This is a genomic window from Microcoleus sp. K1-B1 (assembly GCF_036704705.1).
Classification (GTDB): Bacteria; Cyanobacteriota; Cyanobacteriia; order Cyanobacteriales; family Microcoleaceae; genus Microcoleus.
The window spans coordinates 1-57671 of sequence record NZ_JAUBSH010000040.1; the positions used below are offsets into that span (position 1 = coordinate 1).

Sequence of the window (57671 nt, forward strand, 5' to 3'; positions counted from 1 at the left end):
TTACTACTGATCGCCTTGAGTTGTTAAAACTTTTATCTGCCCAAATTGCTATTTCTATTGAGAATGCTCAACTTTACGATCAATTAGGGGAATACTCGCGAACGCTGGAATGTAAGGTTATAGAAAGAACGCAAGAATTGCAACAGGAAATCGCTGTTAGGATGCAGACAGAAAGAGCCTTGGGCAAGTCTGAGGAAAAGTTTTCTAAAGCCTTTCGTTCCAGTCCTAACCCGATCGCGATCGCCCGATTTGCAGATGGACGCTACATCGAAGTGAACGACAGTTTTCTCAGCACTTTTAGTTACTCTCGCGAACAGGTAATTGGTTTTACAGCAATTGAGTTGAATTTTTGGGTTAATTTAGAAGAATGTGACAGATACAGACAACTATTGCAAGAATCAGGAGTGGTTCGCAATCAGGAATTTGATTGTCGTACTTCATCAGGCGAGGTGAGGAAGATGCTGGTATCAGCAGATATTATTGAGCTGGGTGGAGAAGCGTGTATTCTGTTAGTCACTAACGACATTACCGAGCGTCAAAGGGTAGAAGAAGCGCTCAAAGAAAGCGAGGCTAAATACCGTGACTTAGTTGAAACATCGCAGGATATGATTTGGTCAGTTGATGCTGAAGGGCGTTATACCTTCGTCAACGCTGCTGTCAAACATATTTTTGGCTACTGCCCTGAAGAAATGATAGGACGAAAATTCACTGAGTTCAAGCCACCTGAACAACTTCCCAAAGATCACGAGATATTCCAACGTATCCTGAACGGAGAGTCCGTTTTTCAGTATGAAACTATACAATTAGCTAAAGACAGCAGACCTATCAATCTCCGGTTTAATTCAATTGTAGTGTGGGATTCCGAGGGCAATATTCTAGGAATAACTGGCACAGCAAGCGATATTACGGAAAGTAAAAAAGCAGAGGCAGCCTTACAACAAGCCAAAGAAGTTGCAGATGCGGCTAACAAGGCTAAAAGCGAATTTTTATCAAAAATGAGTCACGAATTGCGAACTCCCCTCAATGCAATTCTCGGCTTTACCCAAGTGCTGGCGCGCGACTCATCCCTTTCTAATATACAGCAGGGACAAATCGGCATCATTAGCCGTTCTGGCGAGCATTTGCTGACGCTGATTAATGACGTGCTGGAAATGTCTAAAATCGAGGCAGGTCGGATTACCTTAAATCCTACTAGCTTTGACCTGTATCATTTGCTCCATTCTCTCGAAGAAATGCTCAAAATTAAAGCTGATTCTAAAGGTTTACAGCTCAGTTGGCACATCAATTCTAACATTCCGCAGTATGTAAAAACTGACGAAAGTAAATTGCGTCAAGTCTTGATTAATCTGCTAGGAAATGCGATAAAGTTTACTACGAAGGGAAGTGTAACACTTCGGGTTGCAGCAATTAGTGCGAAACAAAAGTCCCCAACAGACAACGAACCACGGACTATTACGTTTGAAGTGGAAGACACTGGTTACGGCATTGCTCCTACTGAGCTAGATTCTCTATTTAAGGCTTTTGTGCAAACTGACGCAGGTCGGAAATCTCAAGAAGGAACAGGCTTGGGTTTACCCATCAGCCGACAATTCGTACAACTGATGGGAGGAGACATTACCGTCAGCAGTACCTTGAATCGAGGAACAATTTTTAGTTTTGATATCCAAACTAGCTCCCCGGAGATGGCTGAAGTTCAACCTCGACAATCAAGAAAGCGGGTAATTGGTTTAGAACCCAACCAACCCTCATATCGCATCTTGGTGGTTGATGATAAATGGGAGAGCCGTTTGCTATTGGTTAATCTTCTCGAACCGCTTGGCTTGGAGGTGCGCGAGGCAGTAAATGGTCAAGAAGCTATTAGAATCTGGGAAACTTGGAAACCTCACCTAATTTGGATGGATATGCAAATGCCTGTGATAGACGGGTATGAGGCCACCAGACAAATTAAAGCCAAGATTCAAGATGAGGCTACCCCGATTGTTGCGTTGACCGCTAGCGCTTTTGAGGAAGAGCGAGCCATTGTTTTATCATCAGGCTGTGACGATTTTGTGAGCAAGCCTTTCCAAGAAGAAGTTATTTTTGCCAAAATGGCTGAACATTTAGGGGTACAGTATATTTATGAAGATTTACCGAACTTTACATTATCTCAGCTTGAGGGTCAAGACTTGAGTGTAAAAGAAGGGGAAAAAACTGAAATTTTAAGGACAACTTTGGCGACAATGCCTATGGATTGGGTGAGACAGTTACATCATGGAGCTATCGATGCTGATGCCTGCCTGATTTTAAGTTTAGTCGCCACAATTCCTGAATCCGATACTTCTTCTGCGGAGATTCTCACTGATTGGATTCATAATTTTCGATTTGATAAAATTACTGCCTTAACAGAAAAAATTATCCCATGAATAGCCAGCAATTAGAATCTCATGTTGCCAATCTTTTAGTGGTTGACGATACCCCCGACAACCTGCGTCTTTTATCGACTATGTTGAGCGACAAAGGATATAAAGTTCGGGGCGTAATAAACGGGGAAATGGCATTAAAAGCAGCGCGTTCCACCCCGCCAGATTTGATTTTGCTCGACATCACGATGCCCCAGATGAATGGCTACGAAGTTTGCCAACACCTAAAAGCGGATGGCAGAACTTCGGGTATTCCAGTTATTTTCTTGAGCGCCTTAGATCAAGTGTTGGATAAAGTCAAAGCATTTGCTGTGGGAGGAGTAGACTACATCACCAAGCCATTTCATTTAGAAGAAGTTTTAGCTCGTGTCGAAAATCAACTAACTATTCAACGTTTGCAAAAAAAATTGCACGAGCAAAATGCGCGATTGCAGGAGTCTGAGGCTAAAGAGCGGAAGAAATCCCAACAACTAGAGCTGGCTCTACAACAGTTACAAAATGCACAAGCTCAACTCATCCAAAGCGAGAAAATGTCAAGTTTAGGGAATGTCGTAGCAGGGGTAGCTCACGAAATTAACAATCCGATTAGCTTCATTAAAGGGAACCTTTCCCCCATAAAGGAGTACACTGAAGATTTGCTGAGACTGGTGCAACTCTACGCAGAAGATTTCCCCAATCCCACACCAGCTATCCAGGAACAACTGGAGGCGATGGATCTCACTTTTCTCAGAAATGACTTGCCGAAGTTAATTGCTTCTATGAGCATAGGAGCTGACCGAATCGGAGAAATAGTGCACTCGCTACGGAATTTTTCCAGACTCGATGAATCTCAGTTGAAAGCGGTGGATATCCATGAAGGACTTGAGAGTACGCTGATGATTTTGCACCATCGGCTGAAAGATGAAGCAGATCAAACGATAATTAAAGTGGTAAAAGAGTATGAGGTTCTGCCAAAGATAGAATGCTACGCAGGGCAAATTAATCAGGTTTTTATGAATATTCTGACTAATGCGATTGAGGCGTTGCAATCCCAAAAATGTTGGGCAAATGATCTAGATGATAGCAGCCCAATTCCTACTATTACTATTTGCACGAAGTTACTCTCCGACTTTCAAGTGGGTATTTATATTACTGATAATGGGCCCGGCATAACCGAAGATATTCAACAACGCATATTTGAGCCATTTTTTACAACGAAGCAAGTGGGAACAGGAAAGGGTTTGGGGTTATCGATTAGCTATACTATTGTAGTGGACAACCACGGGGGGCAACTGCGTTGTTTTTCGATACCGGCTCAAGGGGCGACATTAGCCATCGAAATTCCGATTCACCACTCTAAAAAACGTTTTTCTAAAGAAGATTGTGTTGGTGATAAGCCCCACTAAAATCCAAGTAGTCAAAAAGGGTGTCAAATCGGTAATCGTGTTTATTTATGAGTCATATCAGGTCCGATCGATTAATCAGAAGATCCCGGTCGGGGCGGGTTTTTGAGATTGTCAATTATTGGCAGGTATTGTTGGTGAACCTGCCCCTACTCTTTGTCACAGAGTCGGAAACGTTTTTCGGTAACGCTCGTTAAATTACCAAGGGTTGCCGACTTGCTTTTTTTTAGTAGCTTATGCACGCACTATCACACCCAAAATAATGATGAATTTAAACCCTGATTTTTTTTCAGCAAAAACCCTAGCAATTGTTTGTGCAATTGCTGCGTTTGTTGTCCTTGGGGGCAAAGTCTTTGCCACAACAATCGATTATGCAGCGCCATTTAAAGAAACTAGCTTTTACAGTACGACGATATCTGGTAATAACGATTTAGCTGACATTTATTATCCTAAACCATCCGATCTTAATTCGGGTAATTACTCTTTCCCCATTGTACTTTTATTGCAAGGTGCGCTTGTAGATAAATCATTTTATTCAGATTACGCTAGCCGCGTGGCGCGGTACGGCTTTGTGGTAGTCGTTCCGAACCATTTGCGCCCTTCGCCGTTCAATCCCAGTTTACCGCCTAATTTGGCGTCGGAAACTTCGCAAATTGCGGCGGTTTTGTCGCAAATGGCGATCGAAAACACAAAGCCCACATCTCCGATCGCGTCTGTTATCGATACGCAGCGCCTGGGTTTATTGGGTCATTCTTTTGGTGGTGCAGTGGGGTTATCAGTGATTGCTAATAAATGTCTCCCAGAATTGTATTTGTGTCAAGAGCCATTTACGCGCCCGAAAGAATTATTAGCGGGTGCATTTTTTGGAGCTAACCTGCGGAATCCCATTGCTAATGAATTTGTACCCATCGCTAATGATGGCATTGCAGTGGCGTTGATTCAAGGATCTATCGATGGTGTCGCCCTGCCCGATCGAGCTCAAAGCACCTTTGAGCAAATTCAAACACCACCCAAAGCTTTGATTACTGTTATGGGTGCAAATCACTTCGGCATTACCGATGTTAATAACCCCCCTGGTGCGAACCCCGATCGCAATACTGCTACTTTAGAGCGCGCCGTGGGTATTGAAACTATCGCCCGTTGGATCGCGCTATTTTTGCGGGCACATATGCTTAAAGATCGATCGGCATTTGATTATATTTACTCTCAAGGTGACGCCCTCGATCCGAATGTCAGTGTTACCACCGTTGCAGTCCCCAAACCATCTTCTAAGTAGCTACCTAAAAAAACGTAAGATAGATTAAGGCTAATAGATAGTGTGCCTACATTTTTATTATTCGGCATCACTTCACTGGGGAACGGAGACAACGATGGGTTAACCAACGTTTAACGACATTTACGCTCTGCGTTATCAGCTTTGAGAACAGCTATAGCTTATAGATTTGGGTAAGGGCTGCCAGCCAACAGTGACGTATTTGCTGCAAATAAAGCCTGTTTCGATCGCTCTTTTTGTTTTAACAAGTGCTTTGCCCGCTCTATCCGTTGCTGGAGCAAATATTGATAGGAAGCCGTGCCGAAAAGCAGGCGAAAACAGAGGGGTGACATACTCCACACATCAAGCTGAGTAGAGCATAAGATGTGGGCTTCTTTGCAGCCCGTCCACTGCTCAAAGCTATGCTTAGGAGATTAGGAACGGGTGGAATCAGGAGTCTCACCCGACGAGTCATCCACGCGCGAACCTTCGATCGGTATAGTGTGGGGATTCCCGTCTGCTTAGCTAAACGAAGCATTGGCAAAAGTCGAGCCTAGTAGCACTGACGGCGCGAAACTCTAGGCTAGCTACCTTGCTGGATAAGCGAGAATCATATTCGTGTAGCAGCAGCGGGGTTGCTGATGATCGCACTCTGCGATCGAGGCAATATTGAACTAATTTCACATTTTCTAACTTCGATCCTTGGAATTGCGTTGCCGATGCCGCAAACCTTCAATATCCAAAGTCTCTTCAATTTCCCATTGAAACTTTCCTTCTCCCATGACTGCCGCAACCTTGGAACTTGGGAGGGGGCGAGCACCTCTGGCAAGTCTGGACTCTTTGAATCCATCTCCTTTAATCGTATACTGGAGGTCATAGTGACGGCATAACTTTTTCAAGTTCTCAATCTTATCCAGTGGCAAAGCTCCTATCCATGCCTTACCATTCCAACTCAGTCCAGCTTGATTCAACTGCTCCTTGACTGGATAAGTTTTTCCAGAAATAACTATTTTAATTCGTTGCTCAATGCTTCTCGGCACTTTTAAATTAACGCTGCTTTCAAGTGTTTCCAGTTGTTTATCTGTCTGTTGGCACTGATTTATTAACTGGGTTTCCCGACCGAAATGAGCAGGAATTTCGCCCCAAGATGAAGTATCCCACTTCAAGACAGCATTGGTATAATATGTATTTTTTAACCAACTTAATGCCCTTTCCATTAAGTTAAATATTTCTTCGTTATTTTCACTTCGTTCCAACTCTGTCCACACATTCTTGCTTCTAACCCACATAATGGCTGTTTCAGAAGCGGAATAAATAGGTATGTGCTTGCCTTGATTGTTGAGATGAGCTAGGGCATGAACAATTGCTAAAAATTCTGCGAGTTCCTTTGTGCCATTTGACATGGGACGCTTGTGGAAAATTACTTCCCTGGTTGCTGTATGCACGCCTCTGTATTCAACATCACCAAGATTACCAATAAATGAAGCCTCGACGCAAATACTATCTACGATCGGTTTACTTACAGGCATAATTTTTCCTCTTGGCTTAGCTTGATATTTCACACAAACTTTGTGGATGAGATTTGTAAGCAATTACAAAAAACATTGTGACATCGTTCCAAAAGCCTTGTTCACTTGAAACTGTATTCAATTCGGCAAAATAATCCTGTTTGCACTGTTCCACTTGCTGCTGTGACCATTGCACTTCCTGAAGTCCAAATGCGCTTTTTGCGTTGCCATTCCAGCTAGCTTCTGGATCTTGCAAGTAGAAGCCGAATTGCTCATTCGTAATTTTAATCTCCTCAAAGCCAATTGAGTGAAGCATTTGGTAACACTTCTCATGCGTTCCAAGTAACTCGTTGGGATTCGGAATGGTAATGCCGTATCTTTGCACCACTTCCCGAAACAATACAGACGAAGTTGGAGAGCTTTCTGCAAGACAGGAAAAGGCGACAACTCCGCCTGCTTTCAGAGCATTGTGCCATTGACGGAGGGCTTTTGGAATATCTGTCAGATAGACGATCGCAGATGAACACAAAATTGCATCAAATTGGCTTTCCTGAAATTGTTGCTCATCTGCGTCTGCTTCCTCAAACTCGATATTTGTCAATCCTAAATCGGCAATTTTTTGCTGAGCTTGCCGCAACATTCCCGAAGCAAAGTCAGTTCCCAAAACACTGCCTGCAGAACCAACAGCCTCGGCGGCCGCAATCGCCGCTAAACCTGTTCCGGTGGCGATATCTAGAACTTGCTGGCCCGATCGCACTTTTGCCAATTCTACTAACCGAGTTGCAGCCTGTTTGTGAAATTCATTCTCGTAGTCGGGCCGGTTGTTGAAGTCATTGAGAATCTGCCGTTTGTAGGCACTTAGCGAGTCAGTCATGCCGAATTACTGGTTTAACTTTCTACTTTAGCAAAATCTTTGACCTCAATTAAGAAATCAATAATCGGTTTTGCATAAATGGTCGGAATCCCTGTGCTACCGATATAGCGAAATAGTTTTTACCAAAACTCAATTTGAATCGGGGTTTTTAAAGTGGCAGCATATTCAGGAACAGGCTTCCCTAGCCTGTTCCACAATCAAGATGATTAAGACTTAATGTGCAAGTTATCGAGCATGGTTTTAGCAGATGCGATCCAGTCGGGTAACTCGGGTGAGATCGCGTATACCCAAACGATCGCGTGTAGGTATCGCATTTTACGGTACGGTTCCAGGGTGGCAAAGTCGGGCGCATTCGGATAAGCGGCTATCCCCTCGTCGTCGAGGTTAATCAAGTCCCAGGCGATCGAACCGGTGCAAGTGTCCTCAAAATCGTTCCACAGCAATCCTTTGGCAGTTGGAATTAAATTTAAGGCATGGGCATCCCCGTGTAGCGGCTGCAACACGCTGACTGAATTGCTTAACTGCCTCAGCAGGCGATCGTAAGTTGTTTGCAGCAGCGTCAGGTCACTTTCCGACAGAATATTGCCAAGCTGTTCGAGCCTTTCGATCCCGCGCGGAATATCGTTGAGGGGCGGCGCCAGCAGCGGCAAATCGCCCGGGTAATCGCGCAGAACCGCGTGCAGTTCAGCTTGCATTCGTCCGACTGTCGCCCCATCGGGCAAAGCATCAGAGATTGGTTCAAAGTAGCGCCAGAAGCTCATCGCCAAACCGTCGCAATGGTGGGGTACGGGGGGTAAAAAATCGCTGGGAGGGACTACAGGAGCGCCTTTGGCAGCCAGAAAGGCGGCGACAGAGAGTTCGCGGGTCAACCAAGACTCAACGGGCGATCGCACTACGGGGGTTAGGGTAGCGATCCGAGCCACAATGGGTGCAGGTTTCAGGTGAACTCGCACGGAATAGGCGTCAGCAAGCACGTGGGGGTCGTTTACCCGAATGCCGGCTGCTGAGGCAACAGACACCGATGCTGCGACGGCGCGGGCTGTAAGTGCGGGGCGATCGAATTCTGTGGATGGCATAAGCGGCACATTAAAACTGGTTCGCAGTTGGCCCCAGCCGACGAGTCAACGCGCAACTGCGAACCTACTTCTTTGTATTATACTGTAATACAAAAGCTCACACTCGCAAGGCAGAGAGCATGAGGGAGCTTCCGCGATACAATCTTTGTTTGGTAAAGAATTTTTACAAGTTCTGTGTCCATCACAGGCTTTTCGGTCTGTATTACCCAACCTGCCTGAAAATATGGATTTTGCTACTCTTGCTGCCCAGCTAAATGCTGGAACTATCTTGCCAGAGGGAATTGTCATCCTCACCCTCTTGGTGGTTCTCGTCGGCGATTTAATCGTAGGCCGCAGTTCCTCGGGTTGGACTCCCTACGTTGCCGTTGCGGGTTTGCTAGCCGCCGTCGCTGCCTTGTGTTTGCAGTGGGATAACGTTGATACCATCTCGTTTCTAGGCGGTTTTAACAGCGATGCCTTGAGTTTAGTGTTTCGTGGCATTATCGCTTTGACTGCGGCTGTCACTATTTTGATATCCGTCCGCTATGTACTGCAAACTGGTACTGCTTTAGCGGAATTCATCGGCATTTTACTCACCGCTACTTTGGGGGGAATGTTCCTCAGCGGCGCTGATGAATTGGTGATGATTTTTATTTCGTTGGAAACTCTGAGTATCTCGTCTTATTTGCTGACGGGTTACACAAAACGCGACCCGCGTTCCAATGAAGCTGCTTTGAAATATTTGTTAATTGGGGCTTCTTCTTCGGCGGTGTTTCTCTACGGAATTTCGCTGCTGTACGGGTTGTCGGGCGGCGAAACTAAGTTAAGTGCGATCGCGGCTAACCTTTCTACTGTGAATGAAGGTCAATCTCTCGGTTTGGTGATTGCTTTGGTTTTTGCGATCGCCGGAATCGCCTTCAAAATCTCTGCAGTTCCCTTCCACCAGTGGACTCCAGACGTTTATGAAGGTTCTCCTACACCCGTTGTTGCCTTTCTTTCTGTCGGTTCCAAAGCAGCAGGTTTTGCCCTAGCAATCCGGTTGTTAACAACTGCTTTCCCCGCACTTATCGAACAGTGGCACTTCGTGTTCACGGCCTTAGCCATTCTCAGCATGGTGTTGGGAAATGTGGTTGCCCTCGCCCAGACTAGCATGAAGCGGCTTTTAGCTTATTCGTCGATCGCCCAAGCCGGTTTTGTAATGCTAGGTTTGATTGCAGGAACAGAAGCCGGTTACTCCAGCATGATATTTTATATGTTGGTTTACCTGTTTATGAACTTGGGTGCTTTCGCCTGCATCATCCTGTTCTCGCTGCGGACTGGAACCGACCAAATTAGCGAATACTCAGGTTTGTACCAAAAAGACCCGCTGTTAACTTTAGCCTTAAGTATTTGCCTGCTTTCTCTCGGTGGAATTCCGCCCCTGGCTGGATTTTTCGGCAAAATCTATCTGTTCTGGGCTGGCTGGCAAGCAGGACTTTACGGCTTAGTTATTCTGGGATTAATTACCAGCGTAGTTTCGATTTACTACTACATCCGCGTTGTCAAGATGATGGTAGTAAAAGAACCTCAAGAAATGTCAGAGGCGGTAAAAAATTATCCCGAAGTTCGCTGGAACCTTCAGGGAATGCGGCCTTTGCAAGTCAGTGTTGTACTCACCTTGGTTGCGACAACATTGGCGGGAATTTTGTCGAACCCTTTGTTTAATTTGGCTAATGATGCTATTACCAAAACTCCCATGTTGCAGTCGGCATTGAGTCAGGTGCAACCTGTTGTGGGCGCGAAAATTGACTCGAATTTGGTGTCTCGCCGGGATTAATTTTTCCTGGTTTTGAAATAGTGGAAAACGCCTGACTCTTTGCAGTTGGGCGTTTCTTTTTTGTTGTGATATACTGTTATATCATGTCCGGTCGATTACCCGAAATCAGGTAGGGGCGGGTAAACCTGCCAATATCTGCCAATAATTGACAATCTCAAAAACCCGCCCGGCCGGGATATTATGGTCGATCGACCGGACATGATATTAATTATGATTTTTAATCGCAGATGTAGGCAGATTAATGCAGATAAAAGTTAGTACAGAGGCAACAATGTTAGTACAAACTAAGGAAAAGTTTTATACTCCAGATGAGTATCGGGAGTTAGAGGAAAATGCTGAGTTTAGAAATGAATACCGCGATGGAGAAATTGTAAAAATGAGTGGTGGTAGTATTAATCACAGCCAGATAATCGGTAATATTTATGCGTTCTTAAAATCTGCTTTGCGGGGAAAGAATGCCAGACCCTTTATGAGCGATTTGCGGTTGTGGATTCCTCGGTATCGACGCGGGACTTATCCAGATGTGATGGTAGTTGAAGGAGAATTAGTTTGCACAGAGGGACGGAAAGATGAAATACTCAATCCTGTGCTGATTGTGGAAGTGCTTTCTAAGTCTACCAAGGATTTCGATCGGGAGGATAAGTTTCGGTTTTATCGCTCGATCCCTGAATTCCGTGAATATGTGTTAGTCAATCAATCTGAGTTTTTAGTCGCACAATATATTAAAACCGACTCAAATGAATGGTTGTTTCGGGAATATGAGGGAGAATCAGCAATAGTTTCCTTCGCTTCAGTGGAAGTGCAAATGTCGATGCTCGATATTTATGAGCTGGTTGTATTTGAAAGCCAGGAGACGGAAGTAGAAGAATAAAATTAATGCTATGGGGTGATGCAATGTCTAGCTTGGTAACAGTAAAACAATAATAATTTGGTTGGTGGTGAGGACTTTAGTCTTCTAATTTTTATGAGGGAAGATATGGATAACTACCGCATTGTCGAAACTTTGACCGAAAGCCAGGTTTCGGACTTGATGGATTTGTACACAAACGAGTTTTGGAGCGACAAGCGGAGGCGGGAGGATGTTGTGAAAATGTTGGCGGCTACTGATGTTATCATTGGTTTTGTCGATGAGAGCGATCGACTAATTGGCATTACCCGCGTCATTACCGATTTCGTATACAGAGCGATGATTTTTGATGTCATCATCAAGCCGACACACAGAAAGATGGGACTGGGTGCGAAGTTGATGGATGCAGTTTTAACTCATCCCGAACTGCAAGCTGTCGAGCATTTTTATCTTAATTGTTTGCCGAACATGATGCCGTTTTACGAGCGTTGGGGTTTTTCGGATGAGGTGGGCGAACTAAAGTTTTTGCGGCGCACAACAGGCTGAACTCAGCCATTTTAAATCCCCAATTTTTCTCGAATTACGTCTTCTTTGAAACCTACTAAAACAGCCGTTTCATCTTTAACGAAAAGAGGACGTTTTAGCAGCATCGCATCCTTAGCAAAAGCCTCTACCCACTCTTCGCTAGTCCAATTATTCTTGTCCTCGCCCAAAGCGCGGTAAGATTGACCGGAAGTATTTCGCATGGGTTGAAAACCCAAAGCAGCTACCCAGCTTTGAATTGTTTCGCGAGTTGGTGGCTGTTCTTTGGTGTTAATGAACTCGTAATTAACATCGCTATCTTTGAGCCACTGGAAAGCTTTTTTGCAGGTTCCGCAGTTCGGGATTCCGTAAACTTGAATTGACATAATAATGATTGTTGACTGTTGACTGTTTGCTAATAACAACTAACAACTGACAACTGACTAAGGACTGTTGACTGTTGGGTAATAACAACTGACTACTGACTAATGACTACTGACTAATGACTACTGACTAATGACTACTGACTAATCTAGCTTGTTGAACCCATTTTTGCACGCGATCGACTGAAGGAGTCAAGTCATTGCGCTGCATTGTCGCTACGTGCAGCCTTAAAACTTGTTGGTGCAATCTCTCCACGGGCATTTGAGCCAATTGAGCCGGAGAAGCAACGCCGGCGTGCAGTAACAGCCCGCAATACTGACACCCTACACTGGGAATTCGAGCCAAATTTGCCATCGCTACCCATTTATTAACATATTGAATGTTAATCTGTAATTGATTGGCTAACAACACTTTCGCCGCCTGCGTTTTCGTCAGGCGAATTAGTTGTCCGGTTGTGGTGATGCTGCACTCTTCCAGTTGAGATTGGTTTTCCTTGCTCAATCCCGGTAAATGTGCGATCGGCCAATCGCGTAGTTGCACAGAAGTTTGAGGAGATTTATGAGAAATTTTCATGTTTTTTCAGTGAATTTTACTTATACTTTAAAGTCTAAATTATCAAACAGTCAATAGAGGATCTCGCTCACGTCACCCCATCAACAAAAACCAGACCCAGGAATTTGACTAATTGCAGGTGTTGTGACTTTTCTGCTAATTGCCACCCCAGTAGCACTTTCCGCCTGTTTTTCCTGACTGGGGATCAGGCTTACTGCTTAACCAAATCATCCAGGCGATGACGACAAAGACTATAAAAAAGACAGCCTATAAATGCTAGCAAAAAAGAAGTGACCGATGAGAATTTTCTCAAAAATGTCTGCCAAGTTTGCAGTCCTAATTTTAGTGCTTTAATGCCGAGAAGGCAAAAACTTGTGGCTGACGGCAAACCCAACTCAAAAATATAGGTTTTTACTCATGACAATTACACAAGGTGATGATTTGTTAACTAATACTTTACAGCAACGGCGGCAAAAACTGTTCGATTTAATTAATTTTCCGGTAATTTTATGGTCGGGGCGCAGCATTCCTCGCAATTATCCGGCACTTACTTATCCCTTTCGTGCCAGCAGTCACTTTCTATATTTTGCTGGTTTGCCCTTAGAAAATGCTGCCATTCGCTTAGAATCGGGCAAATTAGAATTGTTCTTAGATGACGCACCTGCTAGCAGCACTCTTTGGCACGGAGCAATGCCGAAAAGAGCAGAAATTGCCGAACTAATTGGGGCTGATGCTGCTTTTCCAATGGCCGAATTGAAAGCCAGAGCGACAAATGCAGCAACGATCGCAGTTCAGGATTCTTGGACTCAGTTGCAACAGTCTCAAATTCTTGATCGCCCTCTGGCACCGCCCAACTCGCCAACCGGAATCGACCTAGAATTAACCAAAGCAATTATATCTCTGCGCCTGAGCCACGATGCAGCCAGTTTGGCCGAATTGCGTCAAGCTGCGGCTGTCACCGTAGCAGCTCACAAAGCGGGAATGGCGGCAACTCGAAATGCTCAAATTGAAGCAGGGGTGCGCGCTGCAATGGAAAGTGTCATCATCTCCAAAAATATGACCTATGCCTATCCTAGTATCGTGACGGTGCATGGAGAAGTGCTTCACAGCGAACATTATCACAATCCCCTACAAACCGGAGATTTGCTGTTAGCAGATGTCGGTGCGGAAACATCAACGGGATGGGCGGCTGATGTGACTCGCACTTGGCCGGTTTCTGGCAAGTTTTCTCCGACTCAAAGAGCGATTTATGATGTAGTTTTGGCAGCACACGATGCTTGTATTGATAAAATTAGTCCAGGGGTGGAATATCAAGATATTCATCTGTTAGCTGCTCGGATTATGGCGGAAGGATTGGTTGATTTGGGTATCTTGCGGGGCAATGTTGAAGATTTGGTAGAAATGGATGCTCACGCGCTATTTTTTGTACATGGTATCGGACATTTAATCGGTTTGGATGTTCACGATATGGAAGATTTAGGAGATTTGGCTGGCTATGAAGCAGGAAGAACCAGAAGCAGTCGGTTTGGGTTGGGATTTTTGCGGTTGAATCGAGTTTTGCGGCCCGGAATGCTAGTATCGATCGAACCGGGATTTTATCAAGTGCCGGCCATCTTAAATAACCCAGAAAACCGCGCCAAATATGAAGATTTTGTTAAGTGGGAGGAGTTGGAAAAATTTGCCGATGTCCGGGGGATACGCATAGAAGATGATATACTTGTCATCGATGAGGGTAGAGAAGTATTGACAGGGAAATTGCCCACAAAAGCTCCGCAGATTGAGGAGTTAGTTGCGGTAAATACGTAAGTTGAGCCGAGTTCGATCGCACATACGCAGTTCCATCAGGGGTGAAAAAAAATAAATAAAGATGAATAAAGGTTGGCAAACAAGTCTTTTGATATTAGTTAAAAAAGTGATCTCGCAAGTCAGAAAATTCGCAGCAGTAATACTTCCACGCATTGTTCAGAAACCCATATCCTCGCAGCCTCCGATGCAATCTGCACCTTTGCCCCGCAACGAAGAAGAGAGGCTAGAAGCACTTCACCGCTACAACATTCTCGACACAGAGGCCGAAGCAGCTTTTGATGATCTAACAGCTTTAGCATCCTATATTTGTGGCACTCCGATTGCTTTAGTAAGTTTAATAGATGCTAACCGACAGTGGTTTAAATCCAAAGTTGGTCTGGAAGCGCCCGAAACTCCGAGAGAGTTAGCTTTTTGCGCCCACGCTATTTTAAATCCCAACGAATTGCTAGTTGTACCCAATGCTCTAGATGACGATCGCTTTGTCGGGAATCCGCTAGTAACTTCCGATCCCAATATTCGGTTTTATGCTGGAGCCCCGCTAGTAACTCCTGACGGTTATCCGATCGGCACTTTGTGCGCGATAGATACAGTTCCTCGTAATCTCACCCCACAACAGCTAGAAGCGCTGCGGACTTTAGGAAGGCAAATTATCAACCACATGGAGTTGCGAATCAATCTGACTAAATTAAAGCGCGCACAGATCAAGAACAAACAAGTAGAAGAGAAACTGCGTTCTACAGACGAGCAAATTGTCAATTTTTTAGAAGGAATGAGCGATGCTTTTTTTGCTTTCGACACCCAGTGGCGATTTACTTACATCAATTACAAAGGGTCCCAATTTTTGAAGCGATCGCAGGAAGAACTTTATGGTAAAAATTTTTGGGAAGAGTTTCCCGAATTCGTGAATTCTGATTTTTATAAAGAGTATCATGAAGCTGTAGCCAAACAAATTGGAGTGGCTTTTGAAAAATATTATCGTCCATTAAAAGTGTGGTTGGAAGTCCGGGTTTTTCCGTCTCACGACGGCATCTCTGTGTTTTTTCATGACATAACTAAGCGCAGGGAGATGGAATCTGCACTCAGGAAAGAACAGAAAAAAACTGAAAGTTTACTGCTAAACATTTTGCCAGAACCGATCGCCCACAGGTTGAAGTACCAACCGGGGCTGATTGCTGACAAGTTTGAAAAAGCAACAATTCTTTTTGCAGACTTGGTGAATTTTACCCAAATTTCTACTACCATGTCCGCCACTAAATTAGTGTACTTGCTGAATGAAATTTTTTCAGCTTTTGACGGACTGAGTGAGAAGCACGGCTTAGAAAAAATCAAGACGATCGGGGATGCTTACATGGTAGCAGCCGGTATTCCCATTGAACGGCCAGACCACGCAGAGGCGATCGCCGAAATGGCGCTGGATATGCTAGCAGCAATTAAGGAATTAAATGTGAAGCTAGACGCGAAATTTGACCTCCGCATCGGGATTAATAGCGGCCCGGTAGTAGCGGGGGTAATCGGGACTAAAAAATTTATTTACGATTTGTGGGGAAATGCGGTAAATACAGCCAGCCGCATGGAATCTCACGGCATAACAGGCCGCATTCAAGTCAGCCACTATACTTATGACTTACTGCAGGATAAATATGAATTTGAAGATCGTGGCGAGATCGAGATTAAAGGTAAAGGGCAAATGCAAACTTATTTGCTGACGGGTAGAAAAACAGTAAGCGATCTCAAAATCTGAGAGTAAATAAAACTAAGACTTGAAAGTACCTGATTGTTGATGGAAACTCTGCAGGCTGCGATCGATCGCCTCGAAGGCGCGATCGTCCGCTCGGCAGAACGGCTGCAGCAGATCAACCAAATAAGATTATGCTATAGACAGAGATATCCGAGCAATCCTAGGCGCGGTACTCGACGTTATAAAAATACTAAGTTGAAGTCGTCGGAGCCTTTAATAATGGTTCAATTTCATATTCAAACCGATAGCGATATTCCAGCATCCACCCAACTATTCAATCAAATCAGGTTTGCGATCGCCTCGCGACAATTTCCGCCCGGACACCGCTTGCCCAGCACCAGACAGCTAGCCATGCAGACGGGTTTGCACCGCAACACCATCAGCAAAGTATACCGCCAGCTAGAAAATACCGGACTCGTAGAAGCCCAAGCAGGATCGGGCATTTACGTCCGCGCCCAAGGTAACGAAGTTGTAGGCAACAAACTCAAATCTCCGATCCTCGAAGAATATCCCCTTGCCAACAAAATAGTGCAAGCAAGTATCGATCAACTGCTGGAACAGGGCTGTACGCTCAACCAAGCGAGGGAATTATTTTTGGCCGAAATTGACTGGCGGCTCAGGTGCAGCGCCCGCGTGGTCGTCACAGCCCCCACAGAAGACATCGGCGTGGGTGAACTGATGGCGAAAGAACTCGAACAAGCTCTCCGCATTCCTATACAGTTAGTGCCGATGGAACAGCTAGGTACTTTTTTGGATCAAATCTCTTCGGGAACTGTGATCACGAGTCGGTATTTTATCGGAGAAGCAGAATCGATTTCGGCACCTCGTTCGGTGCGAGTTATTCCCGTAGACATCTACGACTACAGCCAGGAAATCCAGTTAGTCGGGGGTTTGCCCAAAGACAGTTATTTGGGTCTCGTCAGCCTGAGTCCGGGAATGCTACGATCGACCGAAGTCATCATCCACAGCATCCGGGGAGAGGATTTGCTGGTAATGACGGCCTTGGTGTCAGACGAGTACAAGATTAACTCGATCGTGCGATCGGCCAGAACAATTTTTTGCGACCAACCGAGTTTTGCTACAGTTAAAGCTGCCATCAATGCGGCTAGAGAAGATATTATTCGTCCCCCGCAACTGATATGCTCCGAAAATTACATCGGATCTAAGTCGATTAATTTGCTCAAGCGCGAGTTGGGCTTGGGATGACGAAGGAAGAAGGAAGAAGGAAGAGGGAAGAAGGAAGAAGGAAGAAAAACAATTCAACTTTTTTAAGTTACCAATCCCAATCCCAATGCCAAATGCCCCAATCCCAATGCCCAATGCCCAATGCCCAATGCCCAATTACCAATTACTAATTATCCATGACAATTGAAATCCAACCTTCAATTAATGTTAAAACGGCGATCGAAAGCCGGCGGGCCGCGCGCAGCTTCAAACCCGATGTCATTCCCCCAGCAATATTGGCAGAGATTTTGCGATTGGGAGTGCGATCGCCCTCTGGTTACAACTTGCAGCCTTGGCGGTTTATCGTACTTCAAAACCCAGCCAGCAAAGAAAAATTAAAAGCTTGCGCCTTCGATCAGCGCCAAGTGGTAGAAGCCCCAGTAGTATTAATCTGTTGTGGCGATCGACGCGCCGGCAGGCCCGAAAACACCGAAGCCGTCATCGAATTGGGCAAAACCACAGGCGCAATGAATGACAATTTAGCCGGTTATATGCGACAAGCAATCCCGCAATTGTTCGAGAACCGTCCCTGCTTCGACTCCCTAGAAGCTTGGACAAACAGACATACAATGCTCGCAGTAGCCCACTTAATGATTGCAGCTAAAAGTTTTGGGGTAGACAGTTGTCCGATGGAAGGTTTTGTCAGCGCTAAGGTGAAAGAATCCTTTCAAATTCCGGAAGAAGTAGATGTTTGCTGTTTGCTGCCGCTTGGTTATGCAGCAGAACCTTTCAAACAATATGGCGGACGTTTTGACGTGACTCAAGTTTATTACAGCGAAAGCTATGGACAGGCCATGTCAGTTGAGATTTGATAGTTAATATTGTTTTGCAACTTGAATTTTCAGAGTTAAGATTTGGAATTAATCGGCGCCCAAGTTCAAACAAATCAAAGATCTCGACTCTTCTGCAATCTAAAATCTAAAACCCCAAATCTAAAATCGCAAGTGGTGATATCAGAGAGAGGAAAAAATATGACAGCAGCAACGCGACAAAGCAACGCCCAAATTCTAGAAGTAAAATTGCAGCAACACTTGCAAGCAGCCGGATTTAAAAACTTACCGCTTTATATTAGTTGCGATTTTCGAGATGAATCTTTAACAGTTGTCGGAGAACACCCGCGCAGTTTAGTTCTCAAAGCCAAACCGACTTTTGCGGTGCTAGAAGCAGCAATTCTCGAGATAGAACCAGAATCTATTCAACAGATTGGACTTTGCCTAAAAATTACCGGGCAAAAACAGCCTTATGCCTTCCATTCTTTTACCATGCACAACCCTGTTTTGTCAAGACCAAAAACAGTGCAGTTGTTCAAAAAAACCGAGAATCTCCCCGCAGAAGAAACCGGGATAGTCTTAACAGAAAATATGGCCGAGACGGCGGATTTAGAGGAGGAGATACCGTTAGAAACGGATGGACAAGATGCGTGGGATGAAGAATATTTCCCGAATTTGTCTGAGAGTTCCAGCAATTCCGATCCGATCGCCTTTAGGGTAGCTACAATCCCGGCAGATATTGGAGACAATCCCTTCAATCCCCTGGATATGGAAGCGGTAACAGTTGCCCAAAAACCCAAGCATTCACCGTTTGCGATGCTGGCTGCAGCAGGAATCATCAGTGTCGCCGCGCTAGTTTTGGCAGGCGGTTATTATATGCTGAGCCGGCCCTGCGTCATCGGAGAATGTAGTGCTTTAGCTAAGGCCAAACAGTTGAGCGAGAATTCGACGAAGACGCTGAAAACGTCAAAAGTTGCCAACACCCCCCAAGAAGCGCAGCGACAATTAAAACAGGCGATCGCCCTTTTGGAACCGATTCCCTCCTGGTCAATTCATCGCGGTGAAGCTCAAAGCGCCTTGGAAAGCTACCGTTCCCAAAATCAGAATTTAAACTCTGCGATCGATGCAGCGCGCCTCGCACAGTCAGCAGCCCAGAAAACCCAAAATCCGCCTTATTCTGCCGAGAACGGACAGGAAGCGCAAGCTCTGTGGCAAAGTGCGATCGCCGAACTCGGAGAAATCCCCCCAGACAGTCCAGTTTATGCTTTTGCTCAGAAAAAAAAGCAGGAATACCGGAAGAATGTAGCAACTGGAAATCGGCAGTTAAGCACAGAGAAAAAAGCGGAAAAAACGCTGCTCGCCGCCAAAAGTAGAGCCCAAATAGCCGAAGCTCGCGAAGCCGTAGCTCAGACAGCCGAGACGTGGGCTCAAGTGCAATCAGGTTGGGAAGAATCCCTCGACATCCTATCAGAAATTCCCACGAACACGACATCTTACCAACAAGCTAAACTGCTAGTTCCCAAATACGAAACCAAACTTTCAGAAGCTCGCGAGCGCAAAAATGTCGAAGGAATTTCGGAAAATGCGTATACTCAAGCTGTGACTTTAGCAGCGGAAGCTCAAATTTTTGAGGGCAAAAACGCCTGGTTTAAAGCATCAGAATCCTGGCGAAGAGCTTTGAGTTACGCGGAGCAAGTGCCGGCGGCAACTGCCTATTCTCAGAAAGCCCAACCGCTGATCGCTTCCTATAAAACTTCATTGCAGCAAGCAGAAGTAAAGTTGCAGGAAGAAAGAAAACTGCAAAAAGCCCGCACGGATTTAGATAGAACTTGTAAAGGCAACCCCAAGATTTGTGATTATACTGTTAGCAAAGATTTGATTGCCGTGCAGATGACTCCAGGTTACGTGCAGAAATTGCAACAAACTTTCATTCAAGCAAACAACAACAATGCTGTGAAGTCTCGCCAAGCTGTAGAAAAGCACGTTCAAACGTTGCAAAAAGCTTTGGAGGCGATCGCCGAAAACGCCAAAATCCCGATGCAGGTGTACGATGGCGAAGGCAAGCGGATTGGGAGTCACGAACCGAAGTAGTTGTAGTTGTAGGGTGCGTGAGGGCAAAAAATCTGTCAGAACGATCGCAATATTTACACTCACGCATCGCCAGCACTTTCATCCCCAGTCAATCCAGCTTGAAAAACTTCTTGCGCCGTCAATTTCAACTCTGGAAAAGTGAAGGACTCTATTGTCTCATCTCCCCGAAATAGACTAACTTCATACTCACCCTCAACCAACTGATAAATCGAAATAGTCGGTTGCTTGGGATTCCCGATAAACCTGCGGCCACCCAAACCGAGATAATCCACAATCCAATATTCGGGAATCCCGATTAGTTCGTATTCCCCTACTTTTTTGATGTAGTCATCTTGCCAATTCGTGCTAACTACTTCAATAACCAGCGGAATTGATGCGCCTTGAGTCACAGTGGAGAAATTTTCCCACAGAGGTTCTGATGCTAAATTTGAGCCATTTAAGATTAGAATATCGGGGGAATAAGCTGATTCGTTTTCTGATGGCTTAACTAATGCTTGTTTGGGGATTAGGTACGGAAGGTTTAGCCTGACAAATTCAAGAGTTAATTCCGAGGCTAAGAAACCGATAACTTCTTCATGTTTTCCCGGTCGCTGGGCTATTTCAATAATTCCTCCGTTGTGCAGTTCGTAACGTCGGTTTTCTGGTTTCCATTCGACAAATTGTTCAAAAGTTACTGGTTGAGTTGGACTTTGAATCATGGCTATTTCTTCTTAGTTATGACCGGGGCGGGCGAGACGCCCAACCCCTACTCCCCACAAGAAAATTTAAGTCTTGTGGAACAGGCATCTTGCCTGTTCCGCCCACCTCACAAGAAAGCTTAAGTCTTGTGGAACAGGCATCTTGCCTGTTCTTAAAAATACTGCGGGTTTAATAGATAAGGTGTCTAGCATCTAAATTGTATTTTTCGGGCGGGCAAGATGCCCAACCCCTACTCCCCACAAGAAAATTTGGCGTTGCTGATTTAGGGTATGAAAGGCTAATAGGCAAGTCATAGAAACCAGTATCCACAAAACTTCGGGATTTTCAAGTTATTGTTTTCATACCCTGATTAAGCAACGCCCTTGACTTTAGAGTTGTGGGACTAGGTACCTTACAGCAAATTTAATTCTGGTAAGCCAAGTTAATGATCTTCAAGTCCCCCTTTTGTTGGCGTAGCCTGTCCAAAGGACATAGGGGGATTTAGGGGGATTTAGGGGACTCGCAGCACCACTTATCTGAACGCAAACTGCTGTTAACTTCTGACCCAGAGAGACTTGGGCATCAAGCAATGTAGATGTTTTGCTCCCGGCTCTATTTTGCCAATCCGTGCATCCATGGCTAAACTGGCAAGGGAATAGGCATCAAGGGGTACAAGTCCTTTTAGGGTCTGCATTCTCTCAATTAGACTCATGGCCGCCATGTTCATAGCCTGCATTGCATCACCATCGATGGCATGGGTGACAAAACTATCTGAGGTATCAGTGGTAGGGTTAGGGGCAAGGACTGGAGTTGGTTGTTTCGGTAACATACAATAGACCCCTTTTAGTTGATTGACCACCTCTGCTACTCGACAATCACCGTAGTTTGCCATGTATTGACGAGCTTCATTACTGTTTAAGCCTTTAGATTCAGCAAGAAATTTTAGAGTTTCTTCTTCCAGAATATTGATCGCAATATTGAGGTCTCGATCATAACCCATCGTTATCCAATGAGTATCTGACTCAATCCGTGGCCAAGTCAGGCGTTTACCCTTAATTACTTCTACAGTCAGGTTCAGTTCATTAAAGGCAGACTCGATCGCTGTTAAATTAATCTCACCATTACCTTGCACCGCATGGGAATCCCCAGACCACAATAAAGCTCCATCCACAAACACTGGTAAGTAAATCGTTGTGCCTTCTACTAATTCTCTACAGTCGAGGTTTCCGCCAAAAGGTCCAGGGGGTACGGTGCTATATTGTCCACTTTCAGCCCTCGCCACCCCAAGAATACCGGGGAACGGACGCACAGGTAATTCAATCCCCGGCAAAAATTCTGTTACCCCACGCTTGAGGTCAAGGAAGAAATGTTTTACTTGGGGTTCCGGGAAGCTAGTTGGGAATTGCCCTAGGGCAAGATTACCCGGCAGGTTCCAGTTGGAGCCATAGGTACGAGGCACAATCCGATTAATTTTGACTTTGAGAGTATCTCCGGGTGCTGCGCCCTCTACAAAGATCGGCCCTGTAATCGTATGGGGTCCACGACCGGGATTATTTACCCGCAGTCTAGTAATTTCTTCGATCGATACCCCCGGCAAAACTTGATTCATGGAAGCCATCATGGTTTCCATGACAACGGTGTCCCCTGATTTAATCCGAGCGCGGGGTGTCTCTGCATTATTAAACCAACCCCATTGGACTGTTTCATCATTGGCTGGCAGTAAGTACACACCACCCTGATACTGTCCCACATATCCTTCCTGTAAAGCTGCCATTTCCGATCGATTGGTTGGAGTTTGAGCAATCAATTTATTTGGTAACAAGGTCGCAGCCGCAGCTACAGTCCCACCAAGAAGAAAATCACGTCGATTCGGCATAGCTTGCTTTTTTATGGTAAATGTCTGTAATCCCCTGATCCATCTAGATCAAAGCAAATATATTATTCAGGCTTATTCTTTGAGAATTTGTTATCTAAAATACAAATAGCTTAGAAAAGGAATAAACACTCACCATAAATCTATATCTTAAAGATGACAGATTTTGAGCATATTTATATCTAAGCTGTTGTGCATTTAAAGTGAATGTCAAAAAACAATTCCCCGTCTTGTGGGGTGGGCGTCCCGCCCGCCCTCAATATGCAATTTAAATGCGTGACAGCTTAATGTCTGAAAAAATAAGGATATTTCTGAGTCCGGTGATTTTTCGCCACTCAATTTCTGGATATTGAGACCGTACTTCTAGAGGGATATTTTTAACGGGACTTAAACAAATTTCAAGCCCAAATAGAGCATCGAACTAGCTTTGTAAGCAGAGAATACGTCCCATTTTTCATTCAGCCACTTGACAAACCTAAAAGATATTGCTGTCAGAAATGCTTCAATCGCTTCCGTAAAGGTGTTTAAAGGTTTATTTGCCCATCTACGTCTTAATCCGCAGGTTTTGGTATGCCATAGGATAAAACTGTAGGCACAAAATACCAAAATTAAATGCCTCATTAGACTGCGTTTATCTCTCACTTGATATTCTTTGGTGTTGCTTAATCAGGGTATGAATGGAAAATTTCGGAATTGCTATAAGCCCTCGAAGGGTGAGTTTTGTAACATCAAGGGAAAAGTTGATTCATACCCTGATTAAGCAACGCCGAAAATTTAAGTCTTGTGGAACAGGCATCTTGCCTGTTCTTAAAATAGTGCCAAATGCAAATTCCTACCTACATCATATTACCAATTATCAATGCCCAATGCCCAATTCCCAATGCCCAATTCCCAATTCCCAATTCCCAATTCCCAATTCCCAATTCCCAATTACCATTTTATCAACTGTGCATCTTGATTGAAAAACTTCCGGGACAATCCCTCAGTCAAAAGCAGAGTTGCGATTACAGTTGCCAGCGCTAACACAAACATAATCAAAATTTGGTAAGATGCTGCATCGAGAGGACTGACACCGCTCAGCATTTGACCTGTCATCATTCCGGGTAAAGTTACGATTCCTACCACCGTCATTGTATTTAAGAGCGGGATTAATCCAGCTTTGATCGCATCTTTGCGGTACTGTTTTACTGCTTGCTGCGGCGTCGAACCTAAACTTAAATGGGTTTCTATTTCTAACTGGCTGCTATTAACTGTACTCACAAGTCTTTCGCCAGCGATCGCCCCGGAGTTCATGGCATTGCCCAAAATCATACCCGCTAAAGGAATCAGGTATTGCGGTTCGTACCAAGGGTCAGGTTGCAAAATTAGCAAGTTTGTATAGGCGAGAGTCAAGGCCGTACTGATAAAAATTGAACCCCAAACTAAGGGAAGTAAGTTCTTGATTTTTTTGCTGATGCGGTTGCTGGCAACCATGCTAGCTGTTGTCAGCATGATTGCTAAAACTGCTAAAACCAGCCAAGGATTTTTCCCCTCCGGGTCAAATACGACTGCGAGCACGTACCCGACTAAGATTAGCTGGATCAGGGTGCGCCCTGCAGCGATCGCGATCGCCCCCTCCAATCCCAATCCCTGCCACGCCGAAAGCCCGATCGCGATCGCCACCATCCCCAAAGCCCAACCCAAATCAGTAAAATCTAGCAGAATTAACACCGGCCCACCCTTTAGATAACGTGATTGTTTGCCTGTCCAAATATAAGATATTGCAATAAAGGTTTCTGAGAAACAGTTTTGCTGCAAGAATTTGCTTTGATAATGCTTGAAATTTATGGTGTGAAGAGTGAATAATGTTCCCCCCCTCGACTTAACCCGCCAATACGCGCAGATTGGCGACGAGATCACCGCTGCGGTGCAAAAAGTGCTTGCCTCTGGCGGCTACGTAGGTGGCCCGGCCGTGAAGAGTTTTGAACGAGAGTTCGCCGACTACATCGGCGTTTCCGAGTGCGTTGGCTGCAACTCCGGCACCGATGCCCTGATTTTGGCTTTGCGAGCTCTCAAAATTGGCCCCGGCGATGAAGTGATTACCACTCCTTTTACCTTTTTTGCTTCGGCTGAGACAATTAGCGCCGTCGGTGCGACTCCAGTATTTGTCGATATTGACAGCGAGACTTTTAATCTGGATGTCGAACTCCTTGAAGCGGCAATTACCGACAAAACCAAGGCAATTATGCCAGTGCACATCTTCGGCCAACCGGTAGACATGACTCGGTTGATGGAAATTGCGACTCGGCACAATTTAGCCGTAATTGAAGATTGCGCCCAATCTGTCGGGGCCGAGTGGCAGTCTCAAAAAGTCGGCAGCATCGGCCATGTGGGCTGCTTCAGTTTTTATCCGACCAAAAATTTAGGCGCTTGCGGTGACGGTGGCGCGGTGACGACAAACGATCCAGCCCTCGCAGCTTCGATGCGAGTGCTCAAAGAACACGGACAGTCTTCTAGATATTTCTACGAAGAAATCGGGTACAACAGCCGTTTAGATGCCCTGCAAGCGGTGATTCTCAGCATTAAATTGCGGTATCTCGACAGTTGGAACGCCCAGCGGCGGGAGAAAGCGGCACTTTACAGCGAATTTCTCTCCCGCGTGCCCGGAGTTGCCGTCCCCAAAGAATTGCCGGAAGCAAAAGGAGTTTGGAATCAATACACGATCCGGCTGACAAGTCCAGAAGAGGCGCAAAATCCCTCTGGAGATTTTCGAGATTGGATGCGGGCTCAGTTGCAGGAAGCTGGCATCGGTTCGATGGTTTACTATCCGTTACCTTTGCACCTGCAACCTGTTTACAAATCTTTAGCTTATCAAGCAGGTCAGTTGCCAAAGGCTGAGCAAGTTTGTCGCGAAGTCTTGTCTTTGCCGATGTTCCCGGAACTGTCGAGGGATCAACAAGAGCGGACGATTTATGGGCTGAAAGATTGCTTGGCAAAGGCCGATCGCATCCGGTAGCTTTGGCGCGATGGCATAAGCGAGGGAAACGCAGCAGGAGGAAAGAATTGCAGGGTTGCAGTGTTGTGAGAATGTGCAGCGGTCAGGGAGAGCCGTTAAGTATTTTGACCGATCACTTGTACTTTTATGTACTATATTTAATGAAAAGAAACAAATTTAGGCTAGCAATCCGCCTCGAACGGGTGCATTTTCCGCTCGCCTAAACCTTGCAATGCGATCGGTCAATGATGAAGAAGGAAGAAGGAAGAGGGAAGAGGGAAGAACGAAGAAGGAAGAACGAAGAAGGAAGAATAAATAATATTTGAACTTTCGACTTCCAATCCCCGATGCCCGATGCCTGATGCCTAATGCCCGATGCCCGATGGCCGATGCCCAATTCTCAATTTAACCTGTAATTTTCATAAGATAAGAGGAAAATAAACGAGTGCCTCAGTATCAATTCACTCAGGCTAGACGCTACGATCCACAAGCGATCGCTCAGTATTACCGCAACCGTCCTTGGAAAGCAATTTGGCGCGCAATTACCGTTATTTGGTCTTTTGCGGGCTTTGTGCTGGGGATGCTGTGGGACAGTTGGCAGCACGAAGTCGCAGCACACCAGCCGGAACGGGCCGCCCACCTGCGACAAATACTCACTCGCTTGGGCCCCACTTTCATTAAAGTCGGCCAAGCCCTTTCTACCAGACCGGATTTGATCCGCAAAGACTTTCTCGAAGAATTGATCAAACTTCAGGATCAATTGCCGCCGTTTGACTCCGTGCGCGCTTTCGAGATTATTGAAGCGGAACTCGATCGCAAAATTAGCGAAACCTACAGCGAAATATCCCCCGAACCTGTGGCTGCGGCAAGTCTCGGTCAAGTCTACCGAGCTCGCCTCCTCACCGGGGAAGCAGTAGCAGTCAAGGTTCAGCGACCGAATTTGCTGCCAGTCTTGAGCCTGGATCTTTATTTAATGCGCTGGGCCGCTGGATGGTTGGGCCCCTTGTTGCCGCTGAATCTCGGTCACGACCTCTGTTTGATCGTCGATGAATTCGGTATCAAATTGTTCGAGGAAATTGATTATATCAATGAAGGACGCAACGCCGAGAAATTTGCTACAAATTTTGCAGACGACCCGACAGTAAAAGTTCCCAGCATTTACTGGCGCTATACTTCAAATTGCGTTCTGACTCTTGAATGGATTGACGGCATCAAGCTGACAGATATGGAAAGTGTTAAAGCCGCAGGTTTGGATACCGATAGTTTAATTGAAGTCGGAGTCCGCAGCGGTTTGCGGCAGTTGCTGGAACACGGATTTTTTCATGCTGATCCCCATCCGGGAAATCTGTTTGCCTTAGCGGACGGCCGCATGGCTTACATTGATTTTGGGATGATGGATCAGATGGAAGAAACAACTAAAGAAACTTTGGTTGATTCTGTCGTTCATTTGATCAACAAAGATTACTTACAATTAGCGAAGGATTTTGTCAAACTTGGCTTTTTGACTCCAGATACAGATATTATGCCGATCGTCCCGGCGTTGGAATCTGTACTGGGTGATATCGTCGGCGAAAAGGTGTCAGATTTTAACTTCAAGACGATTACAGACCAGTTTTCGGAGTTGATGTACGATTATCCTTTCCGGGTGCCGGCGAAATTTGCCTTAATTATTCGCTCTCTGGTGACAGAAGAAGGTTTGGCCCTGACGCTGAATCCGAATTTCAAGATAGTCGAGGTGGCGTATCCTTATGTAGCGCGGCGTTTGTTGAACGGAGAATCTCCGGCTCTGCGGCGGCGTCTGATTGAGGTATTATTCAAAGATGGCAAATTCCAGTGGAACAGGTTAGAGGACATGATCGCGATCGCCCGATCGGATCGTAGTTTCGACTTGCTCCCCACAGCACAACTAGGCTTGCAATTTTTGCTGTCAGAGGAAGGCTCGTTTTTGAGACGCCAGCTAATGTTAGCTTTGATTGAGGACGATCGAATCCACACCGAAGAAGTTCGCAGCCTGTGGAACTTAGTCAAGGAAGATTTGCAGCCCAGTCGCCTGTTCAACGTTGCTCTAGGCGCTTTGACGGAATTTTCCACAGCAGGAGCAGCCGCGCTAACTCGATTTTAATTAGAAGGAAGAAGGAAGAGGGAAGAAGGAAGAGGGAAGAAAAATAATTCTACTCTTGCCAATTCCCAATTCCCAATTCCCCATTCCCCATTCCCCATTCCCCATTTCCAATTACCCAAATTAAGGAATTATTCGTGTATTATTTTCCAGAACCTCCCTATTTTTTAATGTCGGCTGGATTACTAGCAGGTATGGCCTCCGGCGTAGCATTTGAAGCAACTCTCAAACAATCGGTACAACAGTGGTCTAAAAATCGTTCTACTCGCACCTTGGCTAACCTGCCAAGGCTGCAATTGGTCATACCTTTTGTGGGAATGGCTGGCGGTATTTGTGTATTTTTAGCTTCGGGGATGGAGATTTTTGGCTTCCCAAAACTACTTTCTTATGCCCTAGCTTTGCCACTAACGCTACTCACGGGCTGGCTAGTTTGGACTCAGCTAGGTAAGCTTTTGATCGAGTTAGAACGCGGAGGTTCCCAAGCACTGGATTTAGATTCTTTTGAACAATGAAACTTAACTATCAACCTTTTTTGTGAGAAGCAAGGGGGTTGATAGTTATTTAGGATTATCCTATTTAATGCTTTTTGAACCGCAGAGAACGCAGAGAACGCAGAGGAAGAGAAAGAAGAAGATGACAAGTTAGGCGATAATTTGTGTAAAATTTTTAAAATTTAAAATCTAAAATCTAAAATCGAATGAGTATTTTAATTGTTACGGGTGCGGCGGGATTTATTGGCTCTAACTTAGTAGAAACTCTTTTAAATCGAGGGGAGACGGTGATAGGTGTTGATGAGTTCAACGATTATTACGATCCGGCTCTCAAGCGCAAGAATATTGCACGATTTGAAAAGTATCCGGGTTTTGAATTGGTGGAAGGCGATATTTTGTCTGTAAATTGGCGAGATCTTTTATCCGATGCTAAGGTAATATTTCATCAGGCGGCGCAAGCAGGAGTTCGTGCTAGCTGGGGTGAGGGTTTTCGCAGCTATACCGAACGCAATATTAACAGCACTCAAGTATTGTTAGAAGCGGCAAAAGATGCGCCAAGATTGCAAAAGTTTGTCTATGCTTCTTCTTCTTCAATTTACGGTAATGCTGAATCTTTCCCCACGAATGAAAACGCTTGTCCGCAGCCGGTTTCTCCCTACGGAATTACGAAGTTAGCCGGTGAACGTTTGTGCGGACTTTATTACAAAAATTTTGGCGTTCCGACTACTTCCCTGCGCTATTTTACTGTTTACGGGCCGAGACAGCGCCCCGATATGGCTTTTCACAAGTTTTTTAAGTCGATTTTGTTTGACGAGGCGATTTCTATTTTCGGGGACGGATTGCAAACGCGCGATTTTACTTTTATCAGCGATTGCGTGGCGGCGAATTTAGCGGCGGCTGAGGTTGCGGAAGCTGCGGGGGAAGTTTTTAATATTGGTGGAGGAAGTCGGGTAGTTTTGAAAGAAGTTATTGATACAATAGAGAGAATAGTCGATCGACCTATTCGGATCAATTTTTCCGAAGCTGCGAGGGGAGACGCGCGGCACACTAGCGCGGATGTGTCTAAAGCCAATAAAATCTTAGGTTATCAGCCGCAGGTTGCTTTAGAAGAAGGATTAAGGCGCGAATGGGAGTGGATTCAGTCTTTGTACAGTTAGAGTACAGTTAGATGCTATCTATCCCAGAAATTCCGCAACTTAAATTGAACATTATTAATTTTTTGAATTCCCCAACTTTTGAGATTTCTCTGCAAGCGAACTAGCAAATTTGGAGGCGCGAGTTTTGGCTGTGTTTCCGGCGAATTCAAATAGCGATAGTGCAGAAATACGTCTCGGTAGGGAATCTCAATATCTTCACCAGCACACAATTGATTAATTTTTGCAGCCGAAATACTCATGTAATGCAAATAAGTAAGCCGCCGTCCTTTATCATATAAAACATTATCTATCACATCAAATTGAGAAGACCAATGATTTCCCGTTACCTGTTCGGGTTGAGTATATGCAAAGTTGTAAAAAGAGATTTTGCTGCGGGCGACTAAATAGTTAAGTAAAGATTGGTCAGCGCCCCGCAAAGACATAATTTCCGCTTCTCCTGATGTTAATTGTTCTAAAAATTTAGAGCAATTATTTCGATTGAAAACCCCGGCTTTTGACGCAAACCAACCCGCACAAAAAGTATGAGATTGCAGGTCATCAATATTTAAAATTTGAGGTAATTTTGGCGAGGAAAAATCAAATATATAATTGAGGTCGGATTTGTATTGAAAATCGTTTGCTACCCAATCGAAATCATCAAGTTTTTGATAAATGTAATCTAGAGAACCCATTAACAGAGTGTCTGCGTCAAAATAGATAAATTTATCAAAAGGGCCGTCGAAACAACATAATTTTCGGTGCATTTCCAAACATTGAACAGGTTTCCAACCTTGAGATTTCCATACTTTTTGAGCTTTTGCATGAGTGTTCCAAACTTGAGTGGCAAAGTCTTCCCAGAAAATGATTGAATCGCTATTGTCAAACAGGTTGACATGAGGACGAGTTGCAATTTCTACTTGCACTTTTTTCATTCTGTCATCATAGGGAATGATACAAACAGGAATATTTTTTGCCCCGTTGACTTCGAGACTGTTTAATAAAGCGACTAAGTGGTCGAACACAACATCGTTTGCTAGAATATAAATGCCATCAGCCATAGTTTTTTAGTTAATAAGTAACCCAGCGCATATATATTGCTTTTTAGGTGCGGGCAAGATGCCCACACCACAAGAAATAAAATTTATTGATTGTGAAACAGGCATCTTGCCTGTTCGTCAAAGCTTGTTTGGTGTCAGACATAGCACAAAATTTATGAATTGTGGAACAGGCATCGTGCCTGTTCTTCCAAGCTTGTGGGGTGTCAGACATAGCACAAAATTTATGAATTGTGGAACAGGCATCTTGCCTGTTCTTCCAAGCTTGTTGATAATGATACAACATATGAGTTTATCCTCACCTACTCAAAGCCCGAAATATTTTTTGCACTAAGTTGGGTTTTTCCTCATTGAGATAACGATAATGTTTCCAAAGTTTCCAATAAGGACTACCCGATTTAATCGGTATGCCAGCCCAGTGAATATATTTTAATTTTTTGCCTTTGTCATAAAGAACATAATCTATTTCTTGAAAATGCTTGGAACCCGCCCAACTTCCGGGTTCTGTTTCTGAAGCTTTAACAAGATTGCAGCGTTTGGGAATCAGTTTAAGAATGATATAATTTAGTATAGGTTGGTCTGTGACATTTTGAGTAAAGTCAAAATATTCTCGATGCTGCGAACATTCTCGCAAAATCTCATACATTTGCGATTCTGTAATAGTTCCTTTTCGGGAGGCCCAAAAACCGCTGTTGAATACATCTTGAAGCTGTGAGTCGGTAAAGATATTTTGTTTTTTTACAGCGGGTGAAAATACATTTCGCAGTTTTTCGCTGAGGTGGTGGTAGTCGCAGCAAAAAAAGTCTACTTCTGATAGTTTGTTTAAGTTGGCGGCGATGTCTTCAAAGACGATGATATCGGTATCGATGTACAGAAATTCGTCTAGGGGGCCAAACCAGGCGGCGAGTTTTCGCATTTTGTTGGGCAGGGCTAAAAAGTTGCGATCGAACATTTGGCCAATTTCTCTGGTAAACTGTTCCACAAACTCCAGATTTGGGAACAATTGCACCCCGTGGAGACTGCTGAGTGCGGCTGCGACTTGCTGATAATTGTCGTCGAAGGGAATCAGAAAAACAGGTACTTGACAATTGTACAGACGTATGCTGTTTAGAAGGGCGATCGCACTTTCGATCACCTTATCATTCGCAACAATATAAATACCGCGATTCATACATTTATCCTCAACCTTCTCAATACCCTTTTTAACAAATTCGGCGCAGAAACCTCAGTATAAGACTTTGGCGCTTGGGCAAAAATCGGACGCTTGGAGGGTTCCCGGAGATAGCGGTAATGCAGAAACAAATCGCGATAGGGAAACTCAATATTTTCCCCCGCACAAACTCTCCGAATTACATCCGGCGGCACACCAATATAATGAATGTAAGTAAGTCGGTTTCCCTTGTCGTACAAAATCCGATCTTGCTCTTCAAAATGTTTAGAAGTAACGCTACACCCAGTTTTTTCGCCATCCGGGAGGCTATAAGCAAAATTATAGCTATTCACCCCCGTTTTCATCACCATATAATTGAGCAACGGCTGTTCTCCCGCACCTTCATAGAGAATTTCCGCCTCGCCAGATTGCAGTTGAGCTAACAGCCATTCCCTAGTATCTTGCTCAAACAATCCTTGCTTGCTGGCGTAAAATCCCGAACAAAATATTTCCGAGTCTATCCGATTTTGCTCAAAAACTTCTAGCAGTTTTGGCGACTGAATATTGTATACTTTAGTTGGGTCGCGAAATTGAAAATCATAAACCACAAAATCCGATTCCTCTAACTTCAGAAAAACCGCATCAAGGGAATTCATCACCAAAGTATCGGCATCCATATAGATAAACTTGTCAAAGGGGCCGTCGAAAGCGCAAAAGCGCCGGTGTGCGCCGTAAAGCCGGAATTTTTTGCGGTTCAAACGCTCGGGTGCGGCTGCTTCCATGAATTTATCCCATCGCTGAATAGATGCGCTATCTTCATAAATAAAGACGTTGGGACGGTTAACAATTTCAGCTTGGATTTGCTCTATTTGGTCGTCGAAAGGATAAATACAGACAGGAGTCTTTGAGCCTAAGATAACTTCAATACTGTTGAGCAATGCAATTAGTTGGTCGTAAACTGTGTCGTTGGCAAGCGTGCAAATTCCATTCATATATACTCGCTCAATTATATCGTGTCCGCTCGATTAATCACGCTTTAAAGTTTTGAAATAAAAGTCTATACACCTTCGGGAAAAATGACAAGACATAAAAATCATCGCCGAATACTACAAACCAAAAACCCGAGACTAGGCTAAAACACAAGCCACGCGAAAACCAACGTCTATAGCCCGGAAGCTAGCCGAATATCTAAGACGAGTGGCACTGCGGCAATATACCGCAGAATATTTCCAGGAACCGCCACGCTGCATACGTTTATCATTTGTGCCAGTTTCCCAAGAACTTCCGTCAGTTGGTGCGCCGTTATAGTTTTCGTGCCAGGTATCGCTGCACCACTCCCAAACATTGCCGTGCATATCGTACAGTCCAAAGGCATTGGGGGTAAAACTCCCCACATCCGTTGTTTCTCGGCTGCAATTGTAAGAGTCTGTGGGGGGAGCGTTTGCGTAGGCAGGGTATTTGTCATGGTTGACTAATTCTATGGCAATGGTTTCCCCAAAATGAAATGGCCCTGTTGTACCCCCACGACAGGCGTATTCCCATTCTGCTTCACTCAGGAGGCGATATTTTTTCCCGGTTTTTTCTGAGAGTTTGTCGCAGAATTTGACGGCATCTTGCCACGACACACCTATTACAGGACGTTTTTCACCTTGGACAACCGATGGATTTTTTTCCATCACTGCTCGCCACTGTGCTTCGGTGATGGGATACTTACCTGCAAAAAAAGCGGGTACTTTTACTTGATGCTGCGGACTTTCCCTCTCTTTTCTACCTTCTTCTGTTTCTGGCGAACCCATCATAAATACCCCGTCGGGAATCGATACCATTTCGATCACAACTGAGTTCCCTAAGTCTTCAGGGAAGAAGCGAGCAAAGAACTGACTGCGGCTGTTTTCCTTTCCTGTAGCATCGACTGCGATAACATCAAATTCAAAAGAGCTACGTAAATGTTGTTGAATCTTCTCCTCATCTCTCTTCCTCAGCAGCGAATAGGCGGCAAACTTCACCGCCATTGATTCATATTGCAGTGCCCCAATTATTAAATCTAAGCCAGGTTCTCCATATTTCAGTGCTTCAGACAGTGCAGCAATTTTCACCTCGACAATCGGTGAAGCCAAACGACTCTTAACGCCGGGAATCCCCCCTAAAATAGCCGCAGCGAATGGCACTTGAGATTCACCGCCCTTGACGGCATCGTATTCTCTGGGTTGACTTTTATTTGCTGTCATGGTGCTATTTCCTGACCTCCAAAATTACGGATCAAAACCAAAGAAACCGGGTTTTTGACTGTTTCTTCTGGCTGCTAATTATTCTCGCAAAAAACCCGGTTTCTGACCCGTGGGTAAGCCGTATAATTAAAAGACGATCGTCCAACCTTCGCGCTGTGCTTGTTGCTCAGTGTACGACACGCCGTCAACTTTCAAACCTTCTTGATTCAGCAGCGTAATCAAGCCACCTTTTTTACTCAGTTGCACGTTTGGTGGCAAGGTAAAGACCACAGAAGCACCAGCAGCAACTGTACCGGAAAGGCTATGCTTGTTTTTTAACTTATCTGCGATCGACCATCCAGTCAAATCGATTGCATCCGGTGAAGCATTCAGCAGCGTTACGGTTTCCTTTCCAGCATCTTCACCCACAGGACTTACTAACGCCGCCACAATTCTGACAATATAGTCAGGTTCTAGAACTTTACCTCCTGTGACAGGTTTGACAGGAGGTTTGCCGATAATGGGTGAGGGTATCGTGTCGATAGGCTGTCCCGAATTGTCATCAGTGTGCCAAGTTTGCGATTGAAACTTCAGGAAAATGCCTACCCAGCGGTTTTCTGACGGGAAGTGTAACAGCATTCCGCCGTCTTGCCAAACGCCGTTATCTTTGGCAAACTTGCCGGCATTCCCTTGATTCATGTGGATGTCGTGAATGCCGTTACCGGGCAAAAAGCCGAAGATTTTGTCTTTGATTCTTTCCGGCCCCCATTTCTCGCCAAAAGCATAGATATGAGCTGATTCATCCGACATTGCCCGCTGCACGTATTTGTCAATTTTCTCGTTTAAGTCATTATCCGCACCAGGTACATCGAAGGGTAGAGGTATCATTTTAGTGCGATCGAACAAATTACCGCGAATAAAATCAAGTGCCAAACCACCGGGCTTTCTCTCCAGTTCCTTGAACCCCAAAGGCAAATCTGCCAAATCTGCCAAAATGGGATAAGAGAAATTTTCATCAACCAAATACTCTAATTCCGACGGTTCTAGCTTCGATTTTACATTGACGGCAATTCGGTAGTCTGTATCTTCCGAAACTAAGTGAACTTGGTAATGAGCATTAGACGTAATCGCCAAACGCCGTCCCACAGGACGACCTTTTAAAACACCGTAATTCTTTAAAGCCATCAGCTTCTCCTCGGTACTTCAAAATATACAACATAATCTACAGGAGCGATCGTACTGGCCAGTCAAGCCGCCCCTTAATTCTGTCACCCCTCCCCCAATAACTTATGATAGAAATCTGGTTTCTTACTTTTACGAATCATTAAAATTTATTTCCTGAGATACAAACTTAGATAGCCAATTGAGCAAGTTCAATTCGTGGAGAATGATTTGTCGGGCTTCGGCAATTTTATCCCTGGCTTCATGCCAATAATCCGGCGTAGCCACAACCTCTTTAATAAATTCTACTCCTTTCTCATCCAAACTCGGCAGCCGCAGAAAACTACCCGCCGGCAACAACTTATCCGCCGCCGAACCGCCGTAATAAATTGGCAAACACCAAGCTAATAAGGCATCCCAAAGCTTCTCGCTGACATACCAATCGTTTTCTGCATAATTTTCTATAGCTAAGTTGTAATAGTAGGGTGCAACGGCGTGCCATTTATTGTTTACAGTGCCGTTACCGCGCGCCCAAGTTGGCAAGTTTCGCCCGTAAAGGTCAAAATCTAATTCTTGCGATCGCAGCAATTTGATAAAGTCTAATCTGTGGCGGTGATTGGCGCTGCGGCTAACACCTGAAGTAATCCAAGAACAGGATTTAGTTTTAGCTGGTGGTGGCATTTCATCCAGTTCTCGAAACGAGTTAGAGTGATACCAAATCGCGGGCATATAATCGGGTTTTGGTGCGAAATTGTCTGGTCCGGAAACGTAACCGCAATAAAGTTTGGCTTGTTCGTAGTTGGCTTTGGTAATCTCAATAACTTCTGGTAATGGTGGCTCGCGGATCAGGTAAATTATGCGTTCCTTGGGGACACCGCGCAATTTGTCTCGAATGTCATTTTCTGGGTTTTGAGGGCTTGGACGGCGGATTTTATCGAGCCAGGATTGCTGTTTTGGCGGTTGGGGAAAGTCGAATTGATACATGAGTAAAAAGTCTGGTTCGGGGTGGTTGGCGAGCATTTGAATGTTGCCCCAGTTGCCGAAGTTTTGGGGGGTTTGTTGCCACAGCCAGTCGCTTTGACTCATGCCTGGGTAGGTGGTGATTGTGCCGATGATTTTTGGGTTCATAAGTTGATCTTTTGCGTGTTGTGTTTTAATTTGCCAGTCCGCCAGTCATTTATTCCGCTATTCGGCTACCTCGCTAATCCGACAGTCCGCCAGGGGTTGAAAACCCCTGTCTCAAAGCTAAAGTCCTCTCAAGAGGACTGAGGAATCCAGTTATTATTCAATTAGAGTTCCCGAATCGGTAAATAATAATTTTAGTTTTATTTAGAGGACTTTAGGTATTAGCGAGTGGTTTAAACCACTGGCGGACTGGCGGGCTGACGAATGGCGGATTGTCGGCTTAATTAATAAGTTGCGATCGCACTTGCTCATCTACATAACTCAAAATTCTCTCTATCCTATTTTCCCACGAAAATTGCTTGACAAAATCCATTGTTTCTGCATAGCCTTCGCTTTTCCTCGGATATTTGGTTAAACAATCTCGAATGCTTTGTGCGAAATGGTGCGGGTTATCCGGTTCGCACCAAGTGGCTGCTATATTTCCCGATTTAAATTCCATTAAAGATGCAATCTCCGTCGCTACAATCGGAGTTCCCGATGCCATGTAATCAAAGAATTTTAAAGGAGATGTGAACGTCGCGGCCTCTGTCAAACAGTGCGGGTGAGTCAAAACATCGGCTGCTTGCAGCAAGCTAGCCAGTTGATTTTGAGGCAGGTAGCCGAGAAATTTAATGTTGTTAACTTGCTTGGATTTGGCTAACTGCTGGTAGGCTGTTACTTGGGATGAATTACCGCCCGCGATCGCAAATTGAACCAGCGGCAATTCCTTAGCCACATCCACCAACATATCAACACCTTTAAACGGGTAAAGTCCGCCTGCATAAACTGCTAAATGCTGTCTGTCATCTTCTAATAATTGCTGTCGCCAATTCTGGGCAGCTTCTGTTTTTCTCGCGAGAAACAAATGGTTAAAACCGTTGTGCAGCGTAATTACTTTTTCCGGTGGCATCCCATTCAAAATCATGCTGTCTCGCACTGTATCGGCAACAGTTACAGCAATTTGAAACAGAGGATTGCGGACAATTTCTGATTCAAACTGCTTGTTTTCATGGTGATGCTGTTCGTAGATAGCGGGAATTCCGTTTTTAACTGCTGCTTTGACAAAGTTCCAGTCGCGGGTGTGGACAATTTGAGTCGATTTAACCAGGTGAATCGGTAAGTAGTATTTTGATACTATTGTACTGGAACTCGTCCACTTGCTGTCCCAAAGGTCGATCGGCCACGGCATCGGTAAATCTGCTACTTTTAATTTATCTTGAATATTGTAAATTTTGGCAAGTTTGTTATCGGGTTTCCTGGGTTGAAAAGGAAAAAGCAAATCCACCGGATTCAATGCACTCCAGCCTTTGCGGAGGTATACCAAAACTGCTGGATAACCGAGGTTTGCTGCGGCATTGGCCGAGTGTGCAACTTGAACTAAGCTTGCTACATTGGGTTGCGGCAAGATATTTCTGGTAAAAAATACATAATATTTGGACATGGTAATTGGTAGTTAGTAAGTGGTAATTAGTAATTGTTGACTGTTGACTGTTGACTGTTGACTAATGACTAATGACTACTACCAACTGCCAACTGACTACTTTTTAACTGCCTGACGCTTAATAGTCTTTTCTATAAATTCTAAAGTCGTGAAAATATTAGCAGCAGAGTGAAATGATTCTCTGATTAACTCGTCTCTTTCTTCGGGAGAGTCTACCATTTCATCTACTAGCATTTTGAGGTAAGCTATCATGGGAGTCAGGCGAGTGCGAATTTCGTAAGAACCTCTAATTAGAGCTTCATCGCGAGCGGTTTCTTCGGCAAATTGCACTGAATACAAGCGAGTGTAGTATCCTCCTTTTGCTAGCAATTCTTCGTGGGAACCCATTTCTACTACTTGTCCGCGATCGATCACGGCGATTTTGTTGGCTTTTTGGACTGTCGAGAGGCGGTGGGCAATTACCAACGTTGTGCGATCGCAGCTCAATTTCTCGATCGCCGCTTGCACGTACCTTTCCGAAACCGTATCCAGCGAACTCGTCGCCTCATCTAAAATTAAGATTTCCGGGTTTTGCAGCAGGGCTCTAGCAATTGAAATTCTCTGACGCTGCCCTCCCGATAATATCACGCCCCGATCGCCAATTTGAGTATCCAACCCCTCCGGCAATAGTTGGATAAACTCGTAAGCATTCGCTCCCTTCGCCGCTTCCACAATTTCTTCCTCAGTCGCTTGGGGTCTAGCATAAGCAATATTTTCGCGCACTGAAGCATTAAACAAAAACGTATCTTGGCTAACAATACCCATCGCTTTTCTGAGACTTTTCAGCTCAAAGTCGCGCAAATCCCTGCCATCGATCGAGATATGACCTTCTGTAGGATCGTAAAATCTCGGCAGTAAATCTGCCAAAGTTGACTTGCCCGAACCCGAAGTTCCTACCAAAGCCAAAGTAGTACCGTGAGGTAGAAATAAATCAATTCCTTGCAAAACTAAATTTTTGTGGTTAGGATAACTAAAAGATATTTTATTAAAATGAATTCCCGCTCGCAAATGAGTGTAAGGCACAGAACCGTTCAGCATAAAGGGCTTGTCCTCGCAGCTCAAAAAATCCTTAACCACCTCTACACTAGCCGACGTATTAGCAAATTGACTGCGCCCGCTATTCAACTGAGAAATTAAAGGAATTAACCTAAAAAGTACCAATAAGTAGGTTAATAAAATTGTAGAAATAGACTCTATCTCATTAGCAAATATTGTGCGACCTATAAATACAATCAAAATTACAACTATTAAATTAACAACTTCGTTAATTGGGGCGATCGCCGCATAATTTACCTGAGCCTGAAAATCCGCTTGTTCTCGCCTTTGAATTAAATGCTTGATCCGCTGATACTCCCTTTCCTCGTTCCCCGTTGACTTGACCAGCCGAATCCCAGTAATGGTTTCCAGCACCCTAACCGAATAATCTTTCGACATTTCAGAAAGCAGGTGGCCAAAATGCTTGGAACGGTTAATAATATATTGATTTGCCCAAGCAACTAACGCCAGCAAAACTGTAGCTGTTACCGTCAGTTTCCACGAGATAGAAAGTAGCAAACCCACAAAAACCAAAACCGTGATAGACGTAGTAAACATTCCGATGGCCGTACCAACTGCACTAGCAGTCCGACCAATCTCTCCGCCCAATCTATTAATTAAATCCCCGACTTTAGTTTTAGAGTAAAAATCTAAATCTACTTCTAACAACAACCTCAAACCTGCTTCTCGCAAATCAAAAGTCAGAGATCGCGTCAGAGAAGTAGCTACTAAAGTATTGATATAACTCGCAACATTTTTTAAAAAAATTGCCAGCACAACCGCCCCGGTCATCAACATTAAACGCTGATTTTCGGGCATTCCCTCAAAGGGATACATCAAAGTTTTAATTAGAGGTGGAGCGCCGCGCAGCTCGATAGCGTGATCTAAAAAACTTAAAAGCACTGGTACAATCAGAGTAGTGCTGATACCGTTGAATAGAGCGCCAGAAAAGCCCAGCATCACAGTTAAGAAAATCCTGCCGGGATATCGTCTGGCAAATTTTAGGAGTAGCTTATTGGCAGACATGAAGCATTCCCAGCTAAACAGTACGGCATCTCAAAATATTCTTTAATAACAGCCAGCTTTTCTTCCTCCCGTGAGTTGTTTTAAAATAACATTTACATACCTGCAATTATATCTGAAAGTATCGGTTTCATTGCTTGAATACTATATTTTTTCACACATCTTTCCCGAGCTTTCATTCCTTGTAAATTAGCCGCTGTCAAATTTTGAAATATCCATTGAATTTTTTGTGAAATTTGAGCTGGAGAACTAGGATCTACTAAATAACCCGTTCCCCCTAAAATTGCTGGAATATCCCCCACTCGCGTAGACAAAACAGGCTTAGCCATTGCCATGCCATCTGTCAGCTTGAGCGGAAACTGAGCCACGCCTGTGAGAGTTTCTCGCTGAGGAACAACGACAACATGAGCCGCCGCTACAACCGACGGCATCGTCTCCACTGGAAACCTTGGCAGTTTAATAATCCAACGCCCCCATTGTTTCACAAGTTTATCATCATAATCATCATAAGGACTCCCACCGACGATCGCTAATTTTAAATCGGGCTCATTTAACTGTTCGAGGGCCATCAAAACATCCTCCACGCCTTTATGAGGTCGCGGTGCCCCCGGAAACATCAGAACTCTATACCCGGACAAGCCGTAACGTTGTCTGCTCAATTCAGGATTGTATTTAGCAGGGTCGAACATTGCAGTATCCTTACCATTAGGCAAATATACACCACCAAAACGCTGTTTTAAAAACTCAGTATCAACGGTGACTGCATCAGCACCGTGGATGAGACTTTCCATCCACTTGAGATATAGCGGATTATCTGGTTCTCTCAATTGACCGTTGTGTTTAAAAATATCTCGATAAAGTTGTTTGAAAGATGGACGGTATTTCCATTCATCTCCGCCGTACCAGCTCAGTTCCCAGTCGTCTATATCTAAAATTATAAAGTGGCGAGTCGCCAGTTTTTTTAGCAGTGATAGCCCAAAGCTTGTAGGTTTAGGTTTGACTGCATAAATAATATCCCCATCTATTTTTTTCCAAAGTTTTGGAGCATCCATTAAAAACCCCGGATAATTTTTACCCGGTATCGCACATACCGGGATGTCTCTGGGAGGAGTAGCGTACAATTCCTTGCCAAACTGAAATCCAACAACTTCTACATCACATTTAAGCTCTATCAAGACTTGAGCTAATAAAAAAGCACGAATTGCACCTCCTCCTGACAAATCGCTCACTACTAATGAAACTTTCACTGAGTATTTTGTTTAAAACATTTGTTTAATTTTCCTGCTTAACCGAGCTTTTGTCAAGGCGATGGGGACTCACGCACTCCCAACCACAGCAACCGGGTTTTTAACCAGGGGAAAGGGCAGCAACGAAGTATTTTAGTAAAAAAAACAGAATAATGAACCCAAGACTGTTATTTCAGCCAGCAATAATTCTTCTAAGTAAATTTTCGGATATGTTGAGGCTAATTTTTAAATTTTGGGCTGAATTTTGTTGTTTTTGATGCAGTTTGCCAACAAAGTTTAATTATTTTAAACGCCAGGGATTGTTAAGTTGATTTGGTAAAAATATTTTAGCCATGCGATCGACTATTCTAGTAAAGAGCGATCGCGTCACGTTCTTGGCGTACTGAGGGCGGTAAGGATAAGTGCAGTGCATTACTTTAATCGGTTTGTCGATCGTATAAACATCTTTCCACTTATCCAAGTAGTTGTAAACCGGGGACAAAGTTGTCATTTTCGGTTTCACCGATTCAACAGCCGCCGCAAAAGCTCCCTGGTCTTTCAAGAGTAGCACATTTTGATGCGCCACTACCATCTCGAAATATTTCTTAAAGTTTATAAACAATTCCTGAGTTTTACTGCTTTTCGTAAAAGCGATAAATCCGCCATTGTATTGAATGCTATTTTCATTTAGCGGCAACCCGACAGACTGCAAAGTTGACAGAATATCCTGCTTGACTCTTAATAAATTTGCCGCTTTAGCAATCGCAGGCTGCACGTCTTCTGTTATCAGCAAATCTACTTCATCAAGATAGTCAAAAACTTCATATATTGGCGATAGCAAACAAATATCGCAGTCCAGATAAATAGTTTTCTCAAAAGGAGATTGTTGATACAAAGCCAGCTTAGCTAGCCGCGACGCTAAAACAGGATTTTCGTGAGACGGTGCAGGTTTCAATATGACATTTCCAAACACCTGAAGTAAAGGATATAAAATTAGAGGGACTCTATCTATTAAAATAATAATTGGTTCGCGGTGAAACTTCCTGACTGAAGCTAGAAAATGTATGCAGTCTTGAAATGAGTACAATCCAATTAAAATGGTGATAAATCCTCTATCCATTTCTTTTCTCTAGCGATAGTAAAAATTGAAATTTAATAAGGCAATTAACTGTGTTTTTAATAACCTATAGAGATATTGCCAATGCTCAAACTGCAATTTATCCCAAACTTTATCCCAAAAGGTTCTTACTTGATTTTTTTGCCAGTCCCAATGAGCAAAAGAATGCTCCATACTTTGAGCGAGTTCCTGCCACCCGTCATTACGAATATTCCACCCAACTTTAGCAGTCGCTAACCCAATGGGATTACCGTCTTTTGTTTTGACTTTTTGCACTTCAAAAAATCTTCCAATCTTTCCCCATTCTTGAATAAACTGAATTTCTTTCCCATTGTCTCTCGCAATTACGAACAAATTTTCTTGAACAAAACTTACAGTTTCCAATGGTATTTCTAGCTTTTTTGCTAATTTATCAATTGCCTCTTTTCTACCTGGCAAAGATTGATTAGGTGGATGTTCTAGAATGGGAATAAACCCTTTACAAGTAATTCCTGACATCCATTCTCTCTCCGGCACTTTTCCTATGATTCTTGTATCTGCATCTACAAAGATTGCCACTCGGCATAATTCTAAGGCTTTTTTTAGTGCAAATCGTTTATCATTATAACAATAATCTACACCTTCGCGACTTTTTTTAAAGGCGAAAACATTCGTCAAATTCTGAAAGTCATTTTGGTAGTCAGTACAAACAACTAGCATCGTCCCTAGAGAATGAGTTTCTAAGTCTGCTGCTAGTTGTTTGGCTAATTCGCGATACTTTTTCCCAAAAGCTAAGGTGCAAAAACAAAAATCTTTGTGACTGTTTAACATTATTTTAGACTCAATTTTTGCACTTTTTTTATTTGAGTTTATGCTAAGTGTGACGCTTTTGATGCCACTGCCAAGCATGGGAGATAATATCCTTGATGTCTGGATATTCAGGAGACCAACCCAAGGTTTCGATCGCCTTTTTGCTGCTACCAACTAAAGCAGGAGGGTCGCCCGGACGCCGATCGCACTCAACAGCCTTAATCTCTTTTCCCGTCACTTGGCGAGCCGTTTCTATCACCTCTTTCACCGAAAAGCCGCCGCCATTACCCAAATTAAAGAAATCAGATTTGCCACCATTTAGCAAATATTCTAATCCCAAAATGTGAGCCGATGCCAAATCGTTAACGTGAATGTAATCCCGAATGCAAGTACCGTCAGGAGTATCGTAATCCGTGCCAAAAATCGCGATCGAATCTCGTTTACCCAAAGCAGCGAACAACACCAGCGGGATCAGGTGAGTTTCTGGATTGTGATCCTCTCCTAACAACCCGTTAGGGTCAGCCCCAGCCGCGTTAAAATAGCGGAAACAAACAGACTTGAAATCGTACGCAGGGTCAAAATCCGACAAAATCCGTTCTACCATTAATTTAGTAGCACCGTAGGGATTGATCGGGTTTTGCGGGTGGTCTTCTGCGAGCGGAATTTTATCCGGTACACCATAAGTCGCGCAAGTAGAAGAAAACACAAATTTCTTCACCCCAGCAGCCATCATTGCTTCCAAAAGCGTAATAGTGCCGATGACGTTGTTGCGATAATATTTAGCTGGGTCGGTAACAGATTCGCCCACGTAAGCGTAAGCAGAAAAGTGCATTACAGCATCAATCTTGTGCGTAGCAAACAAGTTGTCTAGAAGAGTGCGATCGTTCGTGTCGCCAACTACTAACTCCACCTGCAAAGCCTGATCTACTAAATCTCTGTGACCGTAAACTAAATTATCCAAAATCACCACACCGTAACCGGCGTTTTTCAGCGCTAATACCGCGTGAGAGCCAATATATCCAGCTCCGCCCGTCACCAAAATAGTTTGTTTGTCTGCACTCATTTTCTTCTGCCTGTTTTTGTAGCTGGGATTGCCAAGAGCCTGGTTAATTTGAGACTTCCACATCAGACGCTTTCACACTCCGCGTGAGCCGGAGAATTAAAGCGAAATATATAGGCTTTGCTGTGCGGGACGGGACGATCGCACTCCTAAAAAACGCTTTTTACACTCCAGATAGATGCTGACTGTGGAAGTCATTCTGTTCAATCGAGAAACTTGAGGCGACCAATTTGGATATAATCAAATATCCGATTAATCTGATGTCGATCCTCTTCTGAAATTTTATCATCTGACAGGATAGCCGAAGTCAAAACTAAGTGTTCCCTGCGAGTGATCTTACCAGACGCTACAATCCGATCGACTTTTTGAGAAATTGTTAAGTTCGATTTGTTGTGAGATGTTCGCATTTATTCGATCGCTTTTATGCCAAAATAGTTAAAGCGGATTGCAGTTTTTGACGCAAAAATGGTGCGTACCCGATCGCCAATCAATTTGCTCAACAGCAGAAATAACTTATCAGAAACGTATCTCAGAAACGTCTCAGAGTTTTACTTCCCAAGATAGATATGCGGACTTAATAAATCTGCAATCAGCCTTCGGATAGCGTTCAGAGTAACTTAAGTATATAATATTTTTCCTAGAGAGGCACTTTTCTATGCAAGTTTATCGGCTTCCGGTACTGTCCGACAATTACATTTTCTTGCTGCACGACCCCGATCGCGACACCGCAGCCGTCGTCGATCCAGCGCGATCGCAGCCAGTATTAGAGCAACTGCAAGCACTCGGAGCCGAATTAACCGCAATTTTCATTACCCACCACCACAGCGACCACATAGGCGGCAATCAAGAACTGATCGATCGCTTTCCCCAAATTAAAGTTTACGGTGGCGCAGAAGACCGAGGCAGAATACCCGGACAGCAAGTGTTTTTACAAGCGGGCGATCGAGTTTCTTTCGCCAACAGAACCGCCGAAGTCTTCTTCCTACCCGGCCACACAAAAGCTCACATCGCCTACTATTTCCCCCCCAGCAACCCCAGCGAAACCGGCGAGTTGTTTTGCGGCGACACCTTATTTGCTGGAGGCTGCGGCAGACTCAAAGAAGGCACTCCCGCCCAAATGTTAGCCTCTCTGGGGCAACTGCGAAAGTTGCCCGATAGTACGAGAGTCTGGTGCGCCCACGAATACACGCTGAACAACCTGCAATTTGCCTTGAGTGTGGATGGCGACAATCCCGATTTACAGCAGCGCTTCGCCGAAGTCAAGGAAGCGCGCAGTCGATCGCAACCTACAATACCATCATCGATCGGCTTGGAAAAAAGCACAAACCCATTTTTGCGCTGGGATTTTCCCAACATCCAATCAGCCGCCAACACCCGCGATCCAGTGCAAACCTTCGCTCGGTTGCGCGGCATGAAAGACCAATTTTGACCCCCTCGCATCCAGGATACAAGCCCCCGGATTCATCCGTCCAGAAATAAAAAACCTGTATCCGATGAAACTTGCCGAACGTATTTATCCGGGGGTCAACTCTTCAATCTAAAATCTAAAATCTAAAATCTAAAATCTAAAATCGATTGACCTTAACGTTTTTGTTTTTTCAGGTAACTCTTAAACTTGAGTATCGGTTCGCTCAACCACCTGTCAAGTCTTTGGTATTTTACGTGAAAGCTCGACAGCCCCTTAAACTTATTTGGGATTTTTTCCAGTTCGTCCTTAAACGGTGTCTGAGACAACATATCGAGCCATAATTGATTAGGGGCGGAGCTTTCCCACGGTTTTGGTCTTGACATAAAGTGCATCACTTTACTTGACACATCATCAGTCTTGTGGTTGTTCCATATTTGGTCTAATTGCTTCCACCTACCCACTAAAACTGAATTTAATGCACCTTGATCGCGATCGCCCCAAACGTGGGTTCTAGCATTTTGGAGCAACTTTTCCGACAGTTGCTCTTCCTCCCAAAGCTTCATGTTGTAAACTAAAACACCACTATTGAAATAAGGGTTTCGATCTTGATAATTGTTGGGATTTCCCCAGAAGTTGGCGGCGGCTGCTATCGGCTGAGTTTGAAAATCTAGGTTCCACAGCGGCTTTAAGCTGCCCAGAACGATCGTATCGCTGTCGAGCCAAATCAGCCTTTCTGTTTCTTTAGTATATTTTCGCGGCTCCAATTTAACGTAAGGAAGTTTAGAACCTGATACCGAAAGAAGTTGGTCGTAATTAGATTGCAATTCTTGCCATTCAATCTGGTATTTGCAGCAATTCTGTAACTGTTCCTTTTGCGGTGAATATATCCTGGTAGATACAACGCTAATTTTGACCTGCTCCTCCCCAGATTCGCTAACATTGAGATCTACAGACTTGAGAAGTGCTGCTAACCCCAGAATATAGGTGCGATCGGCGGCTGTGAATATGTGCATAGGATTAAGTTTGTGAGATGAACGGCAAACGTGACACAAACGTTGGGACTGGAGGAAGCAGGCGACCCTGTATTGAGGTAAATGCGATCGCCCGTTTACCGTTGAGACGAACATTATCTTGCCTAAATTTCCGGTTAGATTTATACAAAGAAACGGGGTTTCTAAGTAGGTAGGCGCAAATAAAGTTTACAATGTAACAAAATGTAAAGCGGGCATAACAAGAGCGATTGCTTCGTTTAACTCGCTGCGAGAGAGGGGTTATGTATTTTCAAGCTTCATCTGTATTCCCCCTTGGAGACTCCCACTGTACCTGTACTCAGGTCAGTGGCGAGAGGAAAAGGGGGGCAAGGTTTAGGCTGCATATGAATAACCATCCTTTCTATGAACAAGTGAACAATATTTGTGACTAATTCCTGACACCAATTCCGAGGCGGAAATATTGAATGAACCACTGGTTCTTACGGCAACACGTCCAACGTATATACCAACCTTTTTACCAGAAGTTACAACCGCCTTGACGATATCTCCCGTTTGAAAACCTTTAACAAACTTAAACCTGGGAACATAGCGGGACGGGAAACCCAATTTGTCGGTACGACACATTTGGCGTGTCCCATGTCCAGTCGCTTTAATTAACAATGGCTTGTTTATTAAAACTTTCAACGATTCAATTCTGCCGACACAAGCTGCATCTAGCCAGTGAGTTTTAGCTAAATTTAATCGAGTGCGATTGAACTTTGTTAAACCGCCACTGCCAGTAGAAACTGGTAAGCCAGTCATACAGAGTCGGTTAAATAACGCCCAACGAGTAGAATTAACCGCTGTTGCATCTTTCAAAGGACGTTTTGCTTGAGACAGAATCCGTTTCAAAACCTCTGGTTTTTTCGAGAGAAACTGCTCAATATTCTGAGTTCCTTTCTTGATATTGCATTTTTCGCAAGCAAGGCAAAGATTAGAAATACGATCAGATCCGCCCTTGGCTTTGGGATGAATGTGCTCTACTTGTAGAGGCGTATCAACAACTCCACAATACGCGCACTTTCTATCCCATTTATTGAGTAAATATTCGCGGATCTCGTAGCCACATAAAACACCTTGCTGATACTCCAATCCGCTAATTTCCGGGTTGTCTATTTGCTGGAGGTCGAACCGCACAAGTTCTTGAACAACAGAAGAAATTGGCGCAACCTTTATCAATCTAGTTACCCATGTTAGGGTTGTTTCGACACGATGTTGTAAGCTTGGAGTCAGCCACCCTTTCGGGCGAGTTCTATTTAAAAATCTAGCTTTTCGGTAGCGGGTATGGCGATTTCTTCTGCCTCTACGCAATGAAAGGCGCGACTCCAGACTGGCTTTGATAGCTTGCCCCCTGTGGGTTAGTTCTGCACCAAAGATTACGTTTTCTCCTTGGACTAATGCGATTCCCGTGGTTTTGGAGCCAGGATCTAATTTAAGAGTGATTGGTTTTTGGGGTACTGTTACCTCTACTTTGAGAATTATCGTGAATGGATACCTCCTGAAAACAGCAGCTTTGCCAGTGGTTAGCAATTTGCGAGCCAATCCTGGGCGGATTGGATTGATCGGTCGTTTTTGAGTATCACGTACAAAAACAAAATTAGACATTAAATGTCCTCCATTTCTGGGTAATGTTTGCTTCGTCAATGTTTAAGGTCGGTAACTATTTCAAAAGCACTGGCTTAACCCTTACACCTGTTTAACTTTTGAATTCTAGAGCAGAAAACTAGCACGCATTTTCTGGTAGGTACTTGAACGCTTACCTTAAACGTAGTGGGCGAACCACTTAGACTGGTCAACTCGGCAATTTCTGTGCCCACACCGTATCGGTACTCCGTAGCTTGCGGGTCGCGTAGCGACATCGGTGTCGGGTGATTGACCTACTTATTTATCTGTGTGCAAGTGCCATCTGTTCGCGCCCGCAAACGAGCAACAGCCATTGGTAATATGCAGCAACGCGAAAAATAATGAGACGGACTAACCTGGTATTTGAAACAGCCAGAAAATTCCCCGTCGCCTGTGCTGAATCCCGCAAATGGTTAAGACGTGGGACTCTACGATAAAATAAATTGTCTAGATATCGATATTACCGCAGAACGATCGACATCCATCTTAGGTTTGAAGTGTCACCCTGCTCAAGTCAAAAGTTCCTCTGGTTATTTCCCTATTATTGAGCGCGATTTGCTTTGCAAAAAGTAAAATAAGCGTTGTTAGAAACCGATGCAAAACCCACGCAATACTGAACCCCAAGCAAAAATCGACCCCTCTGTTTCAACGGATTCTAACAAAGCGTTCTACCCAGTCGCGCCTTTGCCAACTGATGTAGGGATGGTTCTGCAATTGGCAGATGGTAGCATTCAGGGCTGCAATTCTCACGCCCAGGATCTGTTGGGGATGACAGCAGAACAGATGCTCTTATGCACTTCAATCAAAAGTCGGTGGCAGACTCTGCGTGAAGATGGCTCGGATTTTCCCGGCGAGACGCATCCGGCGATGGTGGCGCTGCAAACCGGGCAACCATGCTCAAATGTCATCATGGGCTTTGATCGGCCACAGGGAAATTTGATTTGGTTGACGCTCAATTCTCAACCTTTATTTCAGGGAGATCGATCGACTCCCTATGCGGTAGTAACAACCTTCACTTCTATCGCTCAACCTCAGCCTGAACCAGTCTGTAACGCGCCCGCGCCCCAACTATCAGACACCCTCGAAAGTATTTCGGACGGGTTCTTTGCTTTGGATCGAGACTGGCGATTTACCTACCTCAATTCGCAAGCAGCGCGGTGGCTGAATCGACCCTCGAAAGATTTGATTGGCAACAGCATTTGGGAAGAGTTTCCCGAATCAGTGGGCAGTTTGTTTGAGCAGGAATATCGCCACGCCGCCACCTTCCAAGTTACGGTTAGTTTTGAATCTTTTTATCCGCCACTCAATGCTTGGTATGCGGTACGAGCTTATCCCATTCCATCGGGGCTTGCCGTTTATTTTCAAGATGTCACTGAGGAGAAAGCGGCTAGGGCTGCTTATATTAAACAAGCGCAAACGGCACATCAACAACTAGCAGAAATCGAGGCGATTTATGCTAGTGCGCCGATCGGACTTTGCTTCCTTGATACTGAGTTGCGGTTTGTCCGCCTCAACGATTGGCTAGCAGAAATTAACGGAGTTCCAGCCGCCGCCCACATCGGCAAAACATTGCGCGAAATCTTGCCAGAAATGGCAGATGATTTAGAGCCGCTTTACCGACAAGTTATTGAAACTAAAGTTCCTATTCAACAGCTCGAACTTCGCAGGACGAACTCAGCACAGCCGGGAGTCGAACAGGATTGGCTGTTGAGTGTCTATCCACTGAGGGCCGAGGACGATCGCGTGTTGGGAGTGAATGTGACGGTGCATGAAATTACCGATCGCAAAGCTACCAAAAAAGAAATTGAACGGCTCAACCAAGAACTAGAGCGACGAGTCAATGAACTCGAATCGATACTTGATGCTGTACCCGTTGGCATTACGATCGCAGACGACCCACAGTGTAAAGTAATTCGCGCTAACCGATTTGCCCAGTCGATGTTGATAGTGCCGCCGGATACCAATGTTTCTGGAACCGGAGAACAAGCCGCAGCCCTTCCGTTTAGACGATTCCGCAACGGAGAAGAAATTCCGGGAGAACAACTGCCCATGCAACTGGCGGTGGCTTCCGGCGTCGAAGTGCGAGATGTGGAAATTCAAATGGTGCGATCGGACGGGGTGGCATTTGATTGGTTGGTGAATGCAGTGCCATTATTTGACGAGCAGGGCGCAGTTCGTGGCTGTGTGGCGGCCTTTATGGATATTAGCGATCGCAAACAAGCTCTTGCTGCTTTGCGCCGCTCTGAGGAACGCTATCGCACTTTATTTGATTGCCTAGACGAAGGCTTTTGCATCATCGAAATGCTGTTTGACGAAAACGAAAAGCCTATCGATTACCGCTTTTTGGAAGTCAATCCGGCCTTCTTGAAACAAACCGGACTTGAACAAGCTGCGGGTAAAACGGCGCGCCAGCTCGTTCCGGATCTAGAAGATTATTGGTTTGAGATGTACGGCAAAGTCGCGCTGACGGGGGAACCCTGGCGCTTTGAGCACGGCTCGGAAGCCATGAACCGCTGGTTCGACGTTTTGGCCTTCCGCACTCCTGAGCCGCACAGCCGCAAAGTCGCCGTACTTTTCAAAGACATCAGCGATCGCAAACAATCGGAGAATCGGCTGCGGCAACAGGAAGAGCAACTGCGGCTGTTCGTCAAACATTCGCCTGCGGGGGTGGCGATGTTTGACCGCCAGATGCGGTATATGCTGGTGAGTGACCGCTGGCTGGCAAGTTACGGACTCGGTACTCAAAACATTGTGGGCCGATCGCACTACGACATCTTTCCCAATTTGCCCGATCGTTTCAAACAAATCCACCAGCGCTGTCTGGCGGGAGAAGTTGAAACCTGCAAAGAAGATCGGTTTCCCCGCCCTGATGGCTTGAGCGACTGGGTGCGCTGGGAAATTCACCCTTGGCGAACCAACACCAATGAGATTGGTGGCATCATGATTTTTTGCGAAATCATCACCGAGCGCAAAAACGCTGAACTCGCGGTGCAAGCTGCCAACCAACAAGTCAGCAATATTATAGAAAGTATTACCGATGCCTTTATGGCGATCGATTCACAATGGCGCTATACCTACGTTAATGCCACAGCAGAAAAACTGCTTTCTCGATCGAGAAACGACTTACTAGGTCGATCGATCTGGGAGGTATTCCCCGCCGAGAAAGCATCCAATTCAAGGGCATATCAAGAATTTCATCGAGTTGTTTCCGAACAAGTTTCTGTCAAGTTTGAAGAGTTCTCGCCGTCGCTCCAGATATATATAGAAGTGAGCGCCTATCCTGCGGCAGAAGGACTTACGGCTTATTGGAGCGATATTAGCGATCGCAAACGCACGGAAGAAGAACTGCGGCAAAAAAATGCGATTTTGAACGTAATTAACGAGTCAGCACCCACGCCCATTTTTGTCAAAGATCGAGAAGGACGGATTATTTATGCCAATCCAGCCACGCTGGAAATAATGGGCAAATCTGCTTCTGAAGTAATTGGTGGTCGCGATATCGATTTATACCCAGTAACAGAACTTGCAGTCACAGTCACGGAAAACGATCGGCGTATTATGGAATCCGGCAAAACAGAAGTCCTCGAAGAATCTCACGATGGCATTCGGACATTTCTGGTAATGAAAGCTCCCTACCGCAATCAGGCGGGAGAAGTCATCGGCTTGATTGGCATCTCCAGCGAAATCACCAATCGCAAACGAGCAGAAGTCGCAATGCAAGAACAAACTAAGTTACTGCAAGTCATCATTGACAGCATTGGCGATGGTTTAATTTTGGCAAACCAACAAGGGGAGTTTGTGTTGTTTAACCGAGCCGCCGTAGGAATATTCGGTCAGCTATCGAATGAAAAATCTTGTGAGGAATGGTCGAGCACCTACGGACTATTTTTGGCAGATAAAAAAACCCTCTTCCCCGCCGCTGAACTACCTCTAGCCAGAGCAATCAAAGGTGAATATGTCAATGATGTAGAGGTATTTGTCCGCCGCGAAGATGCCGAAGGTCGCTGGATCAGTATCAGCGGTTATCCGGTAGTTGATACTAGCAACGAAATTAAAGGCGGAGTGATTGTCTGTCGGGATATCACAGAACGCAAACAAGCAGAAGCAGCCCTGCAAGAAAGCGAAGAACGATTCCGCACTATGGCTAACAACGCTCCTTTTATGGTATGGGTAACAAACTCCACAGGCTATTGCACTTTCTTGAGCGAAAGCTGGTATGAATTCACAGGTCAAACTGAGGAAACAGGTTTGGGATTGGGTTGGGTAAACGCGGCGTATCCAGAAGACCGAGAACAGGTCAAAAATGCGTTCTTGACCGCCAACGAACGCCAAGAACCGTACCGCGTAGAATTTCGCCTCCAGCGCAAGGATGGCGGATATTCTTGGGTGATCGATGCGGCTGCTCCCAGATTTTCCGAAAGGGGACAATTTGAGGGTTATATCGGCTCTGTTATCGACATTACAGAACGCAAACAAGTGGAAACCGAGCGCGATATGGTTCTCCAATTAGAACAAACTGCCCGCACGGAGGCCGAGCGAGCTAACCGCATTAAAGACGAGTTTCTGGCTGTGCTTTCTCACGAGTTGCGATCGCCCCTGAATCCGATTTTAGGCTGGTCGCAACTGCTCGTCGGTGGCAAGCTGAACGCGAGTCAAAGTGCCAAAGCTTTTGAGACGATTGAGCGCAACGCCAGACTGCAATCTCAATTAATCGAAGACTTGCTTGACGTATCTCGGATTCTGCAAGGAAAACTCAGATTGAATGTTGCTCCGATGAATCTGGCAACCATTATTCCATCTGCTGTGGAAACCGTGCAATTAGCAGCCGAAGCTAAAAAAATTCAAATCCAAACAATCTTAAATCCCGATGTCGGGCAAGTTCTCGGCGATACAAGTCGCTTGCAACAAATTGTGTGGAATTTGTTATCAAATGCGGTGAAATTCACGCCCGAAGGCGGTCGAGTAGAAGTTCGATTAGGGCAAATCGCACGCCAAGCTCAAATTCAAGTTATGGACACGGGTAAAGGTATTCTTCCCGATTTCTTGCCTTATGTTTTTGACCATTTCCGACAAGAAGATGGCGCTACAACTCGCAAATTTGGCGGCTTGGGATTGGGATTGGCGATCGTCCGCCAACTGATCGAACTTCACGGCGGAACGGTGTTTGCAGAAAGCGCCGGAGAGGGTCAAGGAGCGACGTTTACGGTGAGATTACCGCTATTAAATGATGATTCTAGAAGGCAGGAGGAGGAAGCTGTCAATGGGGCTGCTAGTCCCGATCTCTCATCCAGGCCGCTAGCTGGATTGAGAATTTTGGTGGTAGATGATGAACTCGACTCGCGAGATTTTGTCGCTTTCGTGCTTGAGGCAGCGGGTGCAGAGGTGATTTCCCTGTCATCTGCTGCTGAGGCGCTAGAGTCGATCGAACAAACTGCACCGGATTTGCTCGTCAGCGACATCGGAATGCCCCACATGGACGGGTATATGTTGATCGAGCGCATCCGCACTCAGCTTGCGCCTGAGTATCGTCAGTTGTTGGCGATCGCCTTAACGGCCTATGCTGGAGAAGCGAACGAGCGCCAAGTTTTGCAAGCCGGATTTGACAAACATTTAGCCAAGCCGATCAATCCGACCCAGTTAGTTGCTACTGTAGCGCGAGCGATCGTCGCCCAGCGCCTTGAAAATAAAGCCTGAGTCCTCGGTAAGACATTGCGCTGTAGTTGATTTGGCTTATTACAGCATCCCCGTTTTGCGTAATTTCAAACTGAATTTGCCCGTAAAAAATATTATCCCTGTTTCTTCCCTCAAACCTCGAATCTCAACATCCATCCGTTATTAAATCCGTTAAATCCGCTACATCCGCTACATAATCCGTTGCCGAACTTCCTTCTCCCTTGCGATCGCCCCTCAAACTTCGCTATTATAAAAAGTTGCAGTTAAAACCCCACAACCCACGATCATGGCCAAGCGCGTTCAATTAGTTTTAAATAAAGATGTCAGCAAACTCGGCAAAGCTGGCGACGTAGTAGAAGTAGCCCCAGGCTACGCCCGCAACTATCTAGTACCCCAAGGAATGGGATTTAGAGCCACTCCGGGCATTCTCAAGCAAGCAGAGCGCCGCCGTGAAGAAGAAAGACTGCGCCAGCTAGAGCTCAAACAGCAAGCTGAAGTCCGCAAAACCGCCCTCCAATCGGCTGGGCCTTTCATCATCTCCAAGCAAGTTGGGGAAGCAGACGCGATTTTTGGTACTGTCACCAACCAAGAAGTAGCAGAACTGATTTTCAACTCTACCAGTCAAGAAGTCGATCGGCGCGGCATCACTCTGCCCGAAATTCGCCAAACTGGTACATACAAAGCTGAAATCAAACTACACGCAGAAGTTACCGCTGAAGTTGATATTCAAGTTGTTCCGATGTAATTAAGAGTCATCAGTCATCAGTCATTAGTCATTAGTTGTTAGTCATTAGTCATCAGTCATTAGTTGTTAGTCATTAGTCATTAGCTAAGAACTGAGTACCGCTAACTAAGGACTGAGGACTGCTAACTAAGGATTCAAAACTGACGACTAATCACTGCCAACTAATAACTAATGACTGATGACTGAGGAATATTGACGAATGAGCGATTTGATGCCGACAAATATAGAGGCAGAAGAAGCAATTTTGGGCGGGATTTTAATTGACCCCGAAGCTATTTCCCGAATTGCAGAACTGCTGCGACCGGAGTTTTTTGCCATCACCGCTCATCAAGTCATTTATCGATCGGCATTAGCGCTATTTTTACAGGGTCAACCTACCGATTTAATGACGGTAACAACTTCGCTAACCGACCGAAACCAGTTAGAGCAAGTAGGAGGACTAAGTAAATTAGCACAATTAGTCGATCGCACAGTTTCCGCAGTCAACATCGACCAATATGCAGTTTTAGTTGAAGACAAATATCAGCGCCGCAAATTAATCGAAGCTGGCAACAACATAGTACAATTAGGCTACGAGACGGCAACACCGCTAGAAACAGTCTTAGACCGCGCCGAACAAGAAATTTTCAGCATAACTCAAGAACGTCCGCAACAGGATTTAGTGTCGATCGGCGAAACGCTAAACCAAACATTTCAAGACCTAGAAAATCGCAATGAAGGCCTCACGCTTCCCGGCATTCCCTGCGGTTTTTACGACTTAGATGCTATGACAGGAGGCTTTCAGCGATCGGATTTAATCATCGTTGCAGCTAGGCCAGCGATGGGCAAAACCGCCTTCTGTACCAACATCGCCCACCACATCGCCGCTGGAAAGGAGAAGTTTCCGGTTGCCGTTTTCAGCTTAGAAATGTCGAAAGAACAGCTAGTGCAGCGTATCCTGTCCAGCGAAGCCAAAATAGAAAGTAACCGATTGCGATCGGGTAGAATCAGTCAAAACGAATGGGAACCAATCAGTACAGCCATTGGCAATTTATCAGAACTACCACTATTTATTGACGATACTCCCAATATTACCGTCACAGAAATACGATCGAAAGTCCGCCGCCTCCAAGCAGAACAAGGCGGAACCCTAGGATTAGTCTTGCTAGATTACCTGCAATTAATGGAAGGTACCAGCGACAACCGCGTGCAAGAACTATCTCGAATTACCAGAAGTCTTAAAGGTTTAGCCCGCGAACTCAACGTGCCGATTATTGCCTTATCTCAGTTGAGTCGGGGTGTGGAAGCGAGGACAAACAAGCGGCCCATGATGTCTGATTTACGCGAAAGCGGCTGCTTAACAGGGGATAGTTTGGTAATGCTAGCAGATACTGGTGTCCGCGTACCCATTCGTGAATTAGTAGGAAAATCTGGCTTCACAGTTTGGGCGCTCAATGAAGCCACCATGCAGTTAGAAAAAGCCGTTGTTAGCAATGCCTTTGCTACAGGTGTTAAGCCTGTACTACGACTGCAAACTCGTTTGGGACGGGCAATTAGAGCCACTGGCAATCATAAGTTCTTAACCATTCACGGCTGGCGGCGATTGGACGAGTTAAAAATAGGCGATCGCATTGCCCTACCTAGATACATATCAAGTTCCTTCATCCAATCGATGGAGAATGCCGAAATAGCCTTGCTAGGACACATGATTGGAGACGGATGTACTCTACCTCGACACGTTATTCAATATACTACTAGAGAGGAAGATTTAGCCAATACAGTTGCAAATCTTGCAATAGAAGTCTTTGGAGAGCGAATCATACCTCGTATTTGTAAAGAACGTGATTGGTATCAAGTTTATCTTCCTGCCACCTATCATCTCACCCATAATGTGAGGAATCCTGTAACTGAATGGCTAGATGCTTTAGGTGTTTTTGGTCTGCGTTCTCACCAGAAGTTTGTCCCTAATCAAATATTTGAGCAGCCTCAAGAAGCAATAGCTTTATTTTTACGCCATCTTTGGTGTACTGATGGTTGCATAAAAACAGGTAGGGGTAAATGTCATTACCCTAGTGTTTACTATGCTTCCAGTAGTGAAAAATTGGCAAGAGATGTTCAGTCACTCTTACTCAGACTTGGTATCAATGCCCGCTTATTTTTAAGCCCCCAGCCAGGGAAAGGGCGAGATCAACATCAAGTTTGGGTTACTGGAAGACCTGATTTAGATAAGTTTATTCATTTGATTGGTGCAGTAGGTAACTACAAACAGCAAGCTCTGACAGAAATTGCAGAATACATTGAAATTCGTTCTAGCAATACTAATAGAGATGTCATACCGCGTGATGTGTGGAAAATGTATGCTGTTCCTGCTATGCAGCAATTTGGTTTAACTACACGCCAGATGCAAGCACAGCTTGGCAACTTATATTGTGGTACAACCCTTTACAAACACAACCTTGGTCGGGAACGAGCATTCAGAGTAGCTACAATTGTTAAATCAGATGAACTTGCCCTCTTATCTAAGAGCGATATTTACTGGGATGAAATAGCCTCAATAGAAGTTGATGGCGAAGCTGAGGTTTACGATTTAACAGTGCCTGCACTGCATAATTTTGTCGCTAATGACATCATAGTTCACAACTCGATCGAGCAAGACGCGGATTTAGTAATTATGCTCTACCGCGATGAATATTACAACCCTGATTCGCCCGATCGCGGAATTGCAGAAGTAATTATTACCAAACACAGAAACGGCCCCACAGGAATCATCAAACTATTATTCGACGCCCAATTTACCTGCTTTCGCAATCTGGCATCTCCGAAGCGATCGTAAATCCACCAGAACATACACAGAAACCCGGTTTCTTAAAAAAAACCGGGTTTCTAAACACCGTAAAAGTTTTACGTTGAATTAGATTGAGCTACCTAGCCAGCGATTCTCAACAATTCCACATCAAAAATCAGCGTAGCATTAGGAGGAATAACCCCGCCCGCACCGCGAGCACCGTAACCGAGGTCAGGGGGAATAATCAACTTGCGGCGGTCTCCAACTTTCATCGTACCGACACCTTCATCCCAACCCTTAATTACTTGACCCACGCCAATTTGGAACTCAAAAGGAGAATTGCGATCGCGCGAACTGTCAAACTTCGTGCCATCCTCCAAAGTTCCAGTGTAGTGCACCACCACCTTCTGCCCGGTTTTGGGAGTCGCCCCATTACCCTCTTTCAATTCAACATATTTTAGACCGGAAT

General features: G+C 44.9%; 44 protein-coding genes and 1 pseudogene (1 of these 45 running past the window's edge). 19 read left to right on the forward strand and 26 right to left on the reverse strand.

Annotation, left to right across the window (positions count from 1 at the left end; translation table 11 throughout):
• The 3 genes from QUA83_RS16210 to QUA83_RS16220 all read left to right on the forward strand — a co-directional run.
• On the forward strand, positions 1 to 2402 hold a 2402-nt coding region (locus tag QUA83_RS16210; protein WP_333294253.1), incomplete at its 5' end, for a PAS domain S-box protein.
• Positions 2399 to 3784 carry a response regulator gene (locus QUA83_RS16215; RefSeq protein WP_333294255.1) on the forward strand — a complete coding sequence of 462 codons (1386 nt, stop codon included), beginning with the start codon at positions 2399 to 2401 and terminating at the stop codon, positions 3782 to 3784. The genes QUA83_RS16210 and QUA83_RS16215, both read left to right, overlap by 4 nt.
• 259 nt (positions 3785 to 4043) lie before the next feature.
• A complete protein-coding gene (locus tag QUA83_RS16220) occupies positions 4044 to 5057 on the forward strand; it encodes a poly(ethylene terephthalate) hydrolase family protein (protein WP_333294256.1) in 1014 nt (337 codons plus the stop codon).
• A gap of 665 nt (positions 5058 to 5722) precedes the next feature.
• Here the strand turns inward: QUA83_RS16220 and QUA83_RS16225 are convergent.
• The 4 genes from QUA83_RS16225 to QUA83_RS16240 form a co-directional block, all read right to left on the reverse strand.
• Positions 5723 to 6595: a hypothetical protein gene (locus tag QUA83_RS16225; RefSeq protein WP_333294258.1), complete on the reverse strand. Its 873-nt coding sequence runs from the start codon at positions 6593 to 6595 to the stop codon at positions 5723 to 5725.
• Positions 6579 to 7415 (reverse strand): class I SAM-dependent methyltransferase, encoded by an 837-nt coding sequence (locus QUA83_RS16230; RefSeq protein ID WP_333294259.1) that lies wholly within the window; start codon positions 7413 to 7415, stop codon positions 6579 to 6581. Before QUA83_RS16230 ends, QUA83_RS16225 begins: the two co-directional genes overlap by 17 nt.
• Before the next feature lie 14 nt (positions 7416 to 7429).
• A complete protein-coding gene (locus tag QUA83_RS16235) occupies positions 7430 to 7519 on the reverse strand; it encodes a GrpB family protein (RefSeq protein WP_333294334.1) in 90 nt (29 codons plus the stop codon).
• A gap of 102 nt (positions 7520 to 7621) precedes the next feature.
• Positions 7622 to 8491 carry a phosphotransferase gene (locus tag QUA83_RS16240; protein ID WP_333294262.1) on the reverse strand — a complete coding sequence of 290 codons (870 nt, stop codon included), beginning with the start codon at positions 8489 to 8491 and terminating at the stop codon, positions 7622 to 7624.
• Between the two features lie 223 nt (positions 8492 to 8714).
• Here QUA83_RS16240 and QUA83_RS16245 point away from each other — a divergent pair, with 223 nt between their 5' ends.
• The 3 genes from QUA83_RS16245 to QUA83_RS16255 all read left to right on the forward strand — a co-directional run bounded on the left by QUA83_RS16245 (position 8715) and on the right by QUA83_RS16255 (position 11679).
• Positions 8715 to 10286: an NAD(P)H-quinone oxidoreductase subunit N gene (locus QUA83_RS16245; RefSeq protein ID WP_333294263.1), complete on the forward strand. Its 1572-nt coding sequence runs from the start codon at positions 8715 to 8717 to the stop codon at positions 10284 to 10286.
• Positions 10287 to 10557: 271 nt separating this feature from the next.
• On the forward strand, positions 10558 to 11157 hold the full coding sequence (locus tag QUA83_RS16250; protein ID WP_333294264.1) for a Uma2 family endonuclease: 600 nt from the start codon (positions 10558 to 10560) through the stop codon (positions 11155 to 11157).
• 105 nt (positions 11158 to 11262) lie between these two features.
• Entirely contained in the window at positions 11263 to 11679 is a 417-nt protein-coding gene (locus QUA83_RS16255) for a GNAT family N-acetyltransferase (protein ID WP_333294266.1), read from the forward strand.
• Between the two features lie 11 nt (positions 11680 to 11690).
• Here QUA83_RS16255 and QUA83_RS16260 read toward each other — a convergent pair whose 3' ends face one another.
• Positions 11691 to 12041: a Spx/MgsR family RNA polymerase-binding regulatory protein gene (locus tag QUA83_RS16260; RefSeq protein WP_333294269.1), complete on the reverse strand. Its 351-nt coding sequence runs from the start codon at positions 12039 to 12041 to the stop codon at positions 11691 to 11693.
• A gap of 127 nt (positions 12042 to 12168) precedes the next feature.
• Positions 12169 to 12612, reverse strand: a complete 444-nt coding sequence (locus QUA83_RS16265; RefSeq protein WP_333294271.1) for a DUF4332 domain-containing protein — start codon at positions 12610 to 12612, stop codon at positions 12169 to 12171.
• A gap of 396 nt (positions 12613 to 13008) precedes the next feature.
• On the opposite strand from QUA83_RS16265, the gene QUA83_RS16270 reads away from it, so the two are divergent.
• From QUA83_RS16270 to QUA83_RS16290, 5 genes are all read left to right on the forward strand, one after another.
• Positions 13009 to 14397 carry an aminopeptidase P family protein gene (locus tag QUA83_RS16270; RefSeq protein WP_333294274.1) on the forward strand — a complete coding sequence of 463 codons (1389 nt, stop codon included), beginning with the start codon at positions 13009 to 13011 and terminating at the stop codon, positions 14395 to 14397.
• Between the two features lie 184 nt (positions 14398 to 14581).
• Positions 14582 to 16138 carry an adenylate/guanylate cyclase domain-containing protein gene (locus tag QUA83_RS16275; protein WP_333294276.1) on the forward strand — a complete coding sequence of 519 codons (1557 nt, stop codon included), beginning with the start codon at positions 14582 to 14584 and terminating at the stop codon, positions 16136 to 16138.
• 216 nt (positions 16139 to 16354) lie between these two features.
• Positions 16355 to 17341 (forward strand): GntR family transcriptional regulator, encoded by a 987-nt coding sequence (locus QUA83_RS16280; RefSeq protein WP_333294337.1) that lies wholly within the window; start codon positions 16355 to 16357, stop codon positions 17339 to 17341.
• A 155-nt stretch (positions 17342 to 17496) separates the two neighbouring features.
• A complete protein-coding gene (locus tag QUA83_RS16285) occupies positions 17497 to 18171 on the forward strand; it encodes a nitroreductase family protein (protein ID WP_333294277.1) in 675 nt (224 codons plus the stop codon).
• 159 nt (positions 18172 to 18330) lie between these two features.
• Complete coding sequence (locus QUA83_RS16290) at positions 18331 to 20220, forward strand: hypothetical protein (RefSeq protein WP_333294278.1); 1890 nt, start codon at positions 18331 to 18333, stop codon at positions 20218 to 20220.
• Between the two features lie 59 nt (positions 20221 to 20279).
• Here QUA83_RS16290 and QUA83_RS16295 read toward each other — a convergent pair whose 3' ends face one another.
• From QUA83_RS16295 to QUA83_RS16310, 5 genes and pseudogenes are all read right to left on the reverse strand, one after another.
• Positions 20280 to 20918, reverse strand: coding sequence for a Uma2 family endonuclease (locus QUA83_RS16295; RefSeq protein ID WP_333294280.1), 639 nt, complete (start codon positions 20916 to 20918; stop codon positions 20280 to 20282).
• A 533-nt stretch (positions 20919 to 21451) separates the two neighbouring features.
• Positions 21452 to 22774, reverse strand: coding sequence for an acetamidase/formamidase family protein (locus QUA83_RS16300; protein ID WP_333294282.1), 1323 nt, complete (start codon positions 22772 to 22774; stop codon positions 21452 to 21454).
• A gap of 265 nt (positions 22775 to 23039) precedes the next feature.
• Complete coding sequence (locus QUA83_RS30590) at positions 23040 to 23168, reverse strand: HepT-like ribonuclease domain-containing protein (RefSeq protein WP_445301781.1); 129 nt, start codon at positions 23166 to 23168, stop codon at positions 23040 to 23042.
• A pseudogene (locus QUA83_RS16305) lies at positions 23159 to 23425 on the reverse strand (hypothetical protein); the annotation flags it as partial. The pseudogene QUA83_RS16305 and the gene QUA83_RS30590, both read right to left, overlap by 10 nt.
• 276 nt (positions 23426 to 23701) lie before the next feature.
• Complete coding sequence (locus QUA83_RS16310; RefSeq protein ID WP_190742169.1) at positions 23702 to 24481, reverse strand: ABC transporter permease; 780 nt, start codon at positions 24479 to 24481, stop codon at positions 23702 to 23704.
• A 127-nt stretch (positions 24482 to 24608) separates the two neighbouring features.
• Between QUA83_RS16310 and QUA83_RS16315 the strand changes: the two genes are divergently transcribed.
• The 4 genes from QUA83_RS16315 (at position 24609) to QUA83_RS16330 (ending at position 29512) form a co-directional block, all read left to right on the forward strand.
• Positions 24609 to 25766: a DegT/DnrJ/EryC1/StrS family aminotransferase gene (locus QUA83_RS16315; protein WP_333294284.1), complete on the forward strand. Its 1158-nt coding sequence runs from the start codon at positions 24609 to 24611 to the stop codon at positions 25764 to 25766.
• Between the two features lie 424 nt (positions 25767 to 26190).
• The gene (locus QUA83_RS16320) at positions 26191 to 27867 is read left to right on the forward strand and encodes an AarF/ABC1/UbiB kinase family protein (RefSeq protein WP_333294285.1); all 1677 of its coding nucleotides are present in this window, start codon (positions 26191 to 26193) and stop codon (positions 27865 to 27867) included.
• Between the two features lie 134 nt (positions 27868 to 28001).
• Positions 28002 to 28376, forward strand: coding sequence for a hypothetical protein (locus QUA83_RS16325; protein WP_333161101.1), 375 nt, complete (start codon positions 28002 to 28004; stop codon positions 28374 to 28376).
• A 185-nt stretch (positions 28377 to 28561) separates the two neighbouring features.
• Positions 28562 to 29512, forward strand: coding sequence for an NAD-dependent epimerase/dehydratase family protein (locus QUA83_RS16330; protein ID WP_333294287.1), 951 nt, complete (start codon positions 28562 to 28564; stop codon positions 29510 to 29512).
• 14 nt (positions 29513 to 29526) lie between these two features.
• Here QUA83_RS16330 and QUA83_RS16335 read toward each other — a convergent pair whose 3' ends face one another.
• The 12 genes from QUA83_RS16335 to galE form a co-directional block, all read right to left on the reverse strand.
• Positions 29527 to 30549: an Npun_R2821/Npun_R2822 family protein gene (locus tag QUA83_RS16335; RefSeq protein WP_333294289.1), complete on the reverse strand. Its 1023-nt coding sequence runs from the start codon at positions 30547 to 30549 to the stop codon at positions 29527 to 29529.
• A 295-nt stretch (positions 30550 to 30844) separates the two neighbouring features.
• Complete coding sequence (locus QUA83_RS16340; protein WP_333294290.1) at positions 30845 to 31717, reverse strand: Npun_R2821/Npun_R2822 family protein; 873 nt, start codon at positions 31715 to 31717, stop codon at positions 30845 to 30847.
• Positions 31714 to 32688, reverse strand: a complete 975-nt coding sequence (locus QUA83_RS16345; protein WP_333294292.1) for an Npun_R2821/Npun_R2822 family protein — start codon at positions 32686 to 32688, stop codon at positions 31714 to 31716. Before QUA83_RS16345 ends, QUA83_RS16340 begins: the two co-directional genes overlap by 4 nt.
• Positions 32689 to 32823: 135 nt before the next feature.
• Complete coding sequence (locus QUA83_RS16350) at positions 32824 to 33924, reverse strand: formylglycine-generating enzyme family protein (protein WP_333294294.1); 1101 nt, start codon at positions 33922 to 33924, stop codon at positions 32824 to 32826.
• A gap of 126 nt (positions 33925 to 34050) precedes the next feature.
• Positions 34051 to 35088 (reverse strand): DUF2278 family protein, encoded by a 1038-nt coding sequence (locus QUA83_RS16355; protein ID WP_333294296.1) that lies wholly within the window; start codon positions 35086 to 35088, stop codon positions 34051 to 34053.
• A 129-nt stretch (positions 35089 to 35217) separates the two neighbouring features.
• On the reverse strand, positions 35218 to 36192 hold the full coding sequence (locus QUA83_RS16360) for a glycosyltransferase family 10 domain-containing protein (RefSeq protein WP_333294297.1): 975 nt from the start codon (positions 36190 to 36192) through the stop codon (positions 35218 to 35220).
• 277 nt (positions 36193 to 36469) lie between these two features.
• A complete protein-coding gene (locus QUA83_RS16365; RefSeq protein ID WP_333294299.1) occupies positions 36470 to 37669 on the reverse strand; it encodes a glycosyltransferase family 4 protein in 1200 nt (399 codons plus the stop codon).
• A 96-nt stretch (positions 37670 to 37765) separates the two neighbouring features.
• Positions 37766 to 39769 carry an ABC transporter ATP-binding protein gene (locus QUA83_RS16370; RefSeq protein WP_333294301.1) on the reverse strand — a complete coding sequence of 668 codons (2004 nt, stop codon included), beginning with the start codon at positions 39767 to 39769 and terminating at the stop codon, positions 37766 to 37768.
• Between the two features lie 92 nt (positions 39770 to 39861).
• Positions 39862 to 41013, reverse strand: a complete 1152-nt coding sequence (locus tag QUA83_RS16375) for a glycosyltransferase family 4 protein (protein WP_333294303.1) — start codon at positions 41011 to 41013, stop codon at positions 39862 to 39864.
• 280 nt (positions 41014 to 41293) lie between these two features.
• The gene (locus QUA83_RS16380; protein WP_333294305.1) at positions 41294 to 42112 is read right to left on the reverse strand and encodes a hypothetical protein; all 819 of its coding nucleotides are present in this window, start codon (positions 42110 to 42112) and stop codon (positions 41294 to 41296) included.
• Positions 42113 to 42121: 9 nt separating this feature from the next.
• Complete coding sequence (locus QUA83_RS16385) at positions 42122 to 42997, reverse strand: hypothetical protein (protein ID WP_333294306.1); 876 nt, start codon at positions 42995 to 42997, stop codon at positions 42122 to 42124.
• On the reverse strand, positions 42963 to 43961 hold the full coding sequence (gene galE, locus QUA83_RS16390; RefSeq protein WP_333294308.1) for a UDP-glucose 4-epimerase GalE: 999 nt from the start codon (positions 43959 to 43961) through the stop codon (positions 42963 to 42965). Before galE ends, QUA83_RS16385 begins: the two co-directional genes overlap by 35 nt.
• A gap of 652 nt (positions 43962 to 44613) precedes the next feature.
• Between galE and gloB the strand changes: the two genes are divergently transcribed.
• Positions 44614 to 45387 carry a hydroxyacylglutathione hydrolase gene (gene gloB, locus QUA83_RS16395; protein WP_333294309.1) on the forward strand — a complete coding sequence of 258 codons (774 nt, stop codon included), beginning with the start codon at positions 44614 to 44616 and terminating at the stop codon, positions 45385 to 45387.
• A gap of 152 nt (positions 45388 to 45539) precedes the next feature.
• Here the strand turns inward: gloB and QUA83_RS16400 are convergent, their stop codons facing one another.
• On the reverse strand, positions 45540 to 46379 hold the full coding sequence (locus QUA83_RS16400) for a glycosyltransferase (protein ID WP_333294312.1): 840 nt from the start codon (positions 46377 to 46379) through the stop codon (positions 45540 to 45542).
• Positions 46380 to 46730: 351 nt separating this feature from the next.
• A complete protein-coding gene (iscB, locus tag QUA83_RS16405) occupies positions 46731 to 48002 on the reverse strand; it encodes an RNA-guided endonuclease IscB (protein WP_333294314.1) in 1272 nt (423 codons plus the stop codon).
• 612 nt (positions 48003 to 48614) lie between these two features.
• On the opposite strand from iscB, the gene QUA83_RS16410 reads away from it, so the two are divergent.
• The 3 genes from QUA83_RS16410 to QUA83_RS16420 all read left to right on the forward strand — a co-directional run bounded on the left by QUA83_RS16410 (position 48615) and on the right by QUA83_RS16420 (position 57250).
• Positions 48615 to 53714: a PAS domain-containing protein gene (locus QUA83_RS16410; protein ID WP_333294316.1), complete on the forward strand. Its 5100-nt coding sequence runs from the start codon at positions 48615 to 48617 to the stop codon at positions 53712 to 53714.
• 265 nt (positions 53715 to 53979) lie between these two features.
• Positions 53980 to 54438, forward strand: coding sequence for a 50S ribosomal protein L9 (rplI, locus tag QUA83_RS16415; protein WP_006634794.1), 459 nt, complete (start codon positions 53980 to 53982; stop codon positions 54436 to 54438).
• Positions 54439 to 54637: 199 nt separating this feature from the next.
• A complete protein-coding gene (locus QUA83_RS16420; RefSeq protein WP_333294319.1) occupies positions 54638 to 57250 on the forward strand; it encodes a replicative DNA helicase in 2613 nt (870 codons plus the stop codon).
• A 92-nt stretch (positions 57251 to 57342) separates the two neighbouring features.
• On the opposite strand, the gene QUA83_RS16425 is transcribed toward QUA83_RS16420, so the two are convergent.
• Positions 57343 to 57671, reverse strand: partial view of an FKBP-type peptidyl-prolyl cis-trans isomerase gene (locus QUA83_RS16425; protein ID WP_333294323.1) — the 3' portion only. It continues 259 nt past the right edge of the window; the window shows 329 of its 588 coding nt (coding positions 260–588); the start codon falls outside the window, past its right edge; its stop codon occupies positions 57343 to 57345.

Bases quoted from the DNA above. Each gene is read 5' to 3' on its own strand.
- QUA83_RS16275 (WP_333294276.1), top strand. From the start codon at position 14,582: ATGCAATCTGCACCTTTGCCCCGCAACGAAGAAGAGAGGCTAGAAGCA.
- galE (WP_333294308.1), bottom strand. From the start codon at position 43,961: ATGAGTGCAGACAAACAAACTATTTTGGTGACGGGCGGAGCTGGATAT.
- QUA83_RS16335 (WP_333294289.1), bottom strand. From the start codon at position 30,549: ATGGCTGATGGCATTTATATTCTAGCAAACGATGTTGTGTTCGACCAC.
- QUA83_RS16285 (WP_333294277.1), top strand. From the start codon at position 17,497: ATGACAATTGAAATCCAACCTTCAATTAATGTTAAAACGGCGATCGAA.
- QUA83_RS16410 (WP_333294316.1), top strand. From the start codon at position 48,615: ATGCAAAACCCACGCAATACTGAACCCCAAGCAAAAATCGACCCCTCT.
- QUA83_RS16340 (WP_333294290.1), bottom strand. From the start codon at position 31,717: ATGAATCGCGGTATTTATATTGTTGCGAATGATAAGGTGATCGAAAGT.
- QUA83_RS16365 (WP_333294299.1), bottom strand. From the start codon at position 37,669: ATGTCCAAATATTATGTATTTTTTACCAGAAATATCTTGCCGCAACCC.
- QUA83_RS16280 (WP_333294337.1), top strand. From the start codon at position 16,355: ATGGTTCAATTTCATATTCAAACCGATAGCGATATTCCAGCATCCACC.
- QUA83_RS16290 (WP_333294278.1), top strand. From the start codon at position 18,331: ATGACAGCAGCAACGCGACAAAGCAACGCCCAAATTCTAGAAGTAAAA.
- QUA83_RS16360 (WP_333294297.1), bottom strand. From the start codon at position 36,192: ATGAACCCAAAAATCATCGGCACAATCACCACCTACCCAGGCATGAGT.
- rplI (WP_006634794.1), top strand. From the start codon at position 53,980: ATGGCCAAGCGCGTTCAATTAGTTTTAAATAAAGATGTCAGCAAACTC.
- QUA83_RS16250 (WP_333294264.1), top strand. From the start codon at position 10,558: ATGTTAGTACAAACTAAGGAAAAGTTTTATACTCCAGATGAGTATCGG.
- QUA83_RS16220 (WP_333294256.1), top strand. From the start codon at position 4,044: ATGATGAATTTAAACCCTGATTTTTTTTCAGCAAAAACCCTAGCAATT.
- QUA83_RS16260 (WP_333294269.1), bottom strand. From the start codon at position 12,041: ATGTCAATTCAAGTTTACGGAATCCCGAACTGCGGAACCTGCAAAAAA.
- QUA83_RS16400 (WP_333294312.1), bottom strand. From the start codon at position 46,379: ATGCACATATTCACAGCCGCCGATCGCACCTATATTCTGGGGTTAGCA.
- QUA83_RS16240 (WP_333294262.1), bottom strand. From the start codon at position 8,491: ATGCCATCCACAGAATTCGATCGCCCCGCACTTACAGCCCGCGCCGTC.
- QUA83_RS16330 (WP_333294287.1), top strand. From the start codon at position 28,562: ATGAGTATTTTAATTGTTACGGGTGCGGCGGGATTTATTGGCTCTAAC.
- QUA83_RS16420 (WP_333294319.1), top strand. From the start codon at position 54,638: ATGAGCGATTTGATGCCGACAAATATAGAGGCAGAAGAAGCAATTTTG.
- QUA83_RS16215 (WP_333294255.1), top strand. From the start codon at position 2,399: ATGAATAGCCAGCAATTAGAATCTCATGTTGCCAATCTTTTAGTGGTT.
- QUA83_RS16270 (WP_333294274.1), top strand. From the start codon at position 13,009: ATGACAATTACACAAGGTGATGATTTGTTAACTAATACTTTACAGCAA.
- QUA83_RS16345 (WP_333294292.1), bottom strand. From the start codon at position 32,688: ATGAATGGAATTTGCACGCTTGCCAACGACACAGTTTACGACCAACTA.
- QUA83_RS16350 (WP_333294294.1), bottom strand. From the start codon at position 33,924: ATGACAGCAAATAAAAGTCAACCCAGAGAATACGATGCCGTCAAGGGC.
- gloB (WP_333294309.1), top strand. From the start codon at position 44,614: ATGCAAGTTTATCGGCTTCCGGTACTGTCCGACAATTACATTTTCTTG.
- QUA83_RS16380 (WP_333294305.1), bottom strand. From the start codon at position 42,112: ATGGATAGAGGATTTATCACCATTTTAATTGGATTGTACTCATTTCAA.
- QUA83_RS16295 (WP_333294280.1), bottom strand. From the start codon at position 20,918: ATGATTCAAAGTCCAACTCAACCAGTAACTTTTGAACAATTTGTCGAA.
- QUA83_RS16370 (WP_333294301.1), bottom strand. From the start codon at position 39,769: ATGTCTGCCAATAAGCTACTCCTAAAATTTGCCAGACGATATCCCGGC.
- iscB (WP_333294314.1), bottom strand. From the start codon at position 48,002: ATGTCTAATTTTGTTTTTGTACGTGATACTCAAAAACGACCGATCAAT.
- QUA83_RS16355 (WP_333294296.1), bottom strand. From the start codon at position 35,088: ATGGCTTTAAAGAATTACGGTGTTTTAAAAGGTCGTCCTGTGGGACGG.
- QUA83_RS16300 (WP_333294282.1), bottom strand. From the start codon at position 22,774: ATGCCGAATCGACGTGATTTTCTTCTTGGTGGGACTGTAGCTGCGGCT.
- QUA83_RS16255 (WP_333294266.1), top strand. From the start codon at position 11,263: ATGGATAACTACCGCATTGTCGAAACTTTGACCGAAAGCCAGGTTTCG.
- QUA83_RS16265 (WP_333294271.1), bottom strand. From the start codon at position 12,612: ATGAAAATTTCTCATAAATCTCCTCAAACTTCTGTGCAACTACGCGAT.
- QUA83_RS16230 (WP_333294259.1), bottom strand. From the start codon at position 7,415: ATGACTGACTCGCTAAGTGCCTACAAACGGCAGATTCTCAATGACTTC.
- QUA83_RS16385 (WP_333294306.1), bottom strand. From the start codon at position 42,997: ATGCTTGGCAGTGGCATCAAAAGCGTCACACTTAGCATAAACTCAAAT.
- QUA83_RS16245 (WP_333294263.1), top strand. From the start codon at position 8,715: ATGGATTTTGCTACTCTTGCTGCCCAGCTAAATGCTGGAACTATCTTG.